Origin of the sequence: Collinsella aerofaciens (assembly GCF_032584215.1) — a bacterium.
Lineage (GTDB): Bacteria > Actinomycetota > Coriobacteriia > Coriobacteriales > Coriobacteriaceae > Collinsella.
In genome coordinates, this window is the sequence record NZ_JAWHPN010000013.1 from 1 (window position 1) to 57,671 (window position 57,671).

A 57,671-nucleotide genomic window follows, 5' to 3' on the forward strand; every position below is an offset into this window, starting at 1 on the left:
TGGAACCGCTCGGCCGGCCCTTGGGCCTCGGGCGCAGGGCCTCCGCGCCGCCCCGGCGGTATAGCGCGCACCACTTCTTGAGCGGCGACATCGACATTATGCCGAACGCCGCCATCGCCTCGGTCTTCGTCATGCCGCCGTCGACGACGGCGGAGGCGGCGGCGACCTTCTGCTCGTATGTGTACCTGCCCTGCTTTCCGTCCATGCGCAGCAGCACCTCGCTCCCGAATGCGCGGTATATCTCCTGCCATCTTCTCACGGCTTCCGCGGGAAGCGAAAGGGCAATCGCGGCAGATTTATACCCGTGCCCGAGCTCGAAGAGCCCTATGGCCGCCTTCCTGGCCTCGATATCATGCTTCACCCTCAAATCAACGCGCATAAAGAAAGCCTCCCATTTCTCATGTCCAAGAAATGGGAGGCAGTTCAGGTTGGGGAAACGGGCCTCTTTTCTCTCTGGGCTCGTGGATTGGCGAAGACAATAACCGCTGGCAGCTATTTTGAGTTCCTGATGCGGCGTGTGGCTGTGGCGGTTATTCCGAGTCCTGCGGCGGCGATTCCTGCGAGTGCGGTTGCGCTCGGCGCTGTGTCGCCCGTGTTCGCGAGCTTGCCGGCGGTCGCATCTGTCTGTTTGCCGCTGCTTGTGTTCGCTTGCTTGGGGGAGCTTGGTAAGGCGTCTTTGCCGGTTGCAGGCGGTGTCGCCTCGGTGGGTTGCGCTGAGCTGGAGGGTTTTGTCGTCTCGACGGGTTTCGTTATCTCGGGAGAGGTGGTCTTGTCTGCCGCGGCTTTTGCCTCTTCGTATGCCTTGCAGGCGTCGTCATAGGCCGCTTGCGCCTTTTTCAAATCGTCGAGGAGCGCATCTCGCTTGGCTGTCTCTTCGTCGATGTGGGCTTTAGCTTCCTCTGCCTCACTTTCGAAATACTGAACCTGTTTTTCCTGGCTTTCGAGCCGGCGTTGGTAGCGGTGAAGATCATCTTCACAAGATTTTTCTCGCCTTTCTGCCGCCATGATCTCACTGCGCAACTGCTTAATATGCTCCTTAATAGCTGTGCTGGGCGCCTCGTCGCCGAGCTCCTTGAGTACCTTATCTAATTCTGCCTGAAGGCCGCTTGTCCGGTTGTGGGCCTCATCGTATTTGGCTTGGGCTGCATCGACGTTCGCTTGCATGGCGGGAAGGGGTTCCCTCCGTTTGGCGGCTTCCGTCACCACCATGTCGTGGATCTCTTGAAAACTGGCAATGTCATCATCGATTTCCGCAAGTTTTTCGGGACTTGCGGCGTCTTTTGCGGCCTCGAGGTTTTTGAGCGCTTCCTGCATGGCTGCATACGCTTTTTCTTTTGCGGCGGCCGCATCTTCCGTCTGCAAGGCAACTGCACCGGTGGGGGAACTGGTTTCTGCCGCGATCGCCGTTGCGGGGGCGATTCCCGCGACAAGTGCCGTGGAAAGGGCGATGCCCACAGTTGCTCGTTTTGCTCTTCTTGCGAGAATGTCGTTCATCTCGGCACCTCATTTCAAGGGTCGGCGACTAACTTGGTAGCACTAATGCAAGTATACCAAGTGGTCGACCCGACACTAGCTGGGTGTGCGTGTGCCTCTCCGCTTCTTTGGAAACCGAATCCCGTTAGAAATGACGAGTTGTTTACGCTTCTTTTGGGGTGGCGGTACTATCATGGTTCGAATTGAATGTGGATGATGATAGGGAGCGCCTATACATGATTGAGCTGCTCAGGCGTTTTGGTGGTAAGTTTCGCCGGTATATGGTGATTGGCCCTGCGTGTAAGCTGATCGAAGTGATCTTTGACCTGCTGACGCCGCTGGTGATTGCCCAGATGATCGATAAGGGTATTGGCGCGCACGATGTCAACGCCGTCGTCCACTACGGTATGCTGCTTGGCGCCATGGCTGTGATCGGCATCTCGTTTACGCTCGTCTGCCAAAAGATGGCGGCGCTCACCTCGCAGGGCATGGGCACCGATATCCGCGGTGCGCTCTACCAGCACATCAACAAGTTGAGCTATGCCGAACTCGACCGCTTTGGCACGCCGTCGCTTATCACGCGCATTACCAACGACGTCAACCAGGTGCAGCTCGCCGTGGCGCTGGGCGTACGCATGCTCATCCGCTGGCCTTTCCTGGCGGTGGGCTCCATGGTCGCGGCCCTTGCCATCGACCTTAAGCTCGGCGTGATCTTTTTGATTTGCACGCCCGCCATCGGCTTGGTGTCCTGGTTTGTCATGGCGCGCTGCATCCCGTACTACAAGCAGCTGCAGGCAAAGCTCGACCGCATCGCGCTCATTTGCCGCGAGGGGCTTTCGGGCGCCCGTGTGATTCGCGCCTTTGTACGCGAAGATCACGAGCGCGAGCGCTTTGCCCAAGCCGCCGATGACCAGGCCCATACCGCCATTGCGGTGGGTAAGCTCTCGTCGGTCCTTAACCCCGTCACATTCTTGGTGATGAACCTGGGCGTGTGCGCCATCCTGTGGGTGGGCGGCATCCAGGTCAACGTGGGCGAGCTTACGCAGGGCCAGGTCATGGCGTTTGTGAACTACATGACGCAGACCCTGATCTCCATCGTGTACGTCGCCAACCTGGTCGTGGTCTTTACCAAGGCGAGCGCCAGTGCGTCACGTATCAACGAGGTGCTCAATTGCGTGCCGAGCATCACCGACGAGGGCAACCAGCCGGTCGCGCTGCCCAAGCCGGGCAATGTCGCTCCCGTTCCCGCGCTGAGCTTGAGCCATGCGAACTTCTCCTTTGGCACCGGCGCTGCCAACGCCGTCAACGATGTGACCCTGGAGCTGCCGCTGGGCAAGACACTCGGCATTATCGGCGGTACGGGTAGCGGCAAGTCCACGCTCGTCTCGCTTATCCCGCGCCTGTACGATGCGAGCACCGGCAGCGTGAGTGTGATGGGCGCCGACGTGCGCACCTGGCCGCTCGACCAGCTGCGCCGTGTGGTCGCGACCGTTCCACAGCGCGCGTCGCTGGTGAGCGGCACCATCCGCAGCAACCTGACCTGGCGCGACGAGGCTGCGACCGACGAGGAGCTCTGGGCGGCGCTCGACATGGCGCAGGCGAGCGAGTTCGTGCGCAACAAGCCGCAGGGGCTCGATGCCCCGGTCGAGGCGGGCGGTAAGAACTTCAGCGGTGGCCAACGCCAGCGCCTGACCATCGCGCGCGCCCTGGTGGGCTCGCCTCAGATATTGATCATGGACGACTCTGCCTCGGCGCTCGACTTTAAGACCGACGCGGCGCTTCGCCATGCCATTCGCGAGCGCAGCGTGCGCGGTGCCGCCGTGGGCGGGCTGCCGCTCACGACGGTGATCGTAAGCCAGCGCGTCTCGACCGTTCGCGATGCCGACATGATCTGCGTACTCGACCACGGCTCGGTTGCGGGCCTGGGCACGCACGATGGGCTGTATGCAAGCTGCCAGCTCTACCGAGAGATCTGCCAGTCGCAGCTTCGCCGCGAGGAGCTCGAGGGCCAGCAGGGGAGCACGACGCCCACGTCCGCTCCGACCGCCCCCGCATCCGTCTGCGCAAAGGAGGGCTGCTAAATGAATCCGTACACTTCTTCCGGTTCGGTCGCCACGATGACGGCCAACGTGTCCGGCAACGATAACCTCAACGACCTGGGCGACGGTCCGCGCCAGCCCGGCGATCCCGAGCGCTATCCCGTGGGTGCGGTGACCCGCCGCCTGCTGGGCTATGTTCGCCCGCACCGCGTCTCGTTTGCGGCTTCGTTTTTAAGTGCCGCCGCCTCGGTAATTTTGCAGCTCTACACGCCTATTCTCATCGGCGAGGGCATCGACCTGATCGTTGCCGCCGGGCAGGTGGACTTTGACGTACTGCTGCCGCTCGTTACCGAGCTCGCGATTGTCGTCGTAGGTGCTGCGGCCTTCCAGTGGCTACAGGGCTACTGCGTCAACCGCCTGTCCTACGAGACGGTGCGCGACATGCGCGTGGAGGCGAGCGATAAGCTCAGCCGCATGCCGCTCAGCTTTATCGACAGCCATGCCCACGGCGACCTTATGAGCCGCGTGGTCAACGATGTCGACCAGGTTGGCGATGGCTTGCTACAAGGCTTCACGCAACTCTTTACCGGCGTTATCACCATTGTGGGCACGCTCGCGTTTATGCTCTCCATTAACCTGGCCATGACGCTCGTGGTGGTGCTCGTCACACCGCTCTCCATCTTTGCGGCCGGCGCCATCGCCAAGCTCTCCAACAAAAGCTTTACGGCACAGCAGCGCATCCAAGGCCAACTCGGTGGCCATATTGAGGAGTACGTAGGCGAGCAAAAGCTGGTGGATGCGTTTGCTTACGGCCCGAACGCCCAACAGCACTTCGATGCCCTCAATGCCGAGCTCTACACCGCGGGCGAGCGCGCGCAGTTTATGGGTTCGCTCTCCAACCCCGGCACGCGCTTTATCAATAACATCATCTATGCCGTGGTCGCTGTGATTGGCTGTGTGGGCGTGATCACGGGCGTGCCGGCGGCGCTTACGGTGGGCGGCGTGCAGATCTTCCTGTCCTACGCCAACCAGTACACCAAGCCGTTCAACGAGGTCACCAACGTCATTACGCAGATCCAGACCGCGTACGCCTCGGCGCGCCGCATGTTTGCGCTGCTCGATGCGCGCGAGCAGGAGCCCGACGCGTCGGACGCTGTAGAGCTTGCCGCCCCGCAGGGCGAGGTGACTTTTGAACACGTGGACTTTAGCTACGTGCCCGACCGCAAACTGCTGCAGGACATCTGCATCGAGGCCAAGCCCGGCATGCGCTTTGCCCTGGTCGGCCCCACGGGCTGCGGCAAGACGACGCTCATCAACCTGCTGCTGCGCTTTTACGATATCGATGCCGGTCGCATTGCGGTCGATGGCCGTTCCTCGCGTGACTACACGCGCGCAAGCCTGCGCCGCGCCTTTGGCATGGTGCTGCAGGATACGTGGCTGTTCGAGGGCACGGTGGCGGAAAATATCGCTTACGGTTGCCCGGATGCCACGCGTGAACAGGTTATCGAAGCTGCCAAGCGCGCGCATGCGCACAAGTTTATCGTGCAGCTGCCAGGCGGCTACGATACGGTCATCGGCGAGGACGGCGGCACGTTTAGCCAGGGTCAAAAACAGCTGCTGTGCATCGCGCGCGTCATGCTCACCGACCCGGCTATCTTGCTGCTGGACGAGGCGACCTCGAGCATCGATACCCGCACCGAGCTGCAGGTGCAGGCGGCATTCGACGAGCTCATGGCCGGTCGTACGAGCTTTGTGGTGGCGCATCGCCTGAGCACGATTCGCAACGCCGACTGCATTCTGGTGATGTGCGACGGCCAGATTATCGAGCGCGGCACGCACGACGAGCTGCTAGCGGCAGGCGGCTTCTACGCCGAACTCTACCGCAGCCAATTCGCCCAGTGAGCAAGCCCGTGGCGCAAATTAATCAATCGACAGACGGTGGTTTTACATCTGTCACGTTAGTACTAAGATATTCATCTAATAAATTGCATTAGTGGCTTTAGTTTTGGGGGAAACGAGGCAACGTGACTATGACGTGCTCTTTGGTGGTTAACAGCAAGAGCGGTAATACCAGGATGGTTTCAGGCGCGATCAAGCGCGCTCTGCAGGCTGCGGGCGTTGAGTTTGTCCATGCCGCGGCGTTGAGCGACGATGCGGATGCAGATCAGGTTGCGCTCGAGGCGCAGGGCGCCCGCGTGGCCGACACGGTGCTCGTCGGTTTTTGGTGCGACAAGGGCGCGTGCACGCCTTCGGTCGCGGCGTTGCTCTCCGCCTTGCACGGCAAGCGCGTCTTCCTGTTTGGCACCTGCGGTTTTGGCGCCGACCAGAGCTATTACCAGCAGATTATTGATCGCGTAACTTCTAATTTGGCTGGGGATGCCGAGCTTGCGGGCTGGGCGATGTGCCAGGGCAAGATGGGTCCCGCGGTCAAGCAGCGCTACGAGGCCATGCTCGAGCAAGATCCCGACAACGCTCGCTATAAGATGCTGCTCGACAACTGGGTTGCCGCGAAGGACCATCCCACCAAGGAAGATCTGGATAACATGGCCGCAGCCGCCAAAAAGGCCGTGCTGGGGGAGTAGCTCCCATCGCTGACGGCGGTCGGTCCATCTTTCTAAATGAAACGTCCTCCCGGGCGTCGGGGCACGAAGTTCCCTGCTCTACAGTCCTGCGCAAGACGAAGGCCACATTAAGTGGCCTTCTTTGCGTGCGGAACTCGCGATGAACTTCGTGCCCCGCCGTCCGGGAGGACGCCTCTTTATTGATGGGAGGCCTGATAGGTCGATGGTTCCGTGCCCGGATGCGTCCAAAGTGGGACGGGCTTTCCGGATGGGCAGGCTTTCGAAAAATGCGTCCCGGAATTTGCCTTTGGAATGGGACGTAGTTTCCCGTTGAGGTGCTTTGCGGAAAGTGCATCCCACTCTGGGCGGTCGAAGTGGGACACACTTTCCCAAAGGCGCTCCAACGGGAAATTGCGTCCCATTATTCGGTCAAGAAACGGGATGCATTTTCCCAATGAGAGCAAAACCGGAAAATGCATCCCACAATCAGCCCTCAAAGTGGGACGCCGTTTCCCAATGAGGCTCAAGCGGAAAATGCATCCCGGAATTTGCGCTCAAAGTGGGATGCGGTTTCCGGTTGAGGGTCTAAGGGGAAAATGCGTCCCAGAATCGACGCTTGAAATGGGATGCAGTTTCCCGATGAGGCACTCGACGGAAAATACATCCCAGAAATGGCCTTTGAGCTGGGATAAGATTTCCGCGGCATCTCGGATTCACAAAAAATGAGACACGCCGTTGGCGAAAATGAGACACGTGATATCGGGCATCGGATGTATCATTTGCAAAAATGAGTCCACTCCACTCGAATAAAGCGAGGTCCCTCATGTACGTTCCACACCCCCGTATCCGTAGGCTGTCGAAAATCCCGCTTGTTGGGACGGCGGCGCTTGCTGCGTTGATCGCCACGAGCGTCGCCTGCTTCACTGCCACGCCCCAGGTTGCCCAGGCGGCAGACGCGCCCGCAATCACCGATATGACCGAGCAGGATTATCAAGCCCTTGGTCTGGGCACGAGCGAGGACATTCCGGCCGATACCGTTGGCCCCTATTCCACTGATACCCCCACGACGTTTGCCACGCGCAGCGAGGTCTATATGGCAGCTAACGGTAGCCATGGCAATCGCTACACTCTGCGCGACAAGCTCGAGAACGTCGAGCGCGGTGACATTGGCGGCGGCAGCAAACTCACCGATGGCTATGGAAGTGTGTGGGGCGCCGCAAAGTTCTGGCAAAACGTCAACAACTTCGATACGAACAGCGATCTCTACAAGCATAGCGACTACGGTGGCGGCACCTGGTCGTACCTAAGCAACAATGAGTCCTCAACAGTACTCGCCAACGACAACAACGGTTTCTCGGGCATTCACGCCACGAGTGTTGAGTTCTGCAGCGACGCCAGCACGGGCAAAAAGAGCCGCGTTGCCGAGCTCCGTGCCTACGGCGACAGTTCCTCCACGACGATTGACGGCAAGTCATACGCCGGAAAGGTTGAGCTGGTCCTCTACTCGTTTAGCAACGGGCGTACGCGCACTCTCGACACACACCTGCCGGTGACGGTCAACACTAATATGATGTACGAAGGCCGTTTTAAGTACCTGGATGCCGGTTACCTGCAAGAGCACGACGCCGTCTTTGATGTCGAGGCGGGCGATGTCGATGGCGACGGCGTCGACGAGCTTTTTGTCTACGCGGGCTGCTATGTCGACGAGAACGGCGTGCGCAAGGCTGTAGTCGACATGTATGACTTGGAGGGCGGCAACTGGAAGCAAAGCGTCGTCAAGATCGATGCCGGTAACGCCGCGGACTACACCACGCACAACAAGGGCGGGAACGACTCCTGGACGCAGCTTCAGTCAGCTCCTGTCGTTTCGCTAGCGGCCGGCGACCTCGATCGCGATTTTTGCGATGACCTCGCCATCGTGGTCTCGGCACCCTACGGCAAGAAGAATATTGATAAGTCGACGCATTGCGAGCTGTTTTCGTGGGATGCATCCAAGGGTGCGCTCGTCCATGTCGATGCTCTGGGCGACGCGGGCGCAATCTCCCTCTCCGCGAACGGCAAGACCATGGTCGCTGCGAATGCGACGTTCGGCACGTTTGCCGCCTACGATGAAGAAGGAAAGAAGACGGGTGAAACCGTCACGGGCCTTATTCTTGCGGGCTATGACTGGCAACGCAGCGCTTTTGATTACGGCGCTTCTGACGGCAGCAAGGGGCTGTACGGCGCGCTGTACCGCTACGCGTATTTTGACTCGGAGTCTGGCGAGTTCAAGCTTTCCGATTGTAAGGAATACAGAGACGGGCTCCTCGCCTCCTATGGGCTGATGCATGTGCCCAACAGCGCATGGAAGGATAGCGCTCAGGATAAGCGCTATCCGTGCACCTTGGCGCCTATTGCCCTTGCCACTGCCAACCTTGACGGCCTGTCCGAGCAGCTGGCGGTCGACGAGGTGCTCGTGGGCGGCGATGTGTTCCGCGACTTTGCCTGCAACACGGCACAGAGCGGGGCTCAGGGCTTGGGGTCCATGGTCGGAACCATGAGCATGAGCGGTCAGCAATACAACAGCAGCAACAAGCATGACCACAAGGGTATAGAGCAGGTGTGGATCAGCGACGTCAAGGCGGGCAGCGTCTCGGGTTCGGACCGCTATAACGAGAGCTTTATCGCCGTGGTGGGCAAGCACCGCGACGAGGACCTGCGCAAGAACGATGACTACTATTGGATGACCGCCTCGCATTTTTCGCTCGACGAGAACGGAAAGGTGCGCCGCGGCGAGGAGCAGGTGATTAGCGAGAGCAACCGTCGCGGCACTACCTACGGCACATTTATCTCGCTCGCGCTGCCCGATGTCGACAACGACAGCGTCAAGATCACGTACAAGGACCGCTACAAGGTCTATACCAACCCGCGCGTGCTTGCCGTGCTGCAGGATGCGCCCTATGTTGAGGATCTGGAGCAGGCATACGGCTATCTGGTGTTGGGCGGCACGTCATACGGAGAGGAAAAGGGCACGGGGACATCCCAGGGCTATACCATTGGCGCCGAGTTGGGCGTTGCCGTCGAGGTGCAGACCGGTCCGCCCCTGGTCGCGATGAATGCTTCAGTCGATTTTGCCGCCGAGGGATGCTATGACTACCGGAGCGAGCGCACGGTCAGCGCAAGCGTAAGCTATGAGTCGCATGCCGGCGAGGGTGACAAGGCCGTGCTCTACACGATTCCGATGGTCTATTACGAGTATGAGATTGAAAATGAGGAAACTGGTGGCAAGGGCGTGATGGCGGCGCCCGTGTCGCTCGGCGCGCAGACCTCGGTCGTTAATGTCGAGGCCTATGGCCGCATTGCCAAACAGCACAATATGACGCCGCTCAGCTACTTTTTGACCAACCGGTCGGGAGAACCCGGAACCTATCAAACGACGCTCAACGGCGAGACTCCCGTTGGGGATTCCTTTGGCCTGGGCAAGCCTGGCGTAACGCGCGCCTACACGCACGATGGGTTTAACGGCGCCGCCGCGCAGTCGGGGGCGAGCATTGAGCAGACCATCGAAGTCGAGGAGGGCAAGGAGCAGGAGCTCGAGCTCGGCTTGACGCTGAACGGCAGCGTTGTCATGGGCGCGAAGCTCGCAAAGCACGAGTTGTTTGGCGGCCTGTGCTTTGGTGCCAACGCCGGCTTTACTACGGGTAACTCCTCGAGTGAATCGACCGAATACGGCGGCACCGTCGACAACCTGCCCGAGGCCGCGCAGGGCAAGTACGGTTTTGCGTGGCGTCTGGGCGTCAACGCGGTGGATGTCGACAAGTTCGAGGCAGACTCGGGCGACAAGCTCGGCACCAAGGACACCGACCAGTTCTGGATCGTGGGCTATGACGTTAAGGACGTCGAGATGCCCGACGCGCCGGCCGTGACGGGCTTTACGGCAAACGCCGTCGATTCGACCAGCGTTACGTTTAGCTGGGACGATGTACTCGCAAACAAGAGTGGCTTTAGCTACGGCGTGGGCATGCTGCAGAGCAATGCGGCGGATGCGGTCGTCAATAGCTGGAAGATTGCCGACAACACGCAGACCTCGCTCAAGTGGGATGGGCTGCAGCCCAATACGGAGTATCGATTCGCCATCGCCGCCGTTAAGAATGGATCCACGACCGAAACAGGTATTCGCTCGGCAATCATCACGGTCAAGACCATGCCCGATGGCATGACGATGACCGTGAGCGGACCTGCGGCGGATGCTGCGGAGGGGTCGGATCTTGGATACGACTCTTCGGTTGAGCGCGCGGCGGGAAGCCACCTGACGCTCTCGGCGATTGGCCATGTGAAGCAACTCGGTGCCGACGATAGCGAAACAGGGCTGGCACCGACCTATATGTGGTACCGCAAGGGCCGCGGCGAGACAGAGTTTAAGCTCGTGGGTGCCGATGGCAACCTCGCGGCTGGAACGGCCTCAAAGCTCGAGATTGACCTGACCGCAGACGATGACGGTGCGCAGTATTACTGCCACGTGGGATACAACGACGTGGGCCTCGACACCGGCACGACGCTCGTGAATATCGAGGCCGAGGAGACGGCGCCCACAACGGTGAACGCCACCCCGATCCGCACGCGCCGCCTGTTCTCACAGGCAAGTGCGGGCGCCAAGAAGTTCCTGGACCATACGCTGGTAAACACCGCCGGCCCAACCGATTCCGAAGGCTCAAAGGACCCCGAGACTCCTGAGACCCCGACGAACCCGGACAAGCCCAAGTCCGACAACGGAGCCAAGATCGACACCAAGGTCAAGACTACGGCCACAGCGAAGAACCTCGCAAACACCGGCGACCAAACATTCGCCCTAGTCGCCACCGCAGCAGCAGCGGGAGCAACGTTCGTAGTGATAGCCCTCATCATGCTGATCAAGCGCCGCAAGACCCACTAGTAGCCAGTCGAACATATCGACAACCCAAAAACCCGGGTAGCCAAAAAACAGGCCACCCGGGTTTTCTGTTGAGTGGAGACTCCGCAAGCGGAAACTGCATCCCACAATTAGCGCCCGGAACGGGACACATTTTCCGTCAAGCCCTCATCCGGAAAATCCATCCCAGTTTGAGCGCCCAGACCGGGACGCACTTTCCCAAAGGGTCCTCAACGGGAAACTGCGTCCCATAATTAGGCCGAGAAATGGGATGAACTTTCCCAATGAGAGCCAACCGGAAACCACGTCCCAGAATCAGCCCCCAAAGTGGGACGCACTTTCCCAACGAGCCTCAACCGGAAAATATATCCCGGAATCCAGCTGAATAGTGGGACACACTTTCCCAATCGGGTCCCAAGCGGAAACTGCATCCCATTCCAGACAAGAATTCTGGGACACGGTTTCCGGATGCAAAAAAGGCCACATGACGTGGCCTTCAACTTATATATGTTCAGCAGGTGTCTCCATGACAAGCCGCGCTTCAACACCGAGGCGTCTGCCCGGCGACGCGGAATGTAAGGTTCATCGCGAGTTCCGCACGAGCCGGAGAGCACTTAATGTGCTCTCCGTGCGAGCAGGACTGTCCGAGCAGGGAACCTTACGTTCCGCGCCGCCGGGCAGACGAACCAGTTATGAGCGACCCGCTACTTGATCTTGGTCGTACCCGGTGCCAAGTTGGGGTCGGTCTCGTTGGCCTCGGTCTGGAAGTGCTCGGTGTACACGTTCTTGCCGTCGCGGAACATCTCGTAGTACTGCATCTTGGCGTAATCCTCGCGTGCCTTGGTGGCAGCTGCGGCAGCGGCGTCGTCACCGGTGACGTTGGAGGAGAGCGCCCAGCGCAGGTTGGCGTCCTCGTAGCCCACGGAGTTGATAGCGGGCAGCGACTCGCGCAGCGTCATGTGCGCCTTCTGGTAGTCGGTCAGCGGCGCGCCGATCAGCTGCATAAGCTGGGTGGACAGGTAGTTGGTGGACAGGTCGTCGACCTTGCTCGTCTGGTCGCAGCCGGCAACGTCGTAGTTGGCCCAAATGATGTAGTCGGTCTGCCACAGGCGCTCTTGATGCGTGGCGTCGTCCTCGTCGGTAAACCACTTGTCGTTGAACTTGGACGGGAAGAACGGCTGGTGATCGCCCCAGAACACCACGACCACCTTGCGGTCGAGCTTGCTCAGGGCGTTTAGGAAGTAGCGCAGCGCCTGGTCGGACTGCTCGATGCACGAGACGTACTCATCGACATCGGATAGCGTGCCGTCCTCGACGGTCTTGGCGTCCAGGTCGGTCGTGTCGATGTTCAGGTGCATCTGCTTGTCGACCGGCAGCAGGCCCGTATCGTAGCCCGAGTGGTTCTGCATGGTCACGTCGAAGATAAACTGCGGATCGGCGTTCTGGTCGAGCAGCTCAAGAATCTTGTCGTAGGTAGCCTGGTCGGTCACCATGCCGCGCAGGGTATCGGCGCCCTGGAAATCGTTGATGGACAGGAACTGGTCAAAGCCAAAGTCCTTGTAGACGTTCTCACGGTTCCAGTTGGTCGCGTGGTTGGGATGCATGGCCGTGGTGGAATAGCCGAGCGACTTGAACTGCTCTGCCAGGTTCCCGGTCGTTTCCATGTTGTAGATGGTGTAGGGGTACACGCCCGAGCCCAGGTTGGCCATGGAGTTGCCGGTCATAAACTCAAACTCGGTATTGGCGGTGCCGCCGCCGTAGGCGCTCACGTAGAGCTTGCCGCGGCTGAGGCAGTTGGACAGGCTCTTAAAGTACTGCGGACCCTCGTAGCCGGCGCGCATGTTCTGGTAGATCGACAGATCCGAGAACGTCTCGTTCATGATGGCGATGACCGTGGGCTTCTCGCTGTCGAACTGTTCCTTTGCGGCGGCGCGCTCGTCGCTCTTGGCCGCGTCGGACTTGTCGTAGGCCTTGGCGTACTTTTTGAGCGTTGCCTTGGCATCGTCGACGGAGTAGTCGGCGGGTTTGGGCGGCTTGATGGACTGCGCTGCGCTAATGAAAGCGGGCAGGTAGCCCTCGCGCCAGTAGCTCTCGAGCGGGCGCCAGGTGTAGACGGTGATGCCGAGAGTGTTGTAGTAGTCGATGAGCGTGACATGCGCGGTCACGCCGCCCAGGCACAGCACTGCCACGAGCAGGTTGGTGAGCAGCATGCGCTTGGCGTTGACGGCACCCTTCTGACGGTGCGGTGCCACCAGGCCGGCGTACTCGCATAGCAGCATGGCGATGGCGGTAAAGCCCATGGACAGCACGCAGAACAGAGAGATGGAGAAGGTGTAGCCGTTGCCGGCGACCGCGGCGGCGGTGGAGATGGCCGAAAGGTCGCCCGGCTGGATGGGCATGGATTTAAACGTGATGACGAAGAACTCGGCAATGCCCAGGACAAAGAGGGCAAAGGCCAGGACGGCCGGAGCTGCGCCATGGCGCTGGAACAGGAAGAACAGGCCGACCATGAGCGTGGTGATGATGGCCCACTCGAGCAGGATGCACAGGGGGTAGACCCAGGTAAAGTCGTGGTTGGACGAGACCTCCATGCCCAGCAGCGCAAAGACGCCGGCGAGCAGCAGGCACAGGACGACGGCGACGAGCGGTTTGCCCACAAAGGCGCCGCGCAGGCGGGCGAGCTTGCCGGTGGGGGCGGGGGCGTCGGGCGCGGCGAACGCAAAGACGCGCGGGGCGATGCGGTCACGTGCGATGCTGGCCCAGGCGCAGCCGGTGAGGATGGCGTTGGTCAGGATGAGCATCACAAAGGCGAGCGGCTCGTTTTGGGCGACGAGGCCAATGGCGCCCCAAATGGTCAAAAAGACCTGGAAAAGACCGAAGGCGACGCTCCACCCAAGAGCGCTTTTGGCAACGGTGCCCGACTGAGCGCGAATGGCCTTGGCCTCGCGCAAGACAAGGTAGACGGTCGCCGCAAGACCGACGAGCGAGATGGCGGCAGCGAACATGCTGAGACTCCTCACAAACTAAAACGTACGAAAGCGGGGGTTTACCCGATTGTTACCAAGATATGCGCTGCAATTGGTGTCTGCGCACAACAACCAGCCATATTAACGCGCACGTGTGGCGGTGTGGCGCAATGTAGTGGCGACCTGCGCGATAATGGACGGGAATTACACGGAAACGTAAAGGCTTCTTAAAGAATTGGCAGGGATGAGGCTGTGAACGAGCGGGTTTGTATGACGAGTGCGGGCGACGTGGGCGCTGGCATGGACGCGGGCGGTTATCCGGTCGAGACCACGGGCAACGCGGTGCTGGACACGTTGGAGCACCGTTCCTCCACGCGTGCCTTTGCGCGTGATGACGACGACCGCCCCGTGGCGGTGACCGACGAGCAGCGGGCGGCGATTCTGCATGCGGCGGGCCGTGCGCCGTCGGCAGGCGCCATGATGATGTATTCCATCGTAAGCATTCGCGAGCAGGCTACGCTGGACCGCCTGGCCGACCTGTGCGACCACCAGCCCATGATTGCCAAGGCGCCCTGGGCACTCATATTTGTGGTCGATTATGCCAAGTGGATCGATCTGTTTGAGCATGTGGGCTGCTTTGAGTCCGAGTTTGTCGAGCGCACGGGTAAGGAGCCCCGCCGCGCGCCGGGTTTGGGCGACTTTGCCATCGCGGCCCAGGACGCCGTGATCGCCGCGCAAAACGCCGTGGTTGCCGCCGAGGCTCTGGGCCTGGGGAGCTGCTACATCGGTGATATCGTCGAGAATGCCGAGGAAGTTGCCGAGCTGCTGGACTTGCCGCCCTATACCATGCCGCTGTCGATGCTCATCATCGGCACGCCCCGTAAGGAGCGTCCGGCCATTGCGCATCCCGTGGTGAACCTGGTGCACGAGGAGCGCTACTGCCGCGCCGATGCTGCGACCATGGACGCGCAGGTGGCCGAGATGGACGCGATGTTTCGCCCGCATGCCCGCGAGGTGGGCGAGCGCGTGGTGGATATCTACACCCGCAAACACACCAGTCCCTTTATGGCCGAGATGAGCCGCTCCATGGAGTGGTGGTTCAAAAATTGGCTTGGAAAATGACGAATGTGACAAGGGGACAGTCCTTTTGTCACATTTCACATCGCCGTGGTGGCCTAAAGGCCGTATAAATGTTTATCTAGCTGGGAAAACGGTGCCGTGCAAGTGCAGGCCGATTACCTATAATCCCTTCGAACATTAAAGTTGGGAGGAAACCGGCTTATGGAACAAAAGGCCAAGGAGGCAGCCTCGCACGCTGCGATTCCTGTGAGCATCTCGGCGATGCTCGTCACGCTGGGTGTGGTGTATGGCGATATCGGCACCAGCCCCATGTATGTAACCAAGGCGCTCGTTGCCGGCAACGGCGGCATCGGAAGCGTGACGGAGGAGTTCGTGCTCGGCGCGCTCTCCCTTGTCGTGTGGACGGTCACGCTGCTGACCACCATCAAGTATGTGCTCATCTCGCTGCGCGCCGATAACCATGGTGAGGGCGGCATCTTTGCCCTGTACAGCCTGGTCAAGCGCTGCGGCAAGTGGCTTATCATCCCCGCCATGCTGGGTGGCGCCGCGCTGCTCGCCGACGGCATCCTGACGCCAGCCGTTACCGTTACCACGGCCATCGAGGGCCTGCGCACCATCCCGGCGGTCCATGCCGTGCTGGGCGATGACCAGGGCCGCGTCGTCGCCATTACGCTCGCCATCATCATCGTGCTCTTCTTGGTACAGCGCATCGGTACGGCCAAGATCGGTCACGCCTTTGGCCCCATCATGACGCTGTGGTTCCTGTTCCTGGGCGGCACGGGTCTTTTCTTTGTTTTCCAGCACCCCGCCGTGCTGCTGTGCCTCAACCCGGTGCGCGGCATCGCCTTTTTGCTGAGCCCCAACAACCACGCGGGCATCATGATTCTGGGCAGTTGCTTCCTCGCCACCACCGGTGCCGAGGCGCTCTACTCCGACATGGGCCACGTCGGCCGCGGCAACATCTACGCTACCTGGCCGTTCGTTAAGTGCTGCCTGCTGCTTTCCTATATGGGCCAGGGCGCTTGGCTTATGAACAACGCTGCCAACCCCGAGCTCATGGGCATTGCCGACCTCAATCCGTTCTACCAGATGCTCGCCCCGGGCCTGCGTCCCTTTGCCGTAGGCCTTTCCACCGTTGCGGCCATCATTGCCTCGCAGGCGCTCATCACCGGCGCATTCTCGCTGGTGTCCGAGGCCAGCCGTCTGGACCTCATGCCGCACATGCAGGTCTTCTACCCTGCCGAGACCAAGGGCCAGCTCTACATCCCCATGGTCAACAACGTCATGCTTGTCGGCTGCGTCATCGTGGTGCTGCTGTTCCAGAACTCGGCGCATATGGAAGCCGCGTACGGCCTTGCCATTACGCTGACTATGATGTGCACCACGCTGCTGCTCTTCTTCTACCTGCACGAGGAGCGCAAGCTCAAGGTTGCTCCGTGGATCTTCGCGGCCTTCTTCCTTTTGCTCGAAGGCTTCTTCTTCGTGAGCTCGCTCACCAAGTTCTTCCACGGCGGCTATTTCACCATCCTCATGGCTGCACTCATCATGGGCATTATGGTGTGCTGGTACAACGGCACGGCGGTCGAGCAGCGCCAGTTTACGCTGCTGCCGCTGCGCAGCTACCTGCCGCAGCTCAAGCGCCTGCGCGACGACGACCGTTACGAGCGCATGAGTGACAACGTCGTGTACCTGACCAAGGACACCCATACCGACTACATCGACCGCGATATCGTCTATTCGATCTTGGACAAGCATCCCAAGCGTGCCCGCGCCTGGTGGTTCGTGAATGTCGAGACCATGGACGAACCGCACACCTTTGCCTATTCGGTCGAGACGTTCGGCACCGACTACGTGTTCCGCGTGCACCTGTACCTGGGCTACAAGATCAACCAGCGCGTCAATGCCTACCTGCGTCAGGTTGTTCAGGACCTGGCTGCCACCGGCGAGCTGCCGCCGCAGACGCATGACTACTCGGTCTACAAGGATCCGGGTAACATCGGCACGTTCAAGTTCGTCCTGATCCGTAAGCTTCTGGCGCCCGAAAGCGATGTGGAGCCCAGCGAGCGTACGGCCATCACGCTCAAGTACATCATTCGCCGCGCCGCCGGCACGCCCGCGCGTTGGTACGGCCTGGAGAACTCCAACGTGAGCTTTGAGTACGTGCCGCTGTTCACCAAGTTCAAGGCCGTGAACAAGATGCAGCGCCTGGCTCCCAACGAGCGGCCGTAGTCGACGCTCGAGGTTTGTCTGCGAACGGGCGGGCTTGTATTGACGGGGATTGAGTCCTGGGAGGAAACCATGGATGCAAAGGTGCTTGACGGTTGCGATCTTGCGACCGAGCTGGTGCGTGAGGTACGCGCCGATGCTGCCGAAGATCGGTTCTTTACGAATCGGGCCAACATGGACATGGCCGACCGCGTGATTTCGATCGTGGTGACGGTGCTTGTCGCGGCGTGCGTGTGCGCACTGCTCGCGCACGTGCTGTTTGTCTAACGTCCGCAGGTTGCAAAGGCTTTACACTTGGAACCACCACAAGGGGAAACCACCACAAAGGTGCCTGTCCCCTTTGTGGTGGTTTTTGTTTTTGAGAGAGGGGCGGAACGCTGATGGACGTCCGTACGGACGGCGATATTGCCGATAGCTTTTGGTGGCGGCGCACAACGCTGACGCGCCGCACTCCTCTGTATGACGCCTGCGTATCGGTGGGGCTGCTGGTCGCGGCGACGATTGTGGGCGCGCTGCTCGACCATCCGGGTCTCGCGCCGAGCATCATGATCGTCTATGTGTTCGCCGTTCAGCTGTGCGCATTCTTTACCTGCAGTCGCCTGTATTGCTTGCTGAGCTCGGCTGCCGCCGTGGCGCTCTACAACTTCTTGTTTGTCTACCCGCGCTACTTGCTGTCGTTTATCGACCGCGGCTATCCCGGCATGTTCTTCATCATGTTTGTGGTCTCGCTTGTGTCGAGCTCGATTGCCTTGGCCCTGCGTCGCGCTTTGGCACAGGCTGCCGCCAGCGACCGCCGCACGCATATGGTGCTCGAGACCAATCGCATGTTGCAGCGCTGCGCCGACGAGCAGCAGATCGTTCACGCCATGGCCACGCAGCTGGCGCGTCTTTCGGGCTGTCCGGTCGTGTGGTACAGCGCCGACGCCGAGGGCGATGACCTGCTGCCGCGTGCGACATACACGGCCGTGGGCGATGCCGCGCCGGTGCACGAGCTGGCGCCGCAGATGCCACCGCGGCTCTCGGCGTCCGCCTATGTGGGAACGCCGCTCGATGCTACGTTCGGCGGCTCGGCGTTTTATGGCATCTACCTGACGGTTCGCACAGGCGACGGCTTCGCGCGCTCGGGCGACCCCGCCTCGGTGGTGGGCGTGCTGGCTATCGTTGCCGAGCCCGACGTGCTGACGCACGAGGAGCGGACACTTGCCGATGCTATCGTGAGCGAAGGCGAGCTGGCGCTCGATCGCGCCCGCGCCATGGAGGCCCGCGAGGAGGCGGCGGTGCTTGCCAAAAATGAGCAGCTGCGCGCCAACCTGCTGCGCTCCATCTCGCACGACCTGCGCACGCCGCTCACCAGTATTTCGGGTAATGCCGATGTGCTGCTCGACCAGGGCTCGACCGGCACCGCCGTGCTCGACGCCCAAACGCGCCGCGGCCTGCTCTTGTCCATTCGCTCGGATGCGCAATGGCTCAACGCCACCGTCGAGAACCTGCTCGCCATCACCAAGCTCGAGGGCGGCGGTATGCGCCTGTCGACCACGCTCGAGCTCATGGACGATATCGTGGAGGAGGCGCTGCGCCACGTGAACCCTGCCGTGCGCGAGCACGACCTTAAGGTGGTGGCGTGCGATGAGCCGGCGCTCGTCAACGTCGATGCGCGCCTGATGGTGCAGCTGGTGGTCAATCTGGTGAACAACGCCATCACCTATACGCCCGCAGGCTCGCATATCATGATTTCGATTAGCGTCGACGATGGACGCGTGGCGTGCTCGGTGGCCGATGACGGCCCGGGCATTGCGCCCGAGGACCGCGAGCGAATCTTTGAGTCGTTCTACACCGCCAACCACGGTCTTGCCGACAGCCATCGCAGCGTGGGCCTGGGTCTTTCGCTCTGCCGCTCCATTGCGCTGGCGCATGGCGGTAGCATAGAGGTTGCCGCGGCGGACCCGCACGGCTCGGTCTTTACGATTGAGCTTCCCGTCGCCGACGTTTCGTTTGATAAGGAGTAGCGCTGTGCCGAACTCTGCCGTAAAACCGCTCATCTTGGTCGTTGAGGACGATCCCGCCGTCCGCAACCTTATTGTTGCCGCGCTCGAGGCGCACGGCTTGCGTCATATGGCCGTGGAGACCGCCCATGCCGCCATCGCCGCCGCCTCATCGCAGGCACCGAGCATTGTGCTGCTCGATCTGGGCCTGCCCGATATGGACGGCGTCAAGGTGGTGGAGTCGGTGCGCGCATGGTCGGGCATGCCGATTATCGTGGTCTCGGCGCGCAGCGAGGATGCGGACAAAATCCGCGCGCTCGATGCCGGTGCCGACGACTATCTGACCAAGCCGTTTTCGGTCGAGGAACTGCTTGCACGCATTCGCACGACGCTCAGGCGCCTTTCGTATGCGCAAACGGGTGGTGTTGCCTCCGAGGGCTCGTTCGATACCGGTGAGCTGCATATCGACTTTGATGCCGGCATTGCCACGATGGATGGCGAGGAGCTGCATCTGACGCCGATTGAGTACAAGCTCTTGTGCCTGCTGGCACATAACGCCGACAAGGTACTAACGCACCAGTTTATCCTGCACGAGATTTGGGGCACGGCAACTAAGAGCGACCTGGCGAGCCTGCGCGTCTTTATGGGCACGCTGCGCAAGAAGATCGAGTCCGACCCCGCGCACCCGCGCTATATCCAAACACACGTGGGCATCGGTTACCGATTGGTCACCCAAGGCTAGATCGCCAACCACCGTCCCAATATGAGTTGCGGTGAAATACGGACGGAAATGGCCTATTTGGCGGCCAAACAGTCCATATTCCACCGCAACTTTGTTTATTTGCCCCTGGGTTTGCTGGCGTAGAACTTCTTCTTTTTGGGCTTGCCGGCGGGGGAGGGTTTGCCGTCGCCGCGCGGCCCTCGGTCTCCGGCCTGCGCGTGCGCGGGTACTGCCGCGCGAGGCTTGCGGGCCTCGGGGTTGCGCAGCTCCTCGACACGCTCGGCAATCTCCTCGGCGCTAAAGCCGACCTCGGCCATGGCGTCCTCAATGGGCAGGCGGCGCACGATATAGCAGTGGTGCACCTTCTGGTTGCGTGCGAAATCCTCGGGGATGGTCTGCGCCGTAATGTCCTCCAGCACCACGCCCGCGCGCGCGAGCTTGCGTGTCTCGGGGCGGAAGCCGCGCAGGTTGCAGCTAAAGATGGCGTGGCCGCCCTGTGCGAGCAGGCGCGATACGCCGGCCAAAAGCTCAACATGGTCGCGCTGGACATCCCAGGTGCGGCGGCCCATCTTGGACGAGTTCGAGAACGTGGGCGGGTCGACAAAGATCAAGTCCCAGCGGTTGCGCGTCTGGCGCTGGTCGCGAATCCAGGCGAGCACGTCGTCGCGCACAAAATGATGCTGCGGACCAACAAAGCCGTTCTGGCGCATATTGCGCTCGGCCCAGTCCAGGTAGGTGTTGGAAAGGTCGACCGTCACGGTCTCCTCGACGCCGCCATCGACCGCGTAGCAGGTGGCAGTGCCGGTGTAGGCAAACAGGTTGAGGAAGCGGCGCGCCTGCTTGGCGTGCTCGCGCACCAGGTTGCGCGTGACGCGATGATCCAGGAAGATGCCCACATCCAAATAGTCGTCAAAGTTGACGGCAAAGGTGAGTCCACCCTCTTCGATGAGCGGCAGGCGACGGCGCGCGATGTTGGCGCGCTCGCCCGAGCCGCCCTTGCCGGCGCCCTGCTTACCGTACTGCGAGCCGCCACGTGAGCGCATGCGGGCCTTGGCGTGCATGCGCTCGGCCGGAACATCAAGGATGCGCGGCGAGATGGCCAAGATGTCGAGCATGCGGGCCTGGGCCAGTGCGGGGTCGATGGTCTTGGGCGCGGCGTATTCGGCGATGACGAGCCAGCGGCCCGGCGTCTGCGGGCAGCCCTCGTACAGGTCGATGGCGGCGGAGTAGTCGGGTAGGTCGGCATCGTAGACGCGGTAGCAGCTCACGCCCTCGCGCTTGGCCCACTTGCGGCGCAGACGGGCATTCTTGCGCAGGCGGTTGGCGAACTGCTCGGACTCCGGGATGAGCACGGGCAGCGGCTTGCCGTCGCCCAAGTCGAGCGTGGCGGCAGGTTCGGGCATGGAGGAAGCGGCGGCTTCGTCGTTGGCTTCGTTGGCATCCGCAACCTCGGCCTCGGCATCCGCGCTGGTCGCAGCCTCAAACGCTGCAGCGGCGTGGTCGAGTGAGGGCCAAACCTCAAGAGCCGCCTCCTCGTTATTGGGCATGACGGCGATCGAGCGCTCGGGCTCGGCGTGGAGCGCGCGGGCCAGCAAGCCGTCGCGGGTGAGAGCGGCGACCGGCGCCGAAGCGAGCTCGGGGGCGCGGCGCAGCTCGCCGATGAGCGTCATGGCATCGTGCATGAGCGAAAGCGGGGTCTCGGTCGTGTCCGCGACCAGGGCGGCACCGGCGACGGCGCCCGCATGGTCCAGCACGGTGGCGGGCTTGGCGGCACAAAAGTCGACAAAACGCTTGTAGCCGGCGCACTTGACCATGCGCTCGGCAGTCTTGCGGGCGGCGGGGTCGATGTCTACGGCCACGATGCGCGCCTGGCGCTCGCGCGCTGCCGCCTCGCGCTCGCGCGCCTCGGCAAGCAGCTGCTCCCACAGGACAGCGTCGTGCAGCTGCCAGCCCTCAAAGCCCCAGCGCTCGCGTGCGGCGCCCGGGGCGCGGTCGGTCAGAATGTTCACGGCCTCCAGCAGCAGACCGCCGCCGGCGCACGAGGCATCGATCAGCGTGGGAAGGGCTTCGTTTTCGTAATCGTCGGCCGTCAGCTCGCGCTCGCATAGTGCGGTCCAGCCGACCTGCGCCAGCACCAGGGCGGCGTAGTCGGGGCGCAACACGTGTGCGCCCTCGCCGGCACGAGTCGCAGCGGGCGGCAGACGCTTGAACAGCGGGTCGCCCGAAAGGTCCAGGCTGATGCTCGCGCGGCGCTGACGCAGCGAAAGCAACAGGTGAACATCGGGGTCGGCGGCATCGACGTCGGCGCGACGGCCCGTGGTCTCGGCCAGACGGTCGCACAGCGCGTCTTTGGCGCGCAGGGCCGAGAAGCGCGTGTTGCGCAGCTGCTCGGTCACGCCGCGGGCGGTGATGGCGATGGTGGCGCCGGGGCGGATGATGGTCTCCCAGGCGATGTCGTAAACGCTATCGTACAGTTCATCGGCATCCTGCGCCTCAAAGCGCCCGAGTACCACGAACACACGGCTCGCCAGGCGCGACCACAGACAGGCGCGGTAGCCTTCTTCGAGCTCGCCCTCAAATGTAGCGCGGCCCTTCAGCCGGCGAACATGCGAAAGCCCGAGGCGTTTAAGCTCATCGGCGAGTGCGGACTCAAAGCCCTCGGGGCAGCTTGCGTAAAATTCCATGGGTGACCTCTCTGGTTGCGTCGCTCCATTATATGATGGATACTTCGTTTACTCTCGCCCCCGAAAGGAACCCATATGATTGATGCGTGCCCCGATTCCGCCGTGCTCTTTTTTGACGTGGACGGCACGCTGACGTCGTTCGATCCCGACAACATGACCGACAAGGACTTTTCGGCGGTTCACCCCTCGCAGGCGGTCGTCGAGGCGTTTCATCGTCTGCGCGACGCGGGACACCATGCATTTATCTGCACGGGTCGTCCCTTGTGGCTGATTGCCGATGGCCTGCGCGCGCTGAACCCGGCGGGTGTCGTTGCCATGGCGGGAGCGACGCTCGAGGTCGAGGGCCGCGTGGTGCATGAGGACTGCTTTGACGAGGACGTTATTGAGGAGCTTGCGCGCCGTATGGCCGCGGCAGGGATTGAGGCCTTTTTCGAGACCAACGTGGCTACTTTTGCCCTGGAACCCGCGGGTGTTGAGCAGTCGTCTCTGATCGGCACTTCTGTGGTGCACAGCACCGAGGAAATGCGCGTCGACGGCAGTCTGCGCGTGGGCAAGGTATGCCTCAGTGTGCCCAGTTTGGCTCGCGTGGCCAACGATGACGGCTTTATCGATCGCGAGTTTGAGCTGTGCAACACCGGTGGCCAGAATCGCGAGCTGAGCCCCAAGGGCATTGACAAGGGCGTGGGCGTGGCGCGAGCGCTGGAATACCTGGGTCGCACCGGCAACGCGCGCACCTTTGGCTTTGGCGATTCCGGCAACGATCTGGGTATGCTCGCCGCTGTCGAGACGGCCGTGGCCATGGGCAACGCTATGCCCGAGGTCAAGGCGCTCGCCGACTACGTGACTGATGATGTCGCACACGACGGCACCGTCACAGCGATGCAGCATTTCGGCCTCATCTAATGAATCCCACGTTCTGACGTTTGCTCAAACTGCGACTCTTTGCTTTTGCATGCTCAATCGATTTATCAATCCAAACACTGAGGTGTTTATACCGTTCGCCGAGAAGATAAAAAACCGCAGCTCACGCCTTGATAAACGTAGGTAAAGTGTTTAGCAGTTTAACGCCCATGTGCAAGCGAAAGGAATCAGGCAGATGGCAATCAAGGTGTTCGCTGACGGTGCAAACCTCGAGGGCATGCTCGACATGTACGAGAACGGCAACGTTCAGGGTTTCACGACCAACCCGTCCCTTATGAAGAAGGGCGGCGTGACGGATTACCGCGCGTTTGCCAAAGAGGTCCTGGCCCACATCACCGATGTATCCGTGTCGTTTGAGGTCTTTGCCGACGACGTCGAGACCATGGAGGTCGAGGCGCGCGAGATCGCTACCTGGGCCGAGAACGTCTACGTCAAGATTCCGTGCGTGACTACCAAGGGCGAGTCCACCGCCGAGCTGGTGCGCAAGCTTTCGGCCGACGGCATCAAGGTCAACGTCACCACCATCTTTACGCCTACGCAGGTCGATGAGATGGTCGAGGCCGTTGACGCCGAGACGCCGTCCATCATCTCGCTCTTTGCCGGCCGTATCGCCGATACCGGCGTCGACCCCATTCCGTTTATGACGGAGTCGGTCAAGAAGGCCGCCGCCAAGCCCAACTGTGAGGTCCTATGGGCGTCCACGCGTGAGCTTATCAACATCTACCAGGCCGAGGCCTGCGGTTGCCAGATCATCACGGTACCCAACAGCATCCTGGCCAAGCGCAAGAACATCGGTCGCGACCCGTACGAGGTCTCGCTCGATACCGTGCGCGGTTTTGCCAAGGATATCGCGGCGCTCGGTTTCCATATCCTGCCGTAGCGCGAACACCGACTGTACCGTGGGCTGTTCGCCCCGGCCTTTCCTTTCCCTATCGCTCACGCGCTCCGCGAGGGTCGCGCTAGGCAAAGGAAAGGCCGGGGCTGCCGGCACGAGCTTGCCAGCAAGTTGGCGCTTGGCTTCCATATCCTTCCGTGGGCAAAGGTACCCCCGCCTGCGCCGTGCAAAATTGAGAGTATTCAGCAAGGTAAAGGTCTTTATCAGTTAACCGAAGCATGGAACGGCCCCCGTTTTGGCTCTGACGACGCTAAAACGGGGGCTGTTTTTTGCTTTTTCGTCTCTGAGGGGCATCCGGAACGGTGGAATTTGCAGAATACTCGCGATTTTGCACATCGCTACAGGGGGTACCTTTGCTTTGGCGGTTTACTTGCCCTGCACCATGGTGAGCGAGATCTTCTTGCGGTCGCGATCGACCTTTTCGACCCACACCTTGACCGTGTCACCGACGCGCACGACGTCGCTGGGGTGCTTGACAAAGCGGTTGGCCAGCTTGGAGATATGTACGAGGCCGTCCTGGTGCACTCCCACGTCGACGAAGGCGCCAAAGTCCACAACGTTGCGCACCGTGCCCTTGAGTTCCATGCCGGGTTCCAGGTCGTCGATGGAAAGCGCCGAGCGGCTAAAGACCACCTCGGGCGCGTCGTCGCGCGGGTCGCGGCCGGGCTTCTTGAGCTCGTTGACGATGTCGATGAGCGTAAGGGTGCCGCAGTCCAGGTCGCTTGCCAGCGCCGAGATGCTGCCCAGACGGCGCTCGATGTCGGGCACGCCGCCACGGCTGAGCTCGCTTGCCGCAACGCCGGCACGCTCCAGGACGGCCGTGGCCACCTCGTAGCTCTCGGGGTGGACGCTTGTCGCGTCGAGCGGGTTCTTGCCGCCGCTGATGCGCAAAAAGCCTGCAGCGTTGAGATATGCCTTGGGTCCCAGCTTGGGGACCTTCTTAAGCTGACGGCGATCGGTAAAGGCGCCGTTTTCCTCGCGGTAGGCCACGATGTTTTTGGCCACGCTCGGCGTGATGCCCGATACGTATCCCAGTAGGCTCGCGCTCGCGGTGTTGACGTCGACGCCCACGCGGTTGACGACGTCCTCCACCACATGGCCCAGGGTGCGCGAAAGCTCGGCCTGGTCAAGGTCGTGCTGGTACTGGCCAACGCCGATGGACTGGGGCGGAATCTTGACGAGCTCTGCCAACGGGTCCTGCAGGCGGCGGCCCAGGCTCATGGCGCCGCGCACGGTGACGTCCAGGTCGGGGTATTCCTGGCTGGCGAGCTCGGAGGCGGAGTACACCGATGCGCCGGCCTCGTTGACGATGGTGTAGCGAAGGCTGGGCGCCTGCTCGGCAATGAACTCCGAGACGACTTCCTCGGTCTCGCGGCTGGCGGTGCCGTTGCCGATGACGATGGTGTTGACGCCGTCCTTTTTGACGAGGCGGGCGAGCTCGCGCTTGGTGCCGGAGACGTCGTGGCGCGGCTTGGTGGGATAGACCACGCCGTGGTCGAGCAGCTTGCCGGTCTCGTCCATGACAGCGACCTTGCAGCCGGTGCGGTAGCCCGGATCGAGCGCGAGCACGCGGGCACCGCGCACGGGGCGTGCCGAGAGCAGGCCCTCGAGATTCTTGGCAAAGACATTGATGGCCTCGGTCTGCGCACGGACGGTGAGTTTGGCGCGGGCCTCGCGCTCCAGCGAGGGGGCCATGAGGCGCTTGTAGCCGTCGGCGATGGCGGCGTCAAAGACGGGCGCGAAGACGCCCTGGCGTCGGGGCCAACGGCTGCCGAGGCGTGCCGTGGCGGCGGCGCCGTCGACGTTCACGCGCACGCGGAGCTTGCCCTCGCGCTCACCGCGGTCGATAGCCAGCACGCGGTGGTTGGGTATACGGCGCAGCGGCTCATCATAGCTGTAGTACGGCTCGTAGGGGGTCTTCTCGGTGGGGTCGGTGGCCTCGACGACGATGTCTGCGGTGTTTTGCGTAAAGGCGCGCAGGTCGGCGACGTTCTCGGGGTCCTCGGCCACCGTCTCGGCCACGATGTCCGCCGCACCGGCGAGCGCCTTCTCGGGCGTGTCGAAGCCGGCCTCCTCGTTGACGTAGGCCGCGGCGGCGTCGAGTGCGCTGCCCTTGGCCGAGGCCTGCATGATGATCATGTTGGCGAGCGGCTCCAGGCCTGCCTCGCGGGCCTTCTGCGCGCGGGTCATGCGCTTTTTGCGGTAGGGCTTGTAGAGGTCCTCGACACGCTGGAGCTGCGTGGCCTCGCGAATCTGCTGCTCGAGCTCGGGCGTGAGCTTGCCCTGTGCGTCGATGAGCAGAATGACGTCCTCTTTACGCTGCTCAAGATTGCGCAGGTAGGACAGGCGCTCGTCGAGTGTGCGCAGGGCGACGTCGTCCATGCCGCCCGTGGCTTCCTTGCGGTAGCGCGAGATAAAGGGGATGGTGTTGCCCTCGTCGATGAGCTTGACGGCCGCCTCGATGTTGGCGGCCTTAAGGTTGAGCTCGTGGGCGAGCTGGGTGATAAGATCCATGGGACTCCTTGCGTTTAAGGTGCGTTTGCAGCACAGGGCTACCAAGGATACCACCCGTCTCAAAAGACTGTTTTGGGGCCGCGCCACGAAAGCGGCCTATCTACTACGTTTAACCCGTATGGGTCGACCATCCCCCGGTTTTCCGAAAATACGCAACCTGTCTACCTGCGGTTTTTATTTCGCAAAATTCGGTATGGTTGAGGGTTGTCGGTTAAACGTAGTAGATAGGTCCATTTCGTGGCGAACGAACCAAGCTGAGGCGCAAAATGGCCCCCGCCCCAGAAAAATCGTCGGCAAGGTAGCAAAAAGCCCCGCGGGCAGGAGGCTGCTCGCGGGGCAAAGAAGAGGGGCTTATTGGTGGCGGACCGAAGGGTTCGGCATGGGGTTTCTGCCGCGGTCGCTCTTAAGGCATTACAGCTCGACGAGCTGGCCGGTCTCGGCGGCCTCCTTGATAGCGTTGAGAAGCGTGAGCGTCTTAACGTTGTCGGCGGGGGTCACGACGGGCTCGACCTCGCGGCGGACAACCTTCACAAAGTGCTTGAGCTGCATCTTGTGCGGCAGTGCCGGGTCGACGGCCGGAATCTCCATCTGCAGCGGCTTGTGCCAGTTGGAGGCGCCGTCGTAGGAGAACTGGTGCAGGCGGGGCAGCGACAGGGCGCCCTTAGTGCCGCCGATAAAGTAGGCGTCGGCGTCGAAGGGGCGGTACTGCGGGTCCTCGCGAGCGGTTGCCTCCCAGTTCCAGGGGCTGGCGGTGGCGTCGGAGATGGTCATGCTTGCGAGCGCGCCATCGGCAAAACGGACGTTGACCACGGCGGAGTCCTCGGTCTCAAAACCGCGGGCGGCGCTGGACTGCATACCCTGGACGGCAACGGGCTCGCCCAGCAGATAGCGGAGCAGGTCGACGTCGTGAACCAGGTTGACCAAGATCGGGCCGGCACCCTTCTTGCGGCGCCACTCGACATCGAAGTACTCGTCATTCTTATAGATCATGTAGTGGAAGCTCGACACGGTGAGCTTGCCCAGCTCGCCGGACTCGATGATCTCCTTGGCCTTGTTGACGAAGGGGTTGTGGCGACGGTGCTGACCCACGAGCACGGGCACGCCGGCGGTCTCGGCCTCGGCGGCGAAGGCCTGGGCATCTTCCAGGTCGTTGGAGATCGGCTTTTCGACCAGCGGCACGATGTTGCGCTTTACGGCCTCGCGGGCAACGCCCAGGTGTAGGTCGTTGGGGGTGGCGATGATGACGGCCTCGGGCTTGACCTCGTCCATCATCTGGGCGGGATCGGTATAAAACGGCACGCCGGCGGCCTCGGCCGTGGCGCGGGCGCCCTCAAAGGCGTCGGCGATGGCGACGAGCTCGGCCTCGGGCTCCTCGGTGACAAAGCGGATGTGGTTGCGGCCCATGGCGCCGGCGCCGATAACGGCAATGCGGACGGGGTTGAGCTCAGACATTTCGACTCCTTAATACTGGTGACCGGTGGAATGCGACAAAGGGGCTGTCCCTTTGTCGCATCGGTAAAACTAGGCGGACTTCTTCTTGCTGTCGGAGACCATCATGTAGACGGTGAGCACGACGGCGATGGCGGCGATCACAATGGCGCCGTAGAAGGACTGCTGGTAGGCGGCGCTGCCGGCCTCGGCGTGATACAGCACGGCGGTGATGGGCTGGCTGATCCAGGTGGAAGCGGCGTAGCCCAAAAACATGATGCCGTAGTTGACACCGATGTTGCTGGTGCCAAAGGCGCCGCCGGTGAGCGGCGGGTAGATGACGAGCAGGGCGCCAAAGCTAAAGCCGAGCAGGGCGAGCGCCACAAAGAACATGGCCTGCGTAAAGCTCATCGACATGATGACGAGGGCGACGATGGTGACGACAAGGCTGATGAGCAGCGACTTGTAAGCACCGAGCTTGTCGATGATCTGACCAAAGGACAGGCGACCGACCAGGTTGGCGCAGGTGTTGACGGAGACGACCATGCCGCCGAGGGCGACGGCCGCGGCGCTCGTGGGATCGGCGAAGAGCTGGACGGCGGCGATGGAGGCAACCTTGCCCACGAGCAGAGTACCGGCGGTGGCGGCAAAGGCGAAGGTGATGATGAGGACCCAGAAGCGCGGGGTCTTGACCATCTCGCCCGGGGTGAGGTCGCCGAAGGTGCCGGCGTGCGCGCCGCCCTTGGGGGCCTCGAAGCCCTCGGGCAGCCAACCGGCCTCGGGGGCTTTCAGGAGCAGGGCGGAGGCGGCGATCATCACAAAGAAGATGACGCCGAGCGCCTTAAGGGCGCCAAAGATACCCAGGCTCGGGATGAGCAGCGAGGCGAGCACTGGGGACAGTACGGCGGGACCGGCGGTCGAAGCGGCCAGGGTGATGCCGGAGGCGAGACCCTTCTTGTCGATGAACCACTTTTGGCCGGTGGTGAGCGCGGGGTTGTAGCCCAGGCCGTTGCCGATAGCGGCGACGAGCGAGAACCACAGGTAGAACTGCCACGGCTCGGTGACGGTGCCGGACATGAACCAGCCCACGCCGTAGCACACGGCGGCGGCGATCACGACGTTGCGCGGGCCGATCTTATCGGAGATGCGGCCGGCGAAGATGCCCGTCACGGCCATGATGGTCTGAAAGACCGGGAAGGCCCAGGTAAGAGCGCTCGACCACTCGGGGTAGACGGCGAGTAGGTTCTTGCTCACGACGGAATACAGCGCGATGGAGCTGATGAAGAACATGGTGACGCACGCGGCGGAAAGCACGACGGCGCGACCCTTGTTGGAGTTGCTGGAAGCCATTGGACTCTTTCTAATCGATGCGGGGGAGGAGCGGGCGTGTCTGCGGGTCCTCCCTGTCGGGTTGGTTTACTGGTCAGTCGGCTTGGCGACGCCGGACTCATCGGACCAGAGCTCGACACCCTTGTTCTTAAGGTAGTTGTCGGCATAGGCGCGACGGCCGCCGGGCTTGGCGGTGAGGTCGCCCATCATGTTGGAGAAGCCGCCGTCGACCTTGATGGCGTCGCCGGTGGTAAAGTCCGAGCGCTTGGACGCCAGGAACATGACGGCGTTGGCGATATCGCTGACCTCGCCGATGCGGCGCGTGGCGATCAGGCGGCTGCGGCTCTTTTCGACCTCGGGGTCGGCGTAGAAGTTGGCCGACATCGGGGTCTTAACGAAGCAAGGCTCGACGCAGTTGGAGCGGACGCCGTAGGAGCCCCACTCGGCGGCGAGCATCTTGGACATCATGTTGACGCCGGCCTTGGTGGAGCTGTACACGCCCGAGAACGTCTCGGGGGAGTGGCTGGCAACGGTCGAGATGTGCACCAGGCGGCCCTGGCCGGCCTTGATCATCTCGCGACCAAAGCGCTGCGAGGTGATGAAGTAACCGGTGAGGTTGACGTTGAGCACCTGCTCCCAGTCGCTCAGCGGCAGGTCCTCCATGGCGGCGAAGCGCAGGATGCCGGCGGTGTTGACGAGGACGTCGACGCGGCCGAAGTCGGTGATGGTGGCGTCGACGGCGGCCTGAACCTCGGCCTCATCGGTGGCGTTCATCTTGTAACCCTCGGCGTGGATGCCAAACTCGGCGGCGAGGTCGGCGGCTGCGGCCTTGACCTTTTCCTCGTCCAGGTCGAGCAGGACGACGTTGGCGCCGTTGCGGGCGAACTCGCGGCAAATCTCGACGCCCATACCGCCGAGCGCGCCAGTCACGGCGCAGACATCGCCCTCGAGCTTAAGCCAATTGCTCATAGGAACTTCCCTTCTTGTGCCTCCCGGTGGGTCGCTCCCATTAACCGACCCACGTGGTTTTCGCTGGTTATCGTATGCTTTGCATTTGCGCAGGTGAATTGCATATTTGTTAGAATGGCGTTAACCGTAGGTTTATACTGTGCGATGCAGTTTTTCTCAATCGAGCGCGTGACCTGCCAAAACGACCCCCTGTGGCGCCATGCGTTCACAGGCGCGAAAACGGGAGATTGACGTGTACGATCGACGACTCGAGGCCATATCGGCCGCCGCGGAGCTGGGAAGCTTCTCACGTGCGGCGGCAAAATTGCGCGTGTCGACCCCGGCGCTCGTCAAACAAGTGTCGGGTTTCGAGGCCGAGTTTGGCATCACGTTGTTCGAGCGCTCGCATTCGGGTGTTAAGGTGACGCCGGCGGGCGCTCTGCTGGTGGACGACGCGCGCTCGATCATGCGGCAGTCCGAGGACGCGCTGCGCCGCGCCCGACGCGCGGCGGGCGATGGCGGTGCCGTGCGTCTGGGTGTGTCGATGATGTGCCCGGGGCGCCAGACGCTGTCGATGTGGTCGGGCATCCACGATCTGGAACCGTCGCTGCGATTTGAGATCGTGCCGGTAAGCGACCTCTATGACGAGCGCGAGACCGTCATGCGCAGCTTGGGCCGCGAGGTCGATGTGGTGCAGTCGAGTTTTTCGACCCCGCGCTGGGGTGACGCCTGCCAAAAGCTCCGCATTGTCAACGTGCCGTTTTATATCGACCTGCCGCGCACGAGCCCGCTGGCGCGCAAGAATCGCATTGCGGTCGCCGACTTGGAGGGCATGCGTCTGCGCGTGCTCCGCCACGGCAACGACGCTATGGACAGCCTGCGTATCGATCTTTTGGCAGACGGCGGCGTGGATGTGATCGATGTGGATAGCTTTGACTTTGCGCTCTTTAACGAGGCGGAGGAAAAGGGCGACGCGGTGCTCACCTGCGGGGCGTGGTCGGGGGTGCACCCGGCCTTTGTGGGCGTGCCGTTCCTATGTGGTCGCGAGGTGCCGGTCTTTTTGCACTATCCGCTCGAGCCCACCCTCCAAGTCCAAAAATTCGTCAACGCCATGGCCCAACTCCTCAAGTAGCTCATTTGGCGCGGGTAGTCTTTTTGGGACGGGGCTTTTTTAGCTACCCAATCTGGTGCCGTCGAAGCATGACGCCGTATTTGGCACAGGGTAGCTAAAAAGCCCCGTCCCAAAAAGACTAACAAAACGAGGCCCTGGCCAAACGGCCAGGGCCTCACTAACTTTATTCCGTTCTAAATGACGGGTTGATTGCGCGCAAGAGGGTGCCCCGGGGCGGCGGGGTATTTCCTCCGTGCTCAAACATTCTCGCTTCGCTGCGAAACTGCGCGCGGAGGAAATACCCCGCCGCCCCGGGGCACCCTCCGTCAGTAACCGTTCCTACTCCAGCTCAAACGCTCCCGTGTACAGCTGGTAGTAATACCCGCGCTTGGCGATCAGTTCGTCGTGGTTGCCGCGCTCAATGATGCGGCCGTGGTCCAGGCAGATGATCGCGTCGGAGTTGCGCACGGTGGACAGGCGGTGTGCGATGACAAATGTCGTGCGGCCCTCCATGAGCTTGTCCATGCCGGCTTGCACGATAGCCTCGGTGCGGGTGTCGATGGAGCTCGTGGCCTCGTCCAGGATCATCGCCGGCGGATCGGCGACGGCAGCGCGTGCAATCGAAATCAGCTGGCGCTGGCCTTGCGACAGCTGGGCGCCGTTGCCGGTGAGCATCGTGTCGTAGCCGTCGGGCAGGCGGGTGATAAAGTCGTCCGCGCCCGCGAGCTTGGCCGCTGCGATGCACTCCTCGTCGGTGGCATCCAAGTTGCCGTAGCGGATGTTATCCATCACGGTGCCGGTGAACAGGTTCACGTCCTGCAGCACCACGCCCAGCGAGCGGCGCAGATCGGCCTTGCGAATCTTATTGACGTTGATGCCGTCGTAGCGAATCTTGCCGTCGGCGATGTCGTAGAAGCGGTTGATGAGGTTGGTGATGGTCGTCTTACCGGCACCGGTGGCGCCGACAAACGCGACCTTCTGGCCCGGCTTGGCAAACACAGACACGCCGTGCAGCACCTCGTGGTCGGGCGTGTAGCCAAAGTCGACGTTGTCCATGACCAGGTCGCCGCGCAGCGGCACGTACTCAATCTCGCCGGTTGCGCGGTGCGGATGTTTCCATGCCCACATGCCGGTGTGGTGGTCGGCTTCCTCGAGCTGCCAGGTATCGGGGTTCACCTGCGCGTTGACGAGCGTCACATAGCCTTCGTCGGCCTCGGGCTCCTCGTCGATGAGTTCAAAGATACGGTCGGCGCCGGCGAGGCCCATGACCACGGCGTTGATCTGCTGCGAGATCTGACCGATCTGTCCGCAGAACTGCTTGGTCATGTTGAGGAACGGCACCACGACGGCGATGGACAGCGCCATGCCCGAGATGCTCAGGTTGGGCACGCCCAGCGCCAGGAAAATGCCGCCTGCCAGTGCGACCAGCACGTAGAGCAGGTTGCCCAGGTTCATAAGGATAGGCATGAGGATGTTGGCGTACATGTTGGCCTTCTGCGAGACCTCGAAGAGCTTTTCGTTGCGCTCGTCAAAATCGGCCTCGGCGGCAGACTCGTGGCAGAATGCCTTGACGACCTTCTGGCCGTTCATGACTTCCTCGATATGGCCCTCGACAACGCCGAGCTCGGTCTGCTGTGCAATAAAGAAGCGCGCGGAGTTGGAGCCGAGCAGCTTGGTCATAAAGGTCATAAAGGCGACGCCTGCCACAATGACCAGGCACATCCAAACGCTGTAGTACAGCATGATAAAGAACACCGTGACGATGACGATGGTCGTCATGAGCAGGTTGGGCAGCGACTGGCTGATCATCTGGCGCAGCGTGTCGATGTCGTTGGTGTAGTGGCTCATGATGTCGCCGCGCTGGTGCGTGTCGAAGTAGCGAATCGGCAGGTCCTGCATGCGGTTGAACATCTTCTCGCGCAGCTTCTCGAGCGAGCCCTGCGTGACGATGGCCATGGCGCGGTTCCAGAACAGCGAGGACAGGATGCCGACGCCGTAGATGCAGGCGAGGGTGGTCACGAGCTGTGCGATCTTGGGCTGTGCAGCTTCCCAATCGCCCGACTGCCACGATTCGCTAATAATCTGCAGGGCGCTCTGAAGGAAGGTCGCACCGATGGAGTTGATGATGGCGCAGAGCACCACGCCGACGACGACGAGGGGCAAAAGCACGGGGTAGAAGCCAAAGAGCGTCTTGATGAGGCGCGACATGGTGCCACCCTTGCGGTTGAGCGCGCGCTCGGCGGTCGTTGCCTTACTCATGTGCCTCGCCTCCTTCCTGGGTCTGAGCTTGTGTTGCGGATGCCTCGGTGTCGGCCTCGACGGCCTCTTCGCCTTCGGCAGACATCTTGTTTTGCGAGGTGAAGGTCTCGCGGTAGATCTCGCTCGTCTTGAGCAGCTCGTCGTGGTTGCCGATCTGAGCGATACGGCCGCCCTCCATGACGATGATGCGGTCTGCATCCTGCACGGAGCTAATGCGCTGGGCGATGATGAGCTTGGTCGTGTTGGGCAGATAGCTTGCCAGCCCTGCGCGGATCTTGGCGTCGGTCTTGGTGTCGACGGCGCTGGTGGAGTCGTCCAGGATCAAGATCTTGGGGCGACGCAGCAGGGCACGCGCAATGCACAGGCGCTGCTTCTGACCGCCGGAAACATTGGAGCCGCCCTGTTCGATCCAGGTGTCATAGCCCTTGGGGAAGCCATCGACAAACTCGTCGGCACAGGCCAGATGTGCCGCCTCGCGGACCTCTTCGTCGGTGGCGTTCGGGTCGCCCCAACGCAGATTCTCGGCGATGGTGCCGCTAAACAGCACGTTTTTCTGCAGCACCATGGCGACCTGGTGGCGCAGGGCGTCCAAGTCGTAGTCGCGCACATCCACGCCGCCTACGCGCACGGTGCCTTCGGTGGCGTCGTACAGGCGGGCGATGAGGTTTACGAGCGTGGACTTGGCCGAGCCGGTGCCGCCGATGATGCCGATGGTCTCGCCGCTCTTAATGTGCAGGTCGATATCGTCGAGCGCTTGGCGCTTCGCATGCGCGGAATACTTAAAGCTCACGTGGTCAAAGTCGATGGAGCCATCGGCGACCTCGAGCACGGGCTCGGCGGGATCGGCGATCGTGGGCTCGGCGGCCAGCACCTCGGTGATGCGGTGCGCCGATTCGTCGGCCATGGTCACCATGGCAAAGATCATCGACAACTGCATCAGACTCATGAGGATTTGGAAGCCATAGGTAAAGATCGAGGAGAGCTGGCCCACGTCGAACAGCGTGCCCTGGCTCGTGATGATGAGCTTGGAGCCCAGGTAGATGATGACGACAAACGCGCCGTTGACGCAGATGTTCATCATGGGGTTGTTAAAGGCGAGCAGCTTCTCGGCGCGGGTGAAGTCCATCTGGACGTCGCGTGCGGCGGTCGCGAACTTTTCCTTCTCAAAGTCTTCGCGCACATAGCTCTTAACTACGCGCATGCCGGTGACGTTTTCCTCGACGGACTCGTTAAGGGCGTCGTACTTGTGGAACACGCGCGAGAAGATGGGGCGCACCTTAAAGATGATAAAGAACAGCCCAAAGCCCAGCAGCGGAATGATGACCAGGTAGACCATAGCGACGCTGCCGCCCATGATAAATGCCATGGTAAAGGCGAAGATCAATACCAGCGGCGCGCGCACGGCGATACGGATGATCATCATAAAGGCCTGCTGCACGTTGTTGATATCGGTGGTCAGGCGCGTGACGAGCGAGGAGCTCGAGAACTCATCGATGTTGGCAAAGCTGAACGTCTGGATCTTGTAGAACAGGTCGTGACGCAGGTTCTTAGCGAAGCCGCAACTCGCATGGCTGCAGGTGACGCCGGCAGCGGCGCCAAAAGCAAGCGACGTCAGCGCGATGAGCACCAAAAAGCCCGCGGTGGGAAGCATCTCGGCTACGGTGGCGCCGTCTTTGATGGCGTCGATCAGGTTGGCGGTGATAAATGGAATCAGCATCTCGCAGAGTACCTCGCCAAGCACGAGCAATGGCGTGGCAACAGTGACTTTCATATAGTCGCGGATGCTGCCCATGAGGGTTTTAATCATCCAGTTCCTCCCAGGTTACACGGATTTTCTCGAGCATTTCGGCGAGCTGCTCGCGCTCGTCGTGGTTGAGGGCACCAAAGGCCTGCTCTCTAAAGCGAATGCGGGCTGCCTGGTCGATGCGGGCGTTTTCCCGGCCGGTTTCGGTCAGGCGAATGGTGAGCTGCCGTCGATCCTTGGGGTTACGGCTGCGCTCGATGAGGCCGTTGAGCTCGAGCTTGGACAGGATCTCGGAAAGCGACCCCGGCTTGAGGTCAAAGTGCATGCCGAGTTCCTGCTGCGACATCTCGCCGCCGGGTTGCTTGGCCAGCAGGCAGATGATGGGCGCCTTGCCGGACACGCCTCCGCCATGAAAATGCATGTAATGGCCGCAAAAGCCCAGGCCATTGAGGATGCGCTTGGCAAGCTTGTCTTCTGAGCTAACCGCTTCGGGTGCATCCGCCGGCTGTGACGGGTCGCCGTCGGGCTCGTGCGAACAAAGGTTAAGAGGTTCATCGCACATGAATTAGTGTTGCTCCTTTCTTTAGTTAGGTAGTGGAATTGTTTTGTGCCTAACCAATCTAGGAGCATGAGAAATGAATGTCAAGGTACCAAACTAGTGGTTACGCGGTTTTACCAAACCGCGTAACGGCTCGACGCTGCGCGGGCCGCATTTGGACAATCTGACGTTCAACTTCAAGGGCGCGACCAGAAGGTCAGCGCCCTTTCGTTTCACGTCACCTTGTCTCAAATGCGACCCGCTCGCTGCCGCTGCCAAAACATCGGGGAGTAGTCATTGGGGACGTTCTTAAACGACTAGTCGTTGGGGACGTTCTTGTTTGACTAGTCATTTAAGAACGTCCCCAACGACTAACTTCCTTCCCGTAACCTTTCCGCAACAATTCGACCTCCACGGCACCAGCGCCCGCCTGCCGTGCTCCCTGCGCTACACTTAGTCGCACTGTGGCGCTGCTGCGCCGTGCCCGAACCAAGGGAGACCCTCATGAAGAACACTCAGCTGCTGCTGATCAACGATATGTGCGGCTACGGCAAGGTCGCGCTTTCTGCCATGCTGCCGGTGCTGTCGCACATGGGCTACCGTATCCATAACCTGCCGACGGCGCTTGTGTCCGATACGCTCAACTATCCCAAGTTCTACATCCACGACACCACCGAGTACGTGCGCCAGAGCCTCGCCATCTGGGAGGAGCTCGGCTTTGAGTTCGACGCCATCTCGACCGGCTTTATCGTGACCGAGGAAGAGACGCGCATCATCTCGGACTTTTGCCACCGCCGTGCGCAAAAGGGCACCAAGGTGTTCGTCGACCCCATCATGGGCGACAACGGCAAGCTCTATGCGGGCGTGCCCGAGTCCACGATTGGCCTTATGCGGCATCTGCTGGAGTGCGCCGACTACGCGGTTCCCAACTACACCGAGGCGTGCCTGCTTGCCGATAGGCCTATCGCCGAGCAAATTACGCCCGATGAGGCCCGCACCCTTGTGGACGCTGTGCGCGAGCTGGGTGCCAAGTCTGTTGTCATTACGAGCGCCGTAGTCAATGGCACGAACGCGGTTATCGGTTACGACCATGTGGCGGGGGAGTACTTTACAATTCCCTTTGAGCTCATTCCGGTCTATTTCCCGGGCACGGGCGACACGTTCTCGGCGGTGCTCGTCGGCCGCGTTATGGCAGGTTGGAGTCTGCAGCGCGCGACGTCCGATGCCATGCGCGTGGTGGCTGGGCTTATCGAGCGCAATGCCGATCAAGAGGACAAGTCGGCCGGCCTGCCCATCGAGGCCTGCTTGGACGTGATCGACCATGAGTAACGCCGACGAGGGCGGCATCAAGCCTACGGGCGAGAACAAGCCGCTCGGCGCGCCGCGTGGCAAGCGTCCGCGTATCCGCGTGAGCTGCGTGGACCAGCTGGGTGCGTGCCGCTGCCACCATGGTCACAAGCCGGGCGACGTTTTTGACTTTGACCGAGATCGCGGCAAGATGTGCGCCATGGCCTGCCATGTGGGCTTTCCCTATATCGATATCCTGCGCTATGGCGGAACCGTGCCTGGCAACGAGCCCGGTACGGCAAAGTTCTGCTGTCCCGAGGTCGATACGCTGAACGTCTGGCTTGCCGAGATCGTCGACGAATAGTCGAGCGCAATGTGACAAAGGGACAGTCCCTTTGTCACATTCGCCGGTGGTGTTCCTTCTATTGTGCTTGTAATCTCAAATCTCTGCATTTCATCCGATTTTAGGTTCTAAAACTCTGCATTTCATCGATAATCAAGCGTATAAAACTTTGCATTTCATTTGATGACACTGAGGAGGGCCTATGCTGCGCAGGAAAATAGCGGCAGAGCTGGAGCGTTGGCTGAAGTCTTCCGAGCAAAAGGCCTTGTTCATTACGGGTTCTCGCCAGATCGGCAAAAGCTATTCGATTCGCGCATTTGGCAAAGCCAACCATGCAACCTACATCGAGCTTAACCTCATGGAAAATCGCCAGGCAAAAGATGCTCTTCTCGAGGCGCGGGATGCCGATGATTTCATCAGCAGGGTGACGCTTCTTTCGGGAAAGTCGATTGCACCAGGCAAAACGCTCGTGTTTATCGATGAGGTCCAAGAGGCCCCCGACATCATGACAATGGCAAAGTTCCTTGTTGAGGATGGGCGCTGCCACTGGGCGTTTTCGGGGTCAATGCTCGGGACCCAGTTCAAGGGCGTCAGATCCTATCCCGTGGGATATGTTCACGAGCTTAGGATGTTCCCGCTCGATTTTGAGGAGTTTTGCTGGGCAATCGGGGTGAGCGAAGGGGCTCGCCAAACGATACGCGACGCGTGCATCAACGAGAAGCCCATTCCTGGTTACATTCATGACGCGATGATGGCAAACTTCAGGACCTATACCGTTGTCGGCGGAATGCCAGAGGTCGTGCAGCGTTTCCTTGACACGCGGGGCGACCTTGCCTCTGTTCGTCAGCTGCAGTCAGAGCTCAACGAACAGTACCGACGGGATATCTCCAAGTATGCAAGCGGGCGAGCCCTTCAGGTGCAGAGCATCTACGATCAGCTCCCTATTATGCTCGAGGGCGAAAACAAGCGCTTCGTGCTCAATTCCATTGACCCCAAGGCTCACTACGAGAAGTATCAGCGAGATTTTGTATGGCTTGTCGATGCCGGCGTTGCTCTCAAAGCCGATATCGTAACCGAGCCAAAATCGCCCCTGCTCAAGACGGCACGGCCATCGCAGTTCAAGCTATATCAATCGGACACGGGCATGTTGATGGCGCGCTACCCCGTTGGAGTCGCCCAAGCGGCGTATCTTGATAGCAAGGAGCCCAATCTGGGCGGCATTTACGAAAACGTGGTGGCCCAGCAGCTGGCTGCCCAAAATCGCCAGCTTTACTACTATCAGACAAAAAAGCGCGGTGAAGTGGACTTTGTGGTCGATGGACCGGATGGGACGGCTGTTCCGATCGAGGTTAAATCGGGCTCCTATTACCACGCGCACGCCGCGCTCGGTCATGTGCTTGATACGGCTGAATATGGCGTAAGGCTCGGGGTTGTTTTCTCGAGAGGCAACGTTGAGCGCAACGGAGCAGTTCTCTATTTGCCGCTATATGCGACCTGGGCCCTTTCGGATGTTTTGGGCGACTCCTGTGCCGAGGGGGTAAAGTTGGAGGTCAAGCCGGTCTAGGGCCAGTCCCTTTGTCACATTCATGAGTGTGGATTTTCTCCCACCGAGATAACGAGCGTGGATTTTCTCCCGTTTAGGGCGCACTTGAACGCTCAAAGCGGGAGAAAACCCACGCTCGTTTTATGCCGATGGCGTGGCCCGTGTGTCCGCGCCGCCCGAGCGCCTACAGCTGCTCGAGCATAGCGGTGCAACCGGCGAGTACATCGCGGTAGGTGGCGTCGAAATTGCCGGTGTACCAGGGATCGGCCACGTCGCCGGGGCGATCGGTCCAATCGAGCAGGCGCGAGATCTTGCCATCGGGGTCCTTCCCAAAAATTCGGTACAGGCCACGCGCGTTCTCGGCATCCATATAGACAATGCGATCCCAGTCGCCATACTCCGCGCGACGCACCTGGCGGGCACGGTGCGCAACGACGGGAATCCCGACCTCGCGCAGCTTGGCAACGGTACCGTGGTGTGGCGGGTTGCCGATCTCCTCGGTCGAGGTCGCCGCGGAATCGATGGCAAACTCCGCCTCGCGCCCAGCGCGGCGCACGAGCTCGGTAAACACCGACTCGGCCATCGTCGAGCGGCAGATGTTTCCATAGCAGATAAACAGTACACGTTGCATATGCGGTTTCCTTTCGATCGCCATCATCGAGCTCGAGTATCGCATCTACGCCTGCGCCATCGCCCTCTTGCGTTCCCAGCGAGCCAACTTAATCGTCACCAGCGTAAGCACCCAGGCCACAAGCGAGAACGCGGCACCCACTGCGCCTACATATGCAATGCCAACGCTGCTTACCACGGCGCCGCCCACTGCGGTGCCAAACGAGATGCCGACGTTAAACGCCATGGGCTCAACCGAACTTGCGAGTACCATCGACTTGGGATGGCGGCTGCGTGCCACGTCCATAAAGTGCGTGATGCACGACACCGAGAACAGGTACATGAGCAGCGCCAGGCTAAAGACAAAGACCAGCGCGAGCGGCATGGTGCCGCCCACAGCAAACAGTCCGAGTAACGCTGCAGCCTGCAGCACAAACGTCACGAGTAGCGCCTTCATGCCAAAGCGCGCATCGATCCATCCGCCCAGGATGTTCGAGATCAGGCAGAACACGCCGTAGGCCATGAGCGTGGTACTGGCTTCGACCGTGCCCATGCCCAGCACCTGCTCAAGATAAGGCGTCACGTAGCCGTAGAAAACGTAGACCGACCCCACGCCAAACAAAAAGATGAGCATGCCGGTGATGATGCTCGGCTCGCGTAGCAGACCCGCCTGCTCGCGAAAAGTGGCGGGCTCGTCGGTTTGCCCAGCGCGCGGCATAAACGCCACGAGCGCTCCGCAGATCAGAACGGCAAAGGCCAGCGTGCCGTACATGGCCACGTGCCAATCGAGCGTGTCGGCCACAAACTTGCCGATCGAAGTGACAAAGACCATTGCCACGGAAAACGCACCATATACCACCGAGATGGCAAGCGAAGTTTGCTGCGGAGACAGAAGCTCGGGGATGTACGTCACGCCCACGGCGAGCAGTGCGCCCGAGACGGAGCCTAGGATGATGCGCGAGATGAACAGCACCTGGAAGTTGGGCGCCAACGCCATGACCAGGTTGCCGAGCACAAAGACGATGCTGTAGCACACGAGCAGCTGGTAGCGGCGAAAACGCCCCGTGCTGAGCGCGAGCACCGGCGTCGAGATAGCGTAGATCAGTGCGAACACGCTAATAAGTTGGCCTGCGGTGGCAAGCGATACGCCGAGTTCCGTCGCCAAGTCACTTTCGATGCCGATGACCACGAACTCGGAGCAGCCGAGCGAAAAGCCTAACAACACGAGCAGCGCCAGGCAGAGCTTGGTGCGCGCGGGGGAGAGCGCGGCGGCGGTTGACTTACTTTTTGGCGTGGTTGCGGCGGTCAAGGTTGTCACTCCAATGTCGCGTGAATAAGCGGGATTCAATCCCTGCAACTCTAACAGAATGTGACAAAGGGACAGTCTCTTTGTCACATTCGCGGCGTGGCTGCCGCCCAAACCGTCACAACATTCGATGAAAATCTCGAAAACGAGGAAAAGCGTCGAATGTTGTGATGGTTTTCCTATCTGTGCCGGCGAGCCGCCGTGCCGTCTGGGGGTATAAGGCTAGCAAGCGTTTATTTGCGAGGCCTAAGGGGCGCCCCGTATGGATATCGATAACTTTGAATGGTGGTATAGCGAGGGTGAGGCTCCGGACGAGGAGTGGGACGAGCCCACGCCGCGTGATGTGTCGAGCGACGAGGACGAGACCGGCAACGACGTTGCCGCCGACTCTGACGCCGCCCTCGACCCCGTCGAGCCTCTGACCTTCGAACAAGCTTGGGCCCAGGCCGAGGCAGACGAGGCCAAGGCTGACGCTACGGCCACGCTCGGCGAGCCGGCCGACATGTCAATCTCGCCGGCAAAGACCCCGCAGCCGCGCCACACCATCGATCCCGGCAGCACGGCATCCTTCAGTATTCTCGACGTGCCCTCGCAGGGTGCTCAGGCGCCCGCGCCCACACGTCGTCCCAATCTGTCTCGCGAGGAAGATGCAGGACGTCGCTCTCCGCTCGGCCCCATCCTTATCGCCTTCATGGCCGGCGTTATCGCATGCTCGGTAATTGGAAACGTCTGGAGCCATGTTGAACAACAGCGAAAAGACGCCGCCAAGGTCGAGATGTCTGTCGAGCAATCGCTCGGTCGTACGCGCTCGGTGCATGTGTCGGTCGAGGTCAAGGACGGCGCGACGTGGGACACCGCGCGCGGCGACAGCCAAATGCTCATCCACATCGTGGGGCGCACGCTCAAAGGGCAGACGATTGACGAGTATCAATACGTCAATTCCGCTGGTGACGGCATCGAGCTCAAGCCTGGCGACTACGAGCTCACGGTCGATGAACCGCCCGTCGCCACCGACGGCACGCGCTTCCGCGCCTCAAAGCGCATGGTTCCCGTGAACTTTAACTCACAGGCGCCCGACACGGTCGACACCACACCGCAGGGCGGGTTCGACCTTTACGTAGATACCCAGTAGGCGCTCGCCGCTCATTCCGCTATGGCTACTCAATAATCGCCTGCCGTCCCGTCCCGCCGCCAAGAGTGGGACAATAGCCCTCGACACTATTGTTTACTTTTGGAGGAAGTAGCATGTCTACCGTCACTACCATCAAGCGCGGCGGCCTCACCGCGGCCATCGATTCCATGGGCGCCCAGCTCACGAGCCTTGCCCTCAACGGCAACGAGTATCTGTGGCAGGGCGACCCCGCCTTTTGGGGCAAGCACGCGCCCATCCTGTTCCCCATTGTGGGCTCGCTGCGCAATAACACGGCAACGTCTGCGGCCGGCACCTGCGAGATGCCGCGCCACGGACTCGCGCGCATTGTCGAGCACAAGCTGGTCGAGGTTTCGGAGGACGGCTCCTCGGTAACGTACGAGATCACCGATACGCCCGAGTCGCTCAAGGCGTTCCCGTTCCACTTTAAGCTCAACATGACCTATGCCTTGACCGGAGACGCCACCCTCACGCAGACCTTTGCCGTTACCAACACCGGCGACGTGGACCTGCCGTTCTCGGTGGGCGGCCACCCCGCATTTAACGTGCCCGCCCCCGGTGCCGAGGACGAGGCGTTCGAGGATTACGAGCTGGCGTTTACTGAGGCTTGGACGAACGAGGCTCCCATCATCACGCCCGACGGTCTTATGACGTTCGAGGGTAGCTACAAGGCTCCCGATAACTCGGACGTGCTGCCCATCACGCACCGCAGCTTCGATAACGACGCCATCATGTTCACCGATACCCCGGGTTCCACGCTCACGCTGCGCGGTCGCAAGTCGGGTCACGGCGTCAAGATCGACTTTGAGGGCTTTAAGTACATTGGCGTGTGGTCTGCCGCCAACGAAGCTCCGTTTGTGGCGCTCGAGCCCTGGACCGGTCATACCACCATGGACACCGAGGACGATGTCTTTGAGCACAAGGTCAACACCATCACCTTGGCTCCCGGCGCCACCGATAAACGTAGCTTTAGCGTCACCCTGCTCTAGAGGTTCCGCCGCTCGGTCGATGCTGCGCGCCGTCCAGAGCGATAATTTGTCATTCATAAGGCAAGGCATAGACCTTCTGGTCATGCCTTGCCTTTTTCATGCCACTTGTTCGCTCTGGACGTCGCTCGCCGGCATTGCCAAAACATCGACGTCCCCAATGACTACCGTGTGTCTATTAATTTTTCGAGCTTGTGCTGCGCTGCTGGTCGCTGGCGTATATCCTGTTAACTCGTCAGCATACGATTCAACAGGGAAGGCAGATTATGCATTCTCCCCATCAACGCGATGCGCATCCACAGCCGGTATGCAGCCGTCGCATCTTTTTGGGTAGCGCTCTCGCTGCGAGCGCTTCTGTCGTCGCCGGCGCACTTGCCGGTTGCCAGCGCCCCTCCACGCTGGAAGTAGTTCAGCCCACGACGGGCGGCGGTCGCGACGACCTGTCCGATTCCGTGATCGGCAAGGACAAGATCCGCATCGGCATGGAGGCGGCCTACGCCCCGTACAACTGGCAGGTCTCCGAAGCCAGCGAGTACACCATCCCCATCGACAACGTGCAGGGCGCCTATGCCGATGGTTACGACGTGCAGATCGCCAAGATCGTCTGCAAGGCCCTCGGTGGCGAGCCCGTTGCCGTCAAGCAGAGCTTCTCGGGTCTTATCGATTCGCTCAACAACGGCCAGATCGACCTCATCATCGCCGGCATGAGCGCCACGCCCGAGCGTGAGGAGTCTGTCGGCTTTTCCGATCCGTACTTCATTGGATACTTTGGCCTGTTCGTAAAAGAGGGCTCGCCCTACCAGAATGCGACCAAGCTCAGCGACTTTAGCGGCGCTACGGTGCTCGGCCAAAAGGACACCATGCTCGATACCGTCATCGACGAGATCCCGGGCGTTGTCCACAAGAACCCGGTCGACTCGGTCCCCACGGTGTTTTCGAATCTGCTGCAGGGCACCTGCGACGCCGTGACCTACAACACTGAGAACGAGAAGGGCTATATGGCCCAAAACCCGGGTATCGTGCCGATTCAATTTGCCGAGGGCGAGGGCTTTAAGCAGGAGGTCGCGGCAAATGTCGGTTGCCGCAAGGGCTCGGACAAGCTGCTTAAGCTCATCGACAAGACACTCAAGGGCATTAGCCAAGAGGAGCGCGACCAAATGTGGGACGCGTGCCTCGACCGTCAGCCGGCATAGGGAGGCAGCATGAAAACCATTAATCGCCTGGCCTCCTTTATCAAGGCCGACCACCGTTATATATACCTGGGCACGAGCGTTATCGCGGCGCTCGGCCTGGCGTTTAGCCAGCGCAACCCCACGCCGCTGAGCTTCTTGGCCCCCACGGGCGTGTTCCAAGATTGCCTTTGGGCGATTCTTTGGGCCTGGCTCGTCGTGTCGGCGGCGGCGCTGGTCACCAAGCTCATGCACTGGAACGACTATCGCGAAACGTCGCCGTTCGCCTCCGAGCGTTGCCGCCGTGGCGCACGCCTGGGCAGCTACGTCGTGGTCGCCATCGCGGCGATCTTTTTCGTGGACCGCTGCGTCATGTCGTTTATCGATCTGGTGCAGGTGAGCATTGTCTCGGACTCCAACCCCAGCGACTTTTTGTCGAGCCTGGTCTACATGACCTACAAGAGCGGGGACTTCTTCATTCGCGGTATCGAGATCACCATCGCGCTTGCCACCTTCGGCACTGTCATCGCATTCTTCCTGGCACTGCTCTTTGTGTTCCTGCGTATTCAGACGTTCGACCGCGTGGACAACGACCTGGTGCGCTTCTTTAAGAGTATCGGCCGCGGCTTTGCGACCGTCTACTCCACCATCGTGCGCGGCACGCCCATGATGGTCCAGGGTCTGCTCATCTATTACGCGGGCTTCACCGTTTTGCGCGGCATGGGCTTCGAGACCGCCCAGGCCAACCAGATCTGGAGCACCTTCACCGCCGGCCTCGTCACCATTTCGCTCAACTCCACCGCCTACATGATGGAGGTCCTGCGCGGCGGCATCGAGTCCATCGATCCCGGCCAGGCCGAGGCAGCACGCTCGCTGGGCCTGTCGCAGTGGCAAGCTATGCGCAAAGTCGTGTTCCCCCAGGGCATTAAAAACGCGATTCCGGCGCTCACCAACGAGCTCATCATCAACATCAAGGATTCGTCGGTGCTCTCGGTCATCGGCGTGTTTGACCTCATGTACGCCACCACCACCGTCGCCGGCGTGTACTACCGCCAGATGGAGGTCTACTGCGTGGCGCTCGTGGTCTACCTGATCCTGACGCTCGTGGCGAGCCGCCTGCTCGAGGCCTTTGGCAAAAAGCTCGGCGCCGAGGCTCCGGTCACGCTGCCCAGCTCCAACTAGGCTCAAGACGAGGAGAATCATCATGGCAGATACCGCCACTACCGGCACCGCGGCCGCCGCACAGACCAACGAGCCGCTCATCCGCGTCGAGGGCCTGCGCAAGAGCTTTGGCTCGCTCGAGGTGCTCAAGGGCATCGACCTGTCCGTTAACCCCGGCGAGGTCGTCACCATTATCGGCGCCTCAGGCTCGGGCAAATCGACCTTTCTGCGCTGCCTCAACCTGCTCGAGACTCCGGACGCGGGCCATATCTGGTTCCACGGCCAGGACCTTACGGCCGAGCGCTGCAACATTAACAAGCTGCGTGAGGACATCGGCATGGTGTTCCAGGGCTTTAACCTGTTCAACAACATGGATGTGCTCGACAACTGCACGCTTGCGCCCGTCACGCTCAAAAAAATGAGCAAGGCCGAGGCCGAGAAGGTCGCGATGGAGCATTTGACGAGTGTGGGGCTCGAAAAGTTCGCGCACGCCGCCGTGGGTCGCCTGTCCGGCGGCCAAAAGCAGCGCGTGGCCATCGCCCGCGCCCTATGCATGAATCCGCAGATCATGCTGTTCGACGAGCCGACCTCCGCGCTCGACCCCGAGATCGTGGGCGAGGTGCTCGAGGTCATGCGCAAGCTCGCGGCCGACGGCATGACCATGGTCGTCGTCACGCACGAGATGGCCTTTGCCCGAACCGTGTCCGACCGCGTGGTCTTTATGGATAAGGGCGTGGTGCTCGAGGACGCCGCGCCGGCCGAGATCTTTGGCAACCCCAAACACCAGCGCACCCGCGAGTTCCTCTCGCGTTATCTCGAGGACAAGTAACCGACCGCAAATGTTTGCATGACAGGGCCGCTCCCGTGGGGCGGCCCTCGTCATCACAATCGAAAGGATGTCATGGCCGAGGTTTGGCGCTTCTTTGCGCATGAGGATGATTTTGCCGATTTGGACGAAGCTGGTGCGTGCGAGCGCCTGGGCCGCGTGCTGTCGTTTCCGACCATCTCGAGTATGGATGCCGAGGCGGTGAACTGGCAGCCGTTCGACGACCTGCGCGCGTATATGCAGCAGGCTTGGCCGCACGTATTTACGGCGGGTAAGGTCGAGCTTATCGACCATTCGCTATTGGTGACGCTTAGCGGTTCCGACCCTGCCCTCAAGCCCATTATGCTCATGGGCCACATGGACGTGGTTCCCGTGGTACCCGGCACCGAGGCTGACTGGACGCACGCCCCCTTTAGCGGACATGTGGACGACACCTACATTTGGGGTCGCGGCGCCATCGATATGAAAGACCAGGTCGCAGGCATTCTCGAGGCGGTTGAGTATGCGCTCGCACACGGCTGGGAGCACAAGCGTACCCTGCTGCTCGCCTTTGGCCAGGACGAGGAGACTACGCAGTACGGCGCAGGCGCCATCGGCCGCGCGCTCGAGGAGCGCGGCATTGAGCTTGAGTACCTGATCGACGAGGGCGACTACCGCATCGTTTCGGCTGCCGAGTACAGCGCGGGCGAGGACTGGCTCATGCACGGCGACCTTGCCGAGAAGGGCTATGCCGATATCGTGCTCAAGACGAAGAGTGAGGGCGGGCATTCGTCCAACCCCTACGGTGGCACATCGCTCGAGGTGCTCAGCCGTGCCATCACCGCAATCTGCGATATCGAATGGCCGGCGCGCGTGACCGACCTGCTTGCCGCGCAGCTCGTCGAGCTGGGGCTCTATACCGCCGATGAAATTGCCGCCAACGGGGGTGCCATTGTCCGCGATTGCCTTGCCAGCAAGAAGCTCTATCCGCTGGTGACGACCACCTGCGCGCCCACGCAGATCGAGGGTGGCAGCACCGGCGCCAACGTAATGCCGCAGGATATGTGGGCCAACATCAACTTCCGCATGCTCGAGGGCACGAGCGTGGCCGACGTTGTGGCGCGCTGCCGCGAAGCGGTTGCCGGGGCGGACCTTGCCGGTCGTGTCGAAGTGGAGCTGGGCCCCGGCAGCTCCGAACCCTCGCCGTCTCCGCGCATCGGCGGACCGGGACTCGAGGCGGTTCGCTCCATCGCCGCCCGCTATTTCCGTGATCCAAAGGGGACGGAGGAAAACGGATCATCCGAGCCGTTGGCGATTGTCCCCTCGACCGTGATCGGCGCGACCGACGCTGCCAACTACCAGCGCATTTGCTCCGAGTGCATTCGCTTCTCGGCCTTTGTGGTCGACGATGACGAGTGCGATCGCGGCGTCCACGGCACCAACGAGCGCATTACCCGCCGCGCCTACCTCCAGGGTGCCCGCTTCCTCGTCGCCCTGATCCATACGCTTTAGAATCCGACAAAGGGACTGTCCCTTTGTCGGATTCCGTGCGGGTTATATGCAGGTTTGCCTGCGCACGCTATCATATATGGGTTAGACCGCAACTATGTACCCCATACGCGAAGGGATGCGCATGTATCTGAAGATCGACATGCTCTAGCTGGACTTACCCCCGCAGCGGCGCCCCGCGCCCCATCAATTCTGCCGATTTTCGCCTTCACGCATATAAAGGAGTCCGTCATGCGCGACAAGCTCGAAAAGATCATCAAGGCCTACGAGGAGCTCGAGAAGAAGCTTTCCGACCCGGCCGTCGCCTCCGATATCAAGGAGTTCACGCGTCTCAACAAGGAGTACGCGCACCAGTCCGACCTCATTGCCGCCTCGCGCGAGTACATCGGCGCGCTCGATGACATCGAGGCTGCCAAGGAAATGCTGCACGATACCACCGATGCCGATGAGAAGGAGATGCTCCAGATGGACATCTCCGAAAACGAGGCCAAGCTTCCCCAGCTCGAGGAAGACATCAAGTACATGCTCATCCCGAGCGACCCCAACGACGACAAGAACACCATCGTCGAGATTCGCTCTGCCGCCGGTGGCGACGAGGCGGCCATCTTCGCCGGCGACCTGTACAAGATGTACCAGCGCTTCTGCGAGTCGCGCGGCTGGAAGACCACCGTGCTCGACTCCAGTCCCAGCGAGGCCGGCGGCTTTAAGTCCATTGAGTTCAAGGTCGAGGGCGACCGCGTCTACTCCGTCATGAAGTACGAGTCCGGCGTGCATCGCGTCCAGCGCGTCCCCAAGACCGAGTCCCAGGGTCGCATCCAGACCTCCACGGCAACCGTCGCCGTGCTTCCCGAGGCCGAGGAGATCGACGTTCAGATCAACCAGTCCGACCTGCGCATCGATACCTACTGCGCCTCCGGCCCTGGCGGTCAGTGCGTTAACACCACCTACTCCGCCGTGCGCATCACCCACCTGCCCACCAACACCGTGGTGCAGTCGCAGGAGCAGCGTTCCCAGATCCAGAACCGCGAGGTCTGCATGCAGATGCTGCGTGCCCGTCTGTACGAGATGGAGCTAGAGAAGCAGCAGGCCGAGCTCGGCGCCGAGCGCCAGAGCCAGATTGGCCACGGCAACCGTTCCGAGAAGATCCGTACTTACAACCAGCCCCAGGACCGCGTGACCGATCACCGTATCGGCTTCAACTCCACCTATAACGGCGTCCTTCTGGGCGATCAGCTCGGCACCGTCATCGAGGCACTTGCCGCCGCCGAGCGAGCCGAGAAGCTGGCACAGGCTGTGTAGTGGGTTACGCGGTTTTACCAAACCGCGTAACGGCTTGACGCTGCGCGCCGCCCAGAGCGACAATTTGTCATTCAAAAGGCAAGGCATGACCAGAAGGTCTATGCCTCGCCTTTTTCATGCCAACTTGTTCGCTCTGGGCGGCGCTCGCTGTCCGTCCTCTACCTGCGGCGTTCTCTTGGGTAGTCATTGGGTATGCTCAACCTGCGGTGCCTTAGATGTATTCATTGGGGACGTTCTTAAATGACTAGGTTGAGTAAATTGCTATTCGAGTTTATTTAATCTGCTTTGTTAGAAATTAAGCTGTCTAACTGCTTAAAGTAATCAGCAGCCTTCATCTGCAATTGAAAATATTGCTCGAAAAATCGTTCAAGAAGTCGCGGGGTGATTTTTGACGCGTCGCGCGTCAAGCGATGTGGCAAGCGTTTGGTTAGATATTGGTCAGGTTAAGGGCAACCTTGCCAAAAGCTTGACGAATGCAAATCTAGACGTCGGCGAATGAACACTTTGAGCGAGCCCAGTGCAAAATTCTGGGCTGATTCTCGATAATCGCTTCCAATCGTCCCTTGCCGCGTGCCGCCCTCGCGTACAATCTGCTCCGACATTCGCGCGCCGTCCGGCGCTTAAGAGGGGAGGACCCCATGGCAAACGAGATCTGGACCATCAAGCGTTGTCTCGAGTGGACCAAGGAGTACCTGGCCGAGCGCGGTGAGGAGCATCCCCGTCTTTCTGCCGAGTGGCTGCTGTGCGCGGCAACGGGCCTGGCGCGTATCGACTTGTATATGCGCATGGACGAGACGCTCGACGCAGCGCAGCTCGAGACCATGCACGCGGCCGTCGTTCGTCGCGCCAAAGGCGAACCGCTGCAGTACATCACCGGTAGCACGCAGTTTCGCATGATCGACGTCGCGTGCGCCCCCTGCGTGCTCATCCCGCGCCCCGAGACCGAGATGCTCGTCGAGGAAGTCCTGAACTATCTGGATGCCGAGGTGCTGAGTCCCGAGGCCGCTGCCCGTCAGCGTGTTGAGCTGCCTTGGAACGATGAGGTCGAAGAGGCCCGCAAAGCCGAGGCCGCGCTGGCAGACGAACGCGCGACCGCCGAGCGCCGTGCCGCTAACCTGACGGCTGCCGATGAGGCGGCGCTAGGCGGCGACGTGCTGGGCAGCCGTGCCTATGCCGAGGAACTGGCCGACCGCGAGGCCGAGGAAGCCGCCGCGCAGGCAGCAGAAGCCGAAGTCGCGGAAGCCGCCAAGTCCGAGCTCGACGAATACGGCATCGCCATTGAGGACAACGACCAACAGACGACTCCCGCGCAAGATGCCGCCGAGGCCAACGTACCTGCTCCAGCCGAGCCCCGCATCGCCCGCGTTCTCGAGGTCGGCTGCGGCACGGGCTGCATCTCGCTCTCGCTTGCCTGGGAGCGTCGCGGCCACGTCACCTGCACTGCTACCGATATCGAGCCGCGCGCCATCGACCTTGCTACCAAAAACCGCGATGCGCTTGGCCTCACATCCGACGAGGTCGCCTTTAGCCTCACCAACCTGGTGAGCTCCATTCCCCACGACGAGTGGGGCACCTTTGACGTACTCGTCTCCAACCCGCCCTACATCCCCACCGATGTCATGCGCTCGCTGCCGCACGAGGTCAAGGACTTTGAGCCCGATCTGGCGCTCGAGGGTGGTGCCGACGGCCTCGATATCTTCCGCCGTCTGCTCAACGCGGCACCCTACATGCTACGCGCCGGCGGCCTCTTTGCCTGCGAGCTCTACGAGGGCGCGCTCGACGCTGCGGCCGAGCTCTGCCGTCAAGCGGGTCTGTCGGACGTGCGCATCGTCCACGACCTCACCGATCGCCCCCGCATCGTCCGGGCCATCGTCACCGAGCCCAAGCAGCGCCAGTAATATTTATTAACTGGTTAGCAAAAATTATAAAGTAGTTTATAATTAGGACGGCTGAAAGAGGTCGGCCCATGCAACCTCCTACCTTTCGGGAAATCATTGCCCTACTCAAGCACGATGGATTCGTGAAGGTCGCGCAAGTCGGTAGTCATGCCAAGTATGTTTCCGGTGACCGTGTTGTCACCGTGAACGGCTCGGGTGGTGATCGACCAAAGAAGGGCACGTGGGCAAGTATTCGTCGCCAAGCTGGATGGTAGCCGAGGGGGTCATGATGAAACAACGATTTACCTATGACTGCGTTCTCATAAAAGAAGACGACGGTTACTGTGCCAGCTTCCCGCAGATTCCCGGCGCCTTTGCCGATGGGGATACGCGCGAAGAAGCGATTGCCCATGCCACCGAGGCGCTGATGGCATTTTTGGCCGACGACCTCAACAACGGTTTGACTCCGGCAGGGTACGAACGCTCGGCCGAGGTCGTGGCCCTTTCAGTCGAAATCGACCACGAGGACGCTCGGGAAGCGGCGTGCCGAACATTTAAAGACGCAGCGCTGGACCTCAAAGTCTCCGCTCCGCGGATTACCGCGCTGGTCAAAGCCGGAAAGCTCGATGTTGAACTTGTCGACGGCCGTCGGATGATAACGATAGACAGCATCGAGCGCTACGCCGCCCAAGAACGTCACGCCGGAAGACCAAAGAAGTCTGTAGCCTTCCAATAACCCCCTCACTTTCACCGACTACTAGAGCCGCTCACCAAACCAATATGCACTCTGGCCAAATAGGTTGAACGTTTCGTGCGAGAATGCCCCTCAGTAAACAAACTTGCACCAGGGCGTAAGGGGCTGGCATACACATGCAGACGGTCTATCGGGTATACGAGGGAACGCGCGAGCCGCATCGGCTCGCCGTCGAGCGCACGGCCGAGGTGCTCGGCCGCGGCGGCCTGGCCTTGATCCCGACCGAGACCGTCTACGGTGTCGCCGTGGCAGTCAACGCCTTCTCGGACGCCGTGCTCCAAGATACAAGCGAATTCCCATCGTGGCCGCGCGATCCGCAGGCTGTCGTCAATGGCGCCGCGGTCCCTGCGCTCGGTACCGGCTACCGCCGCATCTTTACCCTCAAGCAGCGCAAGCTCACCCAAACGGTCGCCTGGCTGGTTGATAATGCCGAAGCACTCGACCGCTATGGCGTGGATATCCCCGAAGAGGCTCGCGTACTCGCACGACGATGCTGGCCGGGAGCCCTGACTATTGTGGTCAAGGCGGCCCCCTGCGTGCCGACCTTTATGCGTGCCGCCGACGACACTGTGGCTCTTCGCGCGTCGGCCTCGCCTGTGGTCCAAGCGCTCATCCGCGCCTGCGGCAGCCCTCTTGCCTGCACCAGCGCTAACACGCATGGCGCGCCCGCGCCGGCAAGTTTTGTCACGGTGGAGGAGCGCATCCTGGAGGGGGTCGATGTTGCCGTCGACGCCGGTGAGACCCCGTGTCGCGACGCCTCGACCATCGTGTCGTTCCAGCACGGCGGGCTCCAGATCCTGCGCCAAGGCGCACTTCCCGCATCAGAGATCGAACGGGTCCTGTCCGACCCGATGCAATAGAAAGGTGTAAGCGATGTCGTTGAATCTGGGCAGCCTGGGCATGGAAGATGCCTCGTTTGACTTTGGCGGTTCCTACATCATGGCGCTCGACTGCGGCACCACCTCGGTACTTGCGACCATCGTCGACGAGTACGGATGCATCGTCGCGCAGGCACGTCGCAGCGTCAAAACCAGCTTCCCACGTCACGGTTGGGTAGAGCAAGACCCCATGACGGTCCTTGCCAGCCAGATCGCCGTCATGATGGAAGTCCAGTTTAAGAGCGGTATCCACTCCGACCGCATTGCCGCCATCGGCATCTCCAACCAGCGCGAGACCACGGTGGTCTGGGACCGCGTGAGCGGTCAGCCGATCTATAACGCCATCGTATGGCAGTGCCGCCGTACCGCGCCGGCAATCGACGCGTTGGTTGAACAGGGTTGCGAGGAGCTGGTGCGCTCCCGCACAGGACTCACGCTCGATCCGTATTTTTCGGCTTCCAAGGTGCAGTGGATCCTCGACAACGTCGACGGTGCGCGTGAGAGCGCGGCGGCGGGCGACCTCATGTTCGGCACCATCGACACCTGGCTCATCTACAACCTCACCGGCAGTCAGGTCTTTGCCACCGACTACACCAATGCCAGCCGCACGGCACTCTTTAATATCCATACGCTCGATTGGGACGACGACCTGCTGGCGCTCTTTGACGTTCCACGTTCCATGATGCCCGAGGTTCGTTGGAGCTCGGGCGACTACGGCCGCGTCGCGAGCGACATCATGACCAACATGCCGCCCATCATGGGCGTGGCGGGCGACCAGCAGGCGTCGCTGTTCGGCCACTGCTGCTTCCATCCCGGCCAGACCAAAAACACCTATGGCACGGGCTGCTTTATGCTCATGAACACCGGCGACGAGGTCGTCGAATCCAAGAACGGTCTGGTCTCCACGATCGGTATCGCCGCGGACGGCAAGATCAGCTATGCGCTCGAGGGTTCTATCTTTGCCGCCGGCTCAACCATGAACTGGCTGCGCAACAACATGGGCATCATCTCGAGTGTGAGCGAGTCGGCACAACTCGCCGCTTCGATCAACGACAATGAGGGCTGCTACTTCGTCCCCGCCTTTGCGGGTCTGGGCGCTCCCTGGTGGGACCCGCATGCCCGCGGTATCGTGTGCGGTCTGACCGGCGCCTCGAGCCGTGCGACCATCGTACGTGCCGCCTGCGAATCCATGGCATATCAGAGCTACGACGTGCTGCGCGCCATGGAGCAGGACGTGGGACTTTCGATTGAGCGCCTGTCCGTCGATGGCGGTGCCTCGCGCAACGAGTTCATCATGCAATTCCAGGCCGATCTGCTGGATATCCCCGTGTTGCAGTGCGAGACGGTGGAGACCACGGCGATCGGTGCCGCGTACTTGGCGGGCCTTGCCGTCGGCTATTGGGAGGACCTGGAGGAGCTGGAGCAAAACGCTCAGATCGTTAGGACCTTCCTTCCCCACATGTCCGCCGAGCGCCGCGAGCAAAACCTTGCGGGCTGGCGTGATGCCGTCAAGCGTTCGCTCAACACCGCTCAGTAGGGTTGCGACGAGCTGCTCGATACAACAAACCGTTAAACTTATGCACGGCGCGCGGCAACAACATCGCCATGCGCCTTGTCAGCAAGGCCATCTTCCGGCCGCAACGAAAGGGGCAATCAACCCATGACCGTCACCTACGATACGTCCCGTGTGACCCTTGTCGATCACCCGCTCGTCCAGCATAAGCTGTCGATTCTGCGCGACAAAAACACCGGCACCAACCAGTTCCGCCAGCTCGTGCGCGAACTCGCACTTTTTGACGGCTACGAGGCCATGCGCGACCTGCCCATGGAAGACGTCGAAGTCGAGACCCCCATCACCACCGCCACGTTCAAACAGCTTGCCGGCAAAAAGCTCGCCATCGTTCCCATCCTGCGTGCAGGCCTTGGCATGGTCGATGGCATCCTCGACTTGGTACCCTCCGCTCGTGTGGGCCACATCGGTATGGAGCGCGACGAGGTTACCCACGAGCCGCATGAGTATTACTGCAAGATGCCCAAGGATATCGATCAGCGCATCTGCCTGGTCGTCGACCCCATGCTCGCCACGGGCGGTTCGGCCGAGATGGCCATCAGCTACCTGCGCGAGCGCGGTGTCAAGGACATCCGCATGCTGTGCATCGTCGCGGCCCCCGAGGGCCTCAAGTCGCTGACTGAGAAGGACCCAGATGTGCATATCTATACCTGCGCCATCGACGACCATCTCAACGAAGCTGCCTACATCGTTCCCGGCCTGGGCGACGCCGGCGACCGCATCTACGGCACGCTGTAATCTCTGGGCCATACCGGCTAACGTCGAAAATACGAAGAAATGGTGCGCGCGGGCGAGCAAAAGACGACCGCGCGCACTCCTGTTAACGGGCGTTTTGCCCTGAGGGGTTCGAAAAAACGTATTACCGTACCTGCGGCATAAAGAAGGCCTTAAGAAAACGTACAGGTGCGTATTAACCGTTTGTTTTACGGTTGTACTTTAGCGATTGGCTCGTACAATAGTCACCAATGTTTGGCGGGAACTGTTCTGTGAGGCGTTAAAAAGGAAAGTGAGGACGCCAGTGTTTCAGATAGCCGATCTGCTCGCTATCGTTGCAGGTGCCATCGCGGGCGCGATTGCCTTCCTTCCCTTTGTCTTTACGCTCAAGCCGGTTCTTGACGATAAGCAGAATGCGGACATGCTCAAGGGTATGGTGAGTCTCGCGGTCTCGGCAATCGCGTTGCTTGTCTTTACCTTGGTTGTGTTTGTGTTGTTCGGAGAGGCATTTCGCATGTTCCTCCTGGGCGAGGCGATCGGCTTCGTGGCCTTTATGGCCGCCTGCGCGGTTCGCGTCGCCAAGGCGCTGCGAGATCCTCATGAGGTCGAAAGGTAAGTCGTGGAAATTTTTGAAAAGCTGCCTGATGAGATTAATCATCTGGTCAGCGAGTTCAGCTCCACCCCTGTCGTGGGCGATCTGAGCTGCGGCATCACGCAGTACTCGTTTTGGCTGATCGTCTCCACGATCGTGCTCCTGATCGTCCTGGCCGTGTTCAAGAAGAAGCAGACCCTGGTTCCCAAGGGCTTCTTCGTCAACGGTTTCGAGTACATCATCGAGTACGTCGAGAACGATATCGGCAAGGGTGTCGTGGGTGAGAACTGGAAGAAGCACTTCCCGTTCCTGTGCTCGCTTTTCCTGTTCATCCTGATCAATAACATGATCGGCCTGATCCCGGGAATGAAGCCCGGCACCGGCGCAATCGGCTCCACCGCCGCACTCGCCATTTTCGCCTTCGTGTACTTCATCTACTACGGATGCAAGGCTCACGGCGTGATCGGCTACATCAAGAGCCTCGCCCCGCAGGGCGTGAGCTTCCCGATGAACGTGCTCGTGTGGGTCGTCGAGCTTTTCTCGACCTTCCTGCGCCTCATCACGCTCGCCGTCCGTCTGTTCTGCAACATGTTCGCAGGACACGTGGTCATGGGCTCGTTCGCCATCATGGCGAGCATGTTCATGCAGCCGCTGCTTCAGCAGGTTTCCGCGGCCCACGCCGTCGGCGCCCTGCCTTCGCTGGCCTGGCTTGCCATCCTCATCCTGATCTATGCGATCGAGCTTGTGGTCGGCGCCATCCAGGCTTACGTCTTCACGGTCCTTACCGCCGTGTATGTCTCCGAGGCAGAGGAGGTCGCGGAGGAGGAGTAATCTTCCGTTCGCGCCTTAAAGGTAAGGCAATTCGTTAAACCGCCGGTGCCCGTACCCATGGAGCCCGGCAGTTATAAAAAGGTTATCCTGCGTGAAATAAGACACGCACGACAAAGGAGGAATCGTGGGAGTTATCGGTTACGGTCTCGGTGTTATCGGCGCTGGTCTTGCTATCGGCCTGTCTGCTCTGGGTGCTACGGGTGCTATGGCCCGTCAGCCTGAGGTCCAGGGCCGCGTGTTCACCGTCTTCATCATGGGCTCCGCCTTCGGCGAGGCTCTGGCTCTGATCGGCTTCGTTGTCGCGCTGATCGTTAAATAGCACGGAGCGTCAAGTATGAATCTTTCATCCCAGAAGAGCGCGATCGCACTCTCCGCGTCCGCGGCCGCGCTGCTTATGCCGGTTTCCGCGTTCGCCGAGGACGGCGCTGCCGGTGCGGACATCCTCATCCCTAAGATGGCGGAGTTCATCCCGGCGCTTATCGCCTTCCTGATTATCTGGATCGTGCTGGCCAAGGTCGCCCTGCCGGGCATCATGAAAACCATGGAGGAGCGCGGCAAGAAGATCGAGGAGAGCCTCGACGAGGCCGAGAAGACCAAGCAGGAGGCTATCGCCAAGCGCGCTGAGTCCGACTCGATCGTCACCGACGCCCGTCGTCAGGCTGCCGACATCGTTCTCGAGGCCCGTAAGGACGCCGAGTCCGAGCGTGCCCGTATCATCGAGGCTGCTCACAAGGAGGCCGAGGAGATTATCGCCAAGGCCCATACGACCGTCGAGGACGAGCGCAAGTCCATCTACGCCGGTGCCGCGAGCTCCATCGCCGACCTGTCCGTTGCCGTCGCCACCAAGATCGTGGGCGAGGCACTCGAGGACGATGCCGAGCAGAAGAAGCTCATCGAGCGCTACATCCAGGAAGCAGGTAGCCTGAATGCCGACTAGCCGCTATCAGGACAAGGTGCTCGAGACCTACGCGCGTTCCCTTT

Annotated in this window: 46 protein-coding genes (1 of these 46 running past the window's edge); 33 read left to right on the plus strand and 13 right to left on the minus strand. The window is 61.1% G+C overall.

The features are described 5' to 3' along the window. Together RX395_RS05095 and RX395_RS05100 are read right to left on the minus strand one after the other, a co-directional pair. On the minus strand, positions 1 to 379 hold a 379-nt coding region (locus RX395_RS05095), incomplete at its 3' end, for a helix-turn-helix domain-containing protein (protein ID WP_316365957.1). A gap of 113 nt (positions 380 to 492) precedes the next feature. Further along, complete coding sequence (locus RX395_RS05100; protein ID WP_316365959.1) at positions 493 to 1,494, minus strand: LPXTG cell wall anchor domain-containing protein; 1,002 nt, start codon at positions 1,492 to 1,494, stop codon at positions 493 to 495. 215 nt (positions 1,495 to 1,709) lie between these two features. Between RX395_RS05100 and RX395_RS05105 the strand changes: the two genes are divergently transcribed. The 4 genes from RX395_RS05105 (at position 1,710) to RX395_RS05120 (ending at position 10,985) form a co-directional block, all read left to right on the plus strand. Further along, positions 1,710 to 3,554: an ABC transporter ATP-binding protein gene (locus RX395_RS05105; protein WP_316365961.1), complete on the plus strand. Its 1,845-nt coding sequence runs from the start codon at positions 1,710 to 1,712 to the stop codon at positions 3,552 to 3,554. Beyond that, entirely contained in the window at positions 3,555 to 5,414 is a 1,860-nt protein-coding gene (locus tag RX395_RS05110) for an ABC transporter ATP-binding protein (protein WP_316365964.1), read from the plus strand. It abuts the gene before it with no gap. A 128-nt stretch (positions 5,415 to 5,542) separates the two neighbouring features. Further along, positions 5,543 to 6,094 (plus strand): flavodoxin family protein BilS, encoded by a 552-nt coding sequence (gene bilS / locus RX395_RS05115; protein ID WP_316365967.1) that lies wholly within the window; start codon positions 5,543 to 5,545, stop codon positions 6,092 to 6,094. Between the two features lie 802 nt (positions 6,095 to 6,896). Continuing rightward, a complete protein-coding gene (locus tag RX395_RS05120) occupies positions 6,897 to 10,985 on the plus strand; it encodes a fibronectin type III domain-containing protein (RefSeq protein WP_316365970.1) in 4,089 nt (1,362 codons plus the stop codon). Between the two features lie 680 nt (positions 10,986 to 11,665). Here RX395_RS05120 and RX395_RS05125 read toward each other — a convergent pair. Next, on the minus strand, positions 11,666 to 13,966 hold the full coding sequence (locus RX395_RS05125) for an LTA synthase family protein (protein WP_316365972.1): 2,301 nt from the start codon (positions 13,964 to 13,966) through the stop codon (positions 11,666 to 11,668). A gap of 213 nt (positions 13,967 to 14,179) precedes the next feature. On the opposite strand from RX395_RS05125, the gene RX395_RS05130 reads away from it, so the two are divergent. From RX395_RS05130 to RX395_RS05150, 5 genes are all read left to right on the plus strand, one after another. Next, entirely contained in the window at positions 14,180 to 15,049 is an 870-nt protein-coding gene (locus RX395_RS05130) for a nitroreductase family protein (RefSeq protein WP_316365973.1), read from the plus strand. A 159-nt stretch (positions 15,050 to 15,208) separates the two neighbouring features. Beyond that, positions 15,209 to 17,236, plus strand: a complete 2,028-nt coding sequence (locus RX395_RS05135; RefSeq protein WP_035138754.1) for a KUP/HAK/KT family potassium transporter — start codon at positions 15,209 to 15,211, stop codon at positions 17,234 to 17,236. Positions 17,237 to 17,305: 69 nt separating this feature from the next. After that, positions 17,306 to 17,500, plus strand: coding sequence for a hypothetical protein (locus RX395_RS05140; RefSeq protein ID WP_006235656.1), 195 nt, complete (start codon positions 17,306 to 17,308; stop codon positions 17,498 to 17,500). 113 nt (positions 17,501 to 17,613) lie between these two features. Beyond that, positions 17,614 to 19,239 carry an ATP-binding protein gene (locus tag RX395_RS05145; protein WP_316365977.1) on the plus strand — a complete coding sequence of 542 codons (1,626 nt, stop codon included), beginning with the start codon at positions 17,614 to 17,616 and terminating at the stop codon, positions 19,237 to 19,239. Between the two features lie 4 nt (positions 19,240 to 19,243). Continuing rightward, positions 19,244 to 19,957 (plus strand): response regulator, encoded by a 714-nt coding sequence (locus RX395_RS05150; protein WP_117648427.1) that lies wholly within the window; start codon positions 19,244 to 19,246, stop codon positions 19,955 to 19,957. Between the two features lie 95 nt (positions 19,958 to 20,052). Here RX395_RS05150 and rlmKL read toward each other — a convergent pair whose 3' ends face one another. Next, on the minus strand, positions 20,053 to 22,620 hold the full coding sequence (rlmKL, locus tag RX395_RS05155; RefSeq protein WP_316365979.1) for a bifunctional 23S rRNA (guanine(2069)-N(7))-methyltransferase RlmK/23S rRNA (guanine(2445)-N(2))-methyltransferase RlmL: 2,568 nt from the start codon (positions 22,618 to 22,620) through the stop codon (positions 20,053 to 20,055). Positions 22,621 to 22,695: 75 nt separating this feature from the next. Between rlmKL and RX395_RS05160 the strand changes: the two genes are divergently transcribed. Together RX395_RS05160 and RX395_RS05165 are read left to right on the plus strand one after the other, a co-directional pair. Next, entirely contained in the window at positions 22,696 to 23,523 is an 828-nt protein-coding gene (locus RX395_RS05160) for an HAD-IIB family hydrolase (protein WP_035138761.1), read from the plus strand. A 193-nt stretch (positions 23,524 to 23,716) separates the two neighbouring features. Further along, a complete protein-coding gene (locus tag RX395_RS05165; RefSeq protein WP_196025514.1) occupies positions 23,717 to 24,421 on the plus strand; it encodes a transaldolase in 705 nt (234 codons plus the stop codon). Positions 24,422 to 24,802: 381 nt separating this feature from the next. Here the strand turns inward: RX395_RS05165 and RX395_RS05170 are convergent, their stop codons facing one another. From RX395_RS05170 to RX395_RS05185, 4 genes are all read right to left on the minus strand, one after another. Further along, positions 24,803 to 26,950: a Tex family protein gene (locus RX395_RS05170; RefSeq protein ID WP_316365981.1), complete on the minus strand. Its 2,148-nt coding sequence runs from the start codon at positions 26,948 to 26,950 to the stop codon at positions 24,803 to 24,805. A gap of 411 nt (positions 26,951 to 27,361) precedes the next feature. Further along, positions 27,362 to 28,402 carry a Gfo/Idh/MocA family protein gene (locus tag RX395_RS05175; RefSeq protein ID WP_006235665.1) on the minus strand — a complete coding sequence of 347 codons (1,041 nt, stop codon included), beginning with the start codon at positions 28,400 to 28,402 and terminating at the stop codon, positions 27,362 to 27,364. 69 nt (positions 28,403 to 28,471) lie between these two features. After that, positions 28,472 to 29,728, minus strand: coding sequence for an MFS transporter (locus RX395_RS05180; RefSeq protein ID WP_316365984.1), 1,257 nt, complete (start codon positions 29,726 to 29,728; stop codon positions 28,472 to 28,474). Positions 29,729 to 29,794: 66 nt separating this feature from the next. Next, positions 29,795 to 30,676 (minus strand): SDR family NAD(P)-dependent oxidoreductase, encoded by an 882-nt coding sequence (locus RX395_RS05185; RefSeq protein WP_316365985.1) that lies wholly within the window; start codon positions 30,674 to 30,676, stop codon positions 29,795 to 29,797. A 232-nt stretch (positions 30,677 to 30,908) separates the two neighbouring features. Between RX395_RS05185 and RX395_RS05190 the strand changes: the two genes are divergently transcribed. Next, positions 30,909 to 31,787 carry a LysR family transcriptional regulator gene (locus RX395_RS05190; RefSeq protein ID WP_316365987.1) on the plus strand — a complete coding sequence of 293 codons (879 nt, stop codon included), beginning with the start codon at positions 30,909 to 30,911 and terminating at the stop codon, positions 31,785 to 31,787. A gap of 318 nt (positions 31,788 to 32,105) precedes the next feature. Here RX395_RS05190 and RX395_RS05195 read toward each other — a convergent pair whose 3' ends face one another. The 3 genes from RX395_RS05195 to RX395_RS05205 are packed head-to-tail and all read right to left on the minus strand — an operon-like array spanning position 32,106 to position 36,331. Continuing rightward, complete coding sequence (locus tag RX395_RS05195) at positions 32,106 to 34,025, minus strand: ABC transporter ATP-binding protein (protein WP_138375128.1); 1,920 nt, start codon at positions 34,023 to 34,025, stop codon at positions 32,106 to 32,108. Next, complete coding sequence (locus RX395_RS05200) at positions 34,018 to 35,832, minus strand: ABC transporter ATP-binding protein (RefSeq protein WP_316365989.1); 1,815 nt, start codon at positions 35,830 to 35,832, stop codon at positions 34,018 to 34,020. Before RX395_RS05200 ends, RX395_RS05195 begins: the two co-directional genes overlap by 8 nt. Then, on the minus strand, positions 35,825 to 36,331 hold the full coding sequence (locus tag RX395_RS05205; RefSeq protein WP_316365990.1) for a MarR family winged helix-turn-helix transcriptional regulator: 507 nt from the start codon (positions 36,329 to 36,331) through the stop codon (positions 35,825 to 35,827). Before RX395_RS05205 ends, RX395_RS05200 begins: the two co-directional genes overlap by 8 nt. 480 nt (positions 36,332 to 36,811) lie before the next feature. On the opposite strand from RX395_RS05205, the gene RX395_RS05210 reads away from it, so the two are divergent. The 3 genes from RX395_RS05210 (at position 36,812) to RX395_RS05220 (ending at position 39,501) form a co-directional block, all read left to right on the plus strand. Continuing rightward, positions 36,812 to 37,636 (plus strand): PfkB family carbohydrate kinase, encoded by an 825-nt coding sequence (locus RX395_RS05210; protein ID WP_316365992.1) that lies wholly within the window; start codon positions 36,812 to 36,814, stop codon positions 37,634 to 37,636. Continuing rightward, positions 37,629 to 37,958, plus strand: coding sequence for a TIGR04076 family protein (locus RX395_RS05215; protein WP_316365994.1), 330 nt, complete (start codon positions 37,629 to 37,631; stop codon positions 37,956 to 37,958). Before RX395_RS05210 ends, RX395_RS05215 begins: the two co-directional genes overlap by 8 nt. A 181-nt stretch (positions 37,959 to 38,139) precedes the next feature. Next, positions 38,140 to 39,501: an ATP-binding protein gene (locus RX395_RS05220; protein ID WP_316365996.1), complete on the plus strand. Its 1,362-nt coding sequence runs from the start codon at positions 38,140 to 38,142 to the stop codon at positions 39,499 to 39,501. A gap of 163 nt (positions 39,502 to 39,664) precedes the next feature. On the opposite strand, the gene RX395_RS05225 is transcribed toward RX395_RS05220, so the two are convergent. Together RX395_RS05225 and RX395_RS05230 are read right to left on the minus strand one after the other, a co-directional pair. Next, complete coding sequence (locus tag RX395_RS05225) at positions 39,665 to 40,111, minus strand: low molecular weight protein-tyrosine-phosphatase (protein ID WP_316365997.1); 447 nt, start codon at positions 40,109 to 40,111, stop codon at positions 39,665 to 39,667. Positions 40,112 to 40,156: 45 nt separating this feature from the next. After that, entirely contained in the window at positions 40,157 to 41,407 is a 1,251-nt protein-coding gene (locus RX395_RS05230; protein ID WP_316365999.1) for an MFS transporter, read from the minus strand. A 250-nt stretch (positions 41,408 to 41,657) separates the two neighbouring features. Between RX395_RS05230 and RX395_RS05235 the strand changes: the two genes are divergently transcribed. The 18 genes from RX395_RS05235 to RX395_RS05315 form a co-directional block, all read left to right on the plus strand. Next, a complete protein-coding gene (locus RX395_RS05235) occupies positions 41,658 to 42,527 on the plus strand; it encodes a hypothetical protein (RefSeq protein WP_316366000.1) in 870 nt (289 codons plus the stop codon). 113 nt (positions 42,528 to 42,640) lie between these two features. Then, on the plus strand, positions 42,641 to 43,534 hold the full coding sequence (locus tag RX395_RS05240; RefSeq protein WP_316366002.1) for an aldose 1-epimerase family protein: 894 nt from the start codon (positions 42,641 to 42,643) through the stop codon (positions 43,532 to 43,534). A gap of 263 nt (positions 43,535 to 43,797) precedes the next feature. After that, entirely contained in the window at positions 43,798 to 44,724 is a 927-nt protein-coding gene (locus RX395_RS05245; RefSeq protein ID WP_316366003.1) for a transporter substrate-binding domain-containing protein, read from the plus strand. A 9-nt stretch (positions 44,725 to 44,733) separates the two neighbouring features. Then, on the plus strand, positions 44,734 to 45,882 hold the full coding sequence (locus RX395_RS05250) for an amino acid ABC transporter permease (protein ID WP_316366005.1): 1,149 nt from the start codon (positions 44,734 to 44,736) through the stop codon (positions 45,880 to 45,882). A gap of 22 nt (positions 45,883 to 45,904) precedes the next feature. Beyond that, a complete protein-coding gene (locus tag RX395_RS05255; RefSeq protein WP_195445300.1) occupies positions 45,905 to 46,690 on the plus strand; it encodes an amino acid ABC transporter ATP-binding protein in 786 nt (261 codons plus the stop codon). A gap of 72 nt (positions 46,691 to 46,762) precedes the next feature. Next, positions 46,763 to 48,178 (plus strand): M20/M25/M40 family metallo-hydrolase, encoded by a 1,416-nt coding sequence (locus RX395_RS05260; protein ID WP_316366008.1) that lies wholly within the window; start codon positions 46,763 to 46,765, stop codon positions 48,176 to 48,178. A 228-nt stretch (positions 48,179 to 48,406) separates the two neighbouring features. After that, entirely contained in the window at positions 48,407 to 49,474 is a 1,068-nt protein-coding gene (prfA, locus tag RX395_RS05265; protein WP_035138783.1) for a peptide chain release factor 1, read from the plus strand. Positions 49,475 to 50,112: 638 nt separating this feature from the next. Continuing rightward, positions 50,113 to 51,372 (plus strand): N5-glutamine methyltransferase family protein, encoded by a 1,260-nt coding sequence (locus RX395_RS05270; protein WP_316366011.1) that lies wholly within the window; start codon positions 50,113 to 50,115, stop codon positions 51,370 to 51,372. 68 nt (positions 51,373 to 51,440) lie between these two features. After that, on the plus strand, positions 51,441 to 51,626 hold the full coding sequence (locus tag RX395_RS10250) for a type II toxin-antitoxin system HicA family toxin (RefSeq protein WP_089573106.1): 186 nt from the start codon (positions 51,441 to 51,443) through the stop codon (positions 51,624 to 51,626). Next, positions 51,593 to 52,087, plus strand: a complete 495-nt coding sequence (locus tag RX395_RS05275) for a type II toxin-antitoxin system HicB family antitoxin (RefSeq protein ID WP_316366013.1) — start codon at positions 51,593 to 51,595, stop codon at positions 52,085 to 52,087. The genes RX395_RS10250 and RX395_RS05275 overlap by 34 nt, the downstream gene beginning before the upstream one ends. Positions 52,088 to 52,221: 134 nt before the next feature. After that, positions 52,222 to 52,965, plus strand: a complete 744-nt coding sequence (locus RX395_RS05280; RefSeq protein ID WP_316366015.1) for an L-threonylcarbamoyladenylate synthase — start codon at positions 52,222 to 52,224, stop codon at positions 52,963 to 52,965. Between the two features lie 13 nt (positions 52,966 to 52,978). Next, the gene (glpK, locus tag RX395_RS05285) at positions 52,979 to 54,520 is read left to right on the plus strand and encodes a glycerol kinase GlpK (protein ID WP_316366018.1); all 1,542 of its coding nucleotides are present in this window, start codon (positions 52,979 to 52,981) and stop codon (positions 54,518 to 54,520) included. 123 nt (positions 54,521 to 54,643) lie between these two features. Further along, positions 54,644 to 55,291, plus strand: a complete 648-nt coding sequence (gene upp / locus RX395_RS05290) for a uracil phosphoribosyltransferase (RefSeq protein WP_117746943.1) — start codon at positions 54,644 to 54,646, stop codon at positions 55,289 to 55,291. A 280-nt stretch (positions 55,292 to 55,571) separates the two neighbouring features. After that, positions 55,572 to 55,883 carry a hypothetical protein gene (locus RX395_RS05295; RefSeq protein WP_035138788.1) on the plus strand — a complete coding sequence of 104 codons (312 nt, stop codon included), beginning with the start codon at positions 55,572 to 55,574 and terminating at the stop codon, positions 55,881 to 55,883. 3 nt (positions 55,884 to 55,886) lie between these two features. Beyond that, on the plus strand, positions 55,887 to 56,690 hold the full coding sequence (gene atpB, locus RX395_RS05300; RefSeq protein ID WP_022094263.1) for a F0F1 ATP synthase subunit A: 804 nt from the start codon (positions 55,887 to 55,889) through the stop codon (positions 56,688 to 56,690). Between the two features lie 124 nt (positions 56,691 to 56,814). Next, a complete protein-coding gene (locus RX395_RS05305) occupies positions 56,815 to 57,009 on the plus strand; it encodes an ATP synthase subunit c family protein (protein WP_022094262.1) in 195 nt (64 codons plus the stop codon). Positions 57,010 to 57,024: 15 nt separating this feature from the next. Then, on the plus strand, positions 57,025 to 57,627 hold the full coding sequence (gene atpF / locus RX395_RS05310; RefSeq protein ID WP_006235712.1) for a F0F1 ATP synthase subunit B: 603 nt from the start codon (positions 57,025 to 57,027) through the stop codon (positions 57,625 to 57,627). After that, positions 57,617 to 57,671, plus strand: partial view of a F0F1 ATP synthase subunit delta gene (locus RX395_RS05315; RefSeq protein ID WP_006235713.1) — the beginning only. 422 nt of this gene lie beyond the right edge of the window; the window shows 55 of its 477 coding nt (coding positions 1-55); the start codon lies at positions 57,617 to 57,619; its stop codon lies off the right edge, out of view. The genes atpF and RX395_RS05315 overlap by 11 nt, the downstream gene beginning before the upstream one ends.

Bases quoted from the DNA above. Each gene is read 5' to 3' on its own strand.
- RX395_RS05100 (WP_316365959.1), bottom strand. From the start codon at position 1,494: ATGAACGACATTCTCGCAAGAAGAGCAAAACGAGCAACTGTGGGCATC.
- RX395_RS05105 (WP_316365961.1), top strand. From the start codon at position 1,710: ATGATTGAGCTGCTCAGGCGTTTTGGTGGTAAGTTTCGCCGGTATATG.
- RX395_RS05110 (WP_316365964.1), top strand. From the start codon at position 3,555: ATGAATCCGTACACTTCTTCCGGTTCGGTCGCCACGATGACGGCCAAC.
- bilS (WP_316365967.1), top strand. From the start codon at position 5,543: ATGACGTGCTCTTTGGTGGTTAACAGCAAGAGCGGTAATACCAGGATG.
- RX395_RS05120 (WP_316365970.1), top strand. From the start codon at position 6,897: ATGTACGTTCCACACCCCCGTATCCGTAGGCTGTCGAAAATCCCGCTT.
- RX395_RS05125 (WP_316365972.1), bottom strand. From the start codon at position 13,966: ATGTTCGCTGCCGCCATCTCGCTCGTCGGTCTTGCGGCGACCGTCTAC.
- RX395_RS05135 (WP_035138754.1), top strand. From the start codon at position 15,209: ATGGAACAAAAGGCCAAGGAGGCAGCCTCGCACGCTGCGATTCCTGTG.
- RX395_RS05140 (WP_006235656.1), top strand. From the start codon at position 17,306: ATGGATGCAAAGGTGCTTGACGGTTGCGATCTTGCGACCGAGCTGGTG.
- RX395_RS05145 (WP_316365977.1), top strand. From the start codon at position 17,614: ATGGACGTCCGTACGGACGGCGATATTGCCGATAGCTTTTGGTGGCGG.
- rlmKL (WP_316365979.1), bottom strand. From the start codon at position 22,620: ATGGAATTTTACGCAAGCTGCCCCGAGGGCTTTGAGTCCGCACTCGCC.
- RX395_RS05160 (WP_035138761.1), top strand. From the start codon at position 22,696: ATGATTGATGCGTGCCCCGATTCCGCCGTGCTCTTTTTTGACGTGGAC.
- RX395_RS05165 (WP_196025514.1), top strand. From the start codon at position 23,717: ATGGCAATCAAGGTGTTCGCTGACGGTGCAAACCTCGAGGGCATGCTC.
- RX395_RS05170 (WP_316365981.1), bottom strand. From the start codon at position 26,950: ATGGATCTTATCACCCAGCTCGCCCACGAGCTCAACCTTAAGGCCGCC.
- RX395_RS05175 (WP_006235665.1), bottom strand. From the start codon at position 28,402: ATGTCTGAGCTCAACCCCGTCCGCATTGCCGTTATCGGCGCCGGCGCC.
- RX395_RS05180 (WP_316365984.1), bottom strand. From the start codon at position 29,728: ATGGCTTCCAGCAACTCCAACAAGGGTCGCGCCGTCGTGCTTTCCGCC.
- RX395_RS05185 (WP_316365985.1), bottom strand. From the start codon at position 30,676: ATGAGCAATTGGCTTAAGCTCGAGGGCGATGTCTGCGCCGTGACTGGC.
- RX395_RS05195 (WP_138375128.1), bottom strand. From the start codon at position 34,025: ATGAGTAAGGCAACGACCGCCGAGCGCGCGCTCAACCGCAAGGGTGGC.
- RX395_RS05200 (WP_316365989.1), bottom strand. From the start codon at position 35,832: ATGATTAAAACCCTCATGGGCAGCATCCGCGACTATATGAAAGTCACT.
- RX395_RS05205 (WP_316365990.1), bottom strand. From the start codon at position 36,331: ATGTGCGATGAACCTCTTAACCTTTGTTCGCACGAGCCCGACGGCGAC.
- RX395_RS05210 (WP_316365992.1), top strand. From the start codon at position 36,812: ATGAAGAACACTCAGCTGCTGCTGATCAACGATATGTGCGGCTACGGC.
- RX395_RS05215 (WP_316365994.1), top strand. From the start codon at position 37,629: ATGAGTAACGCCGACGAGGGCGGCATCAAGCCTACGGGCGAGAACAAG.
- RX395_RS05220 (WP_316365996.1), top strand. From the start codon at position 38,140: ATGCTGCGCAGGAAAATAGCGGCAGAGCTGGAGCGTTGGCTGAAGTCT.
- RX395_RS05225 (WP_316365997.1), bottom strand. From the start codon at position 40,111: ATGCAACGTGTACTGTTTATCTGCTATGGAAACATCTGCCGCTCGACG.
- RX395_RS05235 (WP_316366000.1), top strand. From the start codon at position 41,658: ATGGATATCGATAACTTTGAATGGTGGTATAGCGAGGGTGAGGCTCCG.
- RX395_RS05240 (WP_316366002.1), top strand. From the start codon at position 42,641: ATGTCTACCGTCACTACCATCAAGCGCGGCGGCCTCACCGCGGCCATC.
- RX395_RS05245 (WP_316366003.1), top strand. From the start codon at position 43,798: ATGCATTCTCCCCATCAACGCGATGCGCATCCACAGCCGGTATGCAGC.
- RX395_RS05250 (WP_316366005.1), top strand. From the start codon at position 44,734: ATGAAAACCATTAATCGCCTGGCCTCCTTTATCAAGGCCGACCACCGT.
- RX395_RS05255 (WP_195445300.1), top strand. From the start codon at position 45,905: ATGGCAGATACCGCCACTACCGGCACCGCGGCCGCCGCACAGACCAAC.
- RX395_RS05260 (WP_316366008.1), top strand. From the start codon at position 46,763: ATGGCCGAGGTTTGGCGCTTCTTTGCGCATGAGGATGATTTTGCCGAT.
- prfA (WP_035138783.1), top strand. From the start codon at position 48,407: ATGCGCGACAAGCTCGAAAAGATCATCAAGGCCTACGAGGAGCTCGAG.
- RX395_RS05270 (WP_316366011.1), top strand. From the start codon at position 50,113: ATGGCAAACGAGATCTGGACCATCAAGCGTTGTCTCGAGTGGACCAAG.
- RX395_RS10250 (WP_089573106.1), top strand. From the start codon at position 51,441: ATGCAACCTCCTACCTTTCGGGAAATCATTGCCCTACTCAAGCACGAT.
- RX395_RS05280 (WP_316366015.1), top strand. From the start codon at position 52,222: ATGCAGACGGTCTATCGGGTATACGAGGGAACGCGCGAGCCGCATCGG.
- glpK (WP_316366018.1), top strand. From the start codon at position 52,979: ATGTCGTTGAATCTGGGCAGCCTGGGCATGGAAGATGCCTCGTTTGAC.
- upp (WP_117746943.1), top strand. From the start codon at position 54,644: ATGACCGTCACCTACGATACGTCCCGTGTGACCCTTGTCGATCACCCG.
- atpF (WP_006235712.1), top strand. From the start codon at position 57,025: ATGAATCTTTCATCCCAGAAGAGCGCGATCGCACTCTCCGCGTCCGCG.